Raw genomic sequence first — 57,205 nt, forward strand, 5'->3', positions numbered from 1 at the left:
GCCGGGCTATGGCATGGCGGTGGCCCAGGCCCAGCAATCGGTGTCGGAGCTCACCCGCCGCCTGCGCGCCAAGGGCAAAGTGGTGCGCTTTGCCATCCATCCGGTGGCCGGCCGCCTGCCGGGGCACATGAACGTGCTGCTGGCCGAGGCCAAGGTGCCGTACGACATCGTGCTGGAGATGGACGAGATCAACGAGGACTTCTCGGCGACCGACGTGGTGATCGTGATCGGCTCGAACGACATCGTCAACCCGGCCGCCCAGGAGGACCCGAACAGTCCGATCGCCGGGATGCCGGTGCTTGAGGTGTGGAAGGCCAAGCAGGTGTTCGTCTCGAAGCGCGGGCAGGGGACCGGCTATTCCGGCATTGAGAACCCGCTGTTCTACAAGGACAACACCCGCATGTTCTATGGCGATGCCAAAGCCAGCATCGGCCAGCTCGTGCAGGCTATCTGAATTAATTAATGATCCTTTAGTGACTGGAGCTTGAGAACTGGTGCTTAAGAGTTCAACCCCGCTCTCCGCCGGGCTCGGCCTGACTTTGCCGTTTGCGGAGCCCCCTGAGATCGGTCAGGTGCGGGAAGTCGCGCCGGGAATCCTTTGGACCCGAATTCCGCTCCCATTCCGCCTCGACCACGTCAACATCTATCTCATCGAAGACGGCGACGGATGGGCGGTACTCGATACCGGGATCGCAGATGATCCGACACGGTCAACTTGGCAGGCGCTCCTTGCTGGGCCACTTGCCGGACGGCGGCTGACGCGCCTGATTATCACCCACTTTCATCCCGATCATATCGGACTTGCAGGCTGGTTGTGCGAGCAGTTCGACCTGCCTTTGCTGACGAGCCTCAGCAGCTATCTCGGCTGCCTCAACATCTCGCTCAACCCGGAGGCGAAGGAAGCAAAGCCCTATCGCGATTTTTACCTGGGCCACGGCATGGCTCCTGAGACAGCTGATCTCGTTGCCACCCGGGGCCAGGCCTATCTCCGGATGGTGACGCCCCTTCCGCCGACCTTCACACGCGTTGTAGCAGAACAGGTTCTATTGATCGGCGGTCGCGAGTTCGAGGTGCTCTTTGGTGATGGCCATGCGCCCGACCAGCTCATGTTGTACTGTGCCAGTGACAACATTTTTCTTCCAGCAGACCAGGTCCTCGCCAAAATCACGCCCAACATCAGCGTTTGGGAAGTCGATCCTGACGGCGACCCACTCGGTCTTTACCTGCGCTCGCTGAACATGATCACGAAGCGGATTCCTGCCGACGCACTTGTTCTTCCTGGTCACCAGCTTCCGTTCCGTGGTCTGCATGTGCGCTGCCAGGAGCTAGTGGACCATCATGAGGAACGCTGCGCTCGGGTCGCGAAGGCCTGTCGCATCAAGCCTCACTCCGTTGCCGACTTGGTTCCCGTGCTCTTCACACGCCCGCTTGATCCTCATCAACTGAGCTTCGCCTTCAGCGAGACTCACGCTCACGTCAACGCTATGCTTCATCGCGGTGAACTGGTTTGGACGGAGGCGCGTGAAGGAATGACCCGAACCGTCATCGCAAGAGCATAATGCATTAGCCCAAAGCTAACGCACTTTTAAGTCCCATAAAAAATGTTCAACGAAATTGTAGTGCGATTATTCCCCGCCGTGGACTTTGCAGTACTCGGATCTGTGCCGCGCTTTCCACGTCTGCGCGTTGAGCTGGCAACCCCTGGTTAATGTGTTTCCGCAGGGCTTTCCGACACTGGTTTTCCCGCCGCACAGGGCCTTGCCGTAGCTCTCGGCCCACTCGTGATATTCCTCGCGGGTCAGCCCGAAGTGCTTCGCTGCGAACCCGTCGGGGTCGTGCACGTACTCCAAAGCCTGTTGCTCCGTGAGATGCACATCCTGACCGCCCCAGGCGGTTGTGAGATTGGCGATGTAGATATGATAGAGCCGACCAGAGTTAATCGTCGTTATTGTCATGATCTCTCCTCCTCACACGGTCGCAAATCCCGGTAGCCCCGCTGCCACTTGTCCCGCGCGACCGTCTCCAAGACGGGCGAGATGCATTAGTCTGTGCAGTTGATCCAGCAAGAGAAGGAGACTCTTGCAGGCGAGCGAGCATTCTTGCAAGCCAATGCTCTATCCGGATAATAAGAAGGCCGCCGTTGGGCGGCCTTCTGCAACATTTGAGCGGGGCGTACTGTCAGGCCGCCTCGGCGACCGGCGCGGGACCGGCTTCGTCCATGGCCCGCATGTAGACGTCGAGCAGGCTCTCGTGCTCGTCGCGCTCATCCTGACCCTGCCTGCGCAGCTTGATGATCTCCTTGAGGATCTTCACGTCGAATCCCTCACCCTTGGCTTCGGAGAAGACCTCCTTCTTGGCCTCGGTCAGCTCCTTGATCTCGTTCTCGATCTGCTCGATGCGCTCCACGAACGAGCGGATCCGGTTGCCCGGAATTCCAACGACGTCACTCATGGCTTCTCCTTTTGCCGTACGGTGACAGGCACTATCTGGCAGGCGAGTAAGCGACGCGTTAATCTGGAGCAGCAGCCGCGCAGGAAGCGATCAACAGGGAATACCAGACATTGGGATCGTTCAGAAATCTTGCTGTCATGAACCCTGCGGTGAAGCGCAAGTCCACAGAGGGGAGGGGAGGCTCAGTCGCAAATTCCGGCTGCGAACGCTCTCTGCCAGCTCATGCTCATGGCAGACACTTCTCTGATAGCTTGAACGCGTCGTCGATCTCGACTCCGAGCGCCGTAACGATGCGGTTCGTCTCGGACGCCATACCGACGATGGTTACCAATTCGGCGTATTCGGCCTCAGAGGCTGGTGAGCAATTTTATTGCTCGCTTCAAGTCCTTGATTCAGGATAGATTTCACTGGAATCGGTGAGGCGGATGCGGGCTGTTTGACGGTTGAGGAGCCCCGCCATGGATGTCTGTTCCTACGCCAGCGATCTCAATGATGCCGAATGGGCGCTGCTCGCGCCCCTTGTCCCCCGCAGCCATCCAGCCGGACGGCGACAGACCTATCCGTTACGGCGCATCGTCGATGCGATCTTCTATCTGCTGCGCACCGGAGCCCAGTGGCGGCTGCTGCCGCACGAGTATCCACCCCGGTGTGCCGTCTTCTACCACTATGCCCAGTGGCGCGAGGATGGCACCTGGGAGCACGTGACCCAGGTCCTGCGCGAGAGCTACCGCCGCACGATCGGCCGCAGTCCTCAGCCGACAGCGGCGATCATCGACAGCCAATCGGTCAAGACCTCTGAGATGGGCGGACCGCGCGGCTATGATGGTGGCAAAAAGATCAAGGGCCGCAAGCGCCATCTTCTCGTTGATACGCAAGGCAATCTCCTGAAGAACAGCGTGCATCCAGCCGACATCCATGACCGCGCCGGAGCCGAGATCTTGTTGGAGGGTCTGCAGCATCTCTTCCCGGCCATCGAGCTGATGTGGGCCGACACGGCTTATCGCGGATTGAAGGATTGGCTGTGCAAAGCGCTGGGCTGGAGGCTGTCGATCCCACAACACTGGTGGGCCGGTGGCGTCTGGACGCGGATTGGCGCAGAGCCGCCGACGCGGCCGAGTGGCTTTCAGGTGCTCGCGCGCAGATGGGTTGTTGAGCGGACAATCGCCTGGTTGACCACCAACCGGCGGCTGGCGAAGGACTACGAACGTCTGGTCGAGACCGGCGAGATGCTGCTCTATCTCGCGATGAGCCGCATCCTGCTGCGCCGCCTCACGCGAAAGGAAAGATAATTGCTCACCAGCCTCTCAGTCATCCCCTGTAAATCGGCTCAGAAACGTTGACCCCCTGTCAGAACAGGCGCAACCCACTGAACATTCGAAACAAACAGCAATAACAGAGGGGTCACAGTCGGCGCCGGTCGTGACCCTCTGACTCCGAGCAAAACCGCAAGCCACTCAGAGGTTTGCGCCGAGCAAGAGACGGGTCCGGGTTCGAAGCCGAATGACACTGTATTCGAGCGCTCTTTCTTGTTGGCCAGACGTCAAACCCCAGCTTCGAGTTGTCACGGCCCCGCATCCCCCTTTTAAGGCTTGTCCTCACAGCTCCACCGCGCCATAGTAGTTAATAATAACTGAAGGGGAGTGGCATGATGTCTGATCGTGATCTCGACCTGATGAAGGCAGCCTTGGCTGAGCTTAGCAGGCTCAAAGATGCCGCGGAGCATTCAAGACATATCCTCGGGCGCCTCTATAACACCGCCTTAGAGGAATGGGCAGGACGCCTCGGGCTGGACCCGATCCAGCTCAACCAGTTCGTCCCGACGCGCTGATCTCATCGTTCTCCTACATCGTCGAACACGATCGTCAACGCAATACGGTCGAGAAAGCCTAGGCTCGTCGCTCAAGTGGGGCGGAGATCGGCTGGCATATGGCTATGGCTGTTGACGGCCGACGACGCGCTGGTTCTCTGTTTCCATCAGAGGAGCCAACTTCGCCTCGCTCCTGTGCCAGGCTTTTGCACGCTCCTCCTCGATCAGGGCGTGACATGGCCTACAGAGGGTAACGAGAGGGGAGAGGTCCCCCGCAAGGAACCCGGGGCTGATACTTCCTGTGGTGAACTTCAATCGCTCTACTTCGGCAGCAAGCACATTTTATGGCCTGCTTTGCTGAGGACCCTGCCTCGAATATCCTTTCAATCGGGTGTTCTGCGATAAGCATGGGGTCAGAACAAGAGCTGTTCTTGTTGACACGATAAGATAGAACGGATTGGCAATCTTTCCGATAAGGCTGCGGACGGACCGCGCAACGTGAAGCAAGATAATGCTCACGTCGTTCAGATACCCGTCTGAAACTATTGCACTAACCCGCATTCTCGAAGTTACTTCGACAACGACCGTCCCTCACAGGTGACACTTTGGCGAGCAGTACACTTCTCCATCATTTGCTTAGGCATTGGATGACGGCTCAAACACCAAGTTCCAAGCTGGGTTCAGCCATCGCGGGGACTTCGGTCAATATGCCGAGCCACGTTCTTGCTACGTACTAGGTTAGCGTGTGTTTGGGAGCAAATCTTGTTCCAGCCCCAGAAGAAAGTGCACTCCTCTCAAGCGGCGCTTCACAGTCAAACGCGTTGGGGCAAAAGTCATGCTACACTGGCAGGAGTCTAGTGCTCAGGCACGCCCGTTTGTCATGGCGGTACATCCCGACACAGGAATACGGCATAGGCCACGGACTGGGATCTGCTTTCGACGTGAAACGATTACCATCTTCGTCCAGCAAGGAGATCTATACTCTGGTTGCACAAGAGCCAGCGCAATATAGCCAAGATTGAGCTGGCATCAACGCGAACCGCAGGAGGCTCGGCAGGTTGAGTATCATGCAGTTTCTGACCGGTGGCGGCACCATGGGGGCCCGCATCCAAGCGTATGACTGGTCCGCCTCACCGCTTGGTCCTGTCGAGACTTGGCCGCTCTTCCACCGCATCACGCTCAGCAATATGCTCCGCTCCAAGCTGCCCACCTACTTGCTGTGGGGGCCGGAGCTGATCGCCTTCTACAATGATGCCTGTCTGCCGCTGCGCGGCATCAGGCCAGAGGCGCTCGGGCGCCCCCTACCGCAGGTCTGGGTCGAAACCTGGGATGTGGTTTCGCCGCTCGTGGCGCAGGCCCGTCGCGGTGAAGCAACCTACGTCCAGGACCTGCCGGTCGACATCATTCAGCGCAAGGGCTACCCCGAGACGACGTGGTGGAACGGCTCGTTCAGTCCCGTCATGAACGAGAGCGATCAGGTCGGGGGCGTGCTCATCATCATCCACGAGACCACCGAGCGGGTGCTCGGTGAGCAGCGGCTCCGCTTCCTGATCGATCTGAGCACGCGCCTGCGCGGCATCACCGAGGCGCGCGACGTTATGCTCACAGCGGCCGAGATGCTCGGCCGCCACCTGCGCGTGAATAGTGCCGGGTATGCAGAGGTCAGTGCGAGCGGTGAGTCGTTTACGGTCGAGCATGATTGGAGCGACGGCACGACCCCGAGCTTTGCGGGCCAGTATCGTGTCAGTGACTTCGGTCTGCTGATTGAGCGCGAGCTGAAGGCGGGGCATGCGATCCACATCAACGATGCGTTGGCGGATCCACGCACCGCAGCGGAAAAGGTTGCTGCATCCTTCACCAGAGCCGGTTACCGTGCTGTCGTGATCGTGCCGCTGATCAAAAACGACCGGCAGGTCGCAACTCTCTTTGTCCACCAAGCCGAGCCCCGTCATTGGCATGACGATGAGGTGACGCTGGTGCAGGAGGTGGCCGAGCGCACCTGGACGGCGGTCCTGCGCGCCCGCGCCGAAACTGCCCTGCGGGAAAGCGAAGAGCGCTTCCGGCAGTTCGCCGAGCACTCCACCGACGTGCTCTGGATCCAGGATGCCGACACCATGCAGATGGAATACCTCAGCCCTGCCTACGAGCGGGTCTGGGGCCGGTCTCCAGATGCTTTCAAGGATCGTAGCCAATGGGCCGAAACCGTCCATCCAGAGGACCGGGAATGCGCACTCCAGGCTACCGAGCGTGTCCTGCAGGGCGAGACCGTCGCCCATGAGTACCGCGTCGTCCGCCCCGACGGGAGCATGCGCTACGTCCACATCATCGGGTTCCCGATTCTTGACGACCATCGCAGGGTTCGGCGGATCGCCGGCATTGCCCGCGACATCACGCAACATGACGGGTCCATGGTTTATGTGGTGGATAACGACGAAGCCTCGCGCCGGGATCTGTGCCTTCGGCTTCAGCAGGCCGGGTATGAGGTGAAGGCGTTTGCCTCGGCCCAAGCCTTCCTAGAGGTGGCGCCGGTGCTCGTGCCGGGTTGTGTGGTGCTCGACACCGGTGCTCCTGAAGCAGGCGGGCTAATGATCCCGAAGGAGTTGAAAGCGCGGCGTGCGGGCCTGCCGGTGATTGTGATTGGAGAGACTCGCGGTAACTCTACTGTCGGGGTCCAGGCGATGAAGGCGGGCGCGGTGGATTTCCTGGACGTCCCCTACCGGCCGGAACAGCTGCTGGATGCTCTTGCATCGGCTCAGGCCGGGATCCGCGAGACAGCCGAACGGAATGAGACCATGGAACTCGCCAGAGCCCGGATTGCGGCGTTGCCGGTCCGGGAGCGGGCGGTGCTGGATGGACTACTGGCCGGGGGCACCAACAAGACGATAGCGCGAGACCTGGGGCTCAGCCCACGCACGGTCGAAGCGCATCGGGCCCGTATCATGGAGCGGCTGGGGGCTCAAAGCCTGCCCGAGCTGGTGCAGATTGCAGTTGGGGCAGGTCTGCAGCCCAAACCGCCAGTGCGGTGAACCGGCGCTAAGCTGAGGGCAATGAACTGTGTGGTGACGATTGCGAGATGACCATCCCTCTTCACGGCGTTGGCTTCTCTCACGTGAGGGATGGGGGTGGCGGCTTGAAGGATCAGAAAACTGACGTTCAGCCGTGGCGTCTCGGAAGGCATGTGCTCCTGGCTCGTGGCCAGGAGCACATCACCATCACGGCTATAGGGGTCAGGCCACGCGGCTAAAGCGCTGAGCTGTTTGCTGGGCCTGCACCGTCGCGCTTCTGGTCGCCTCGTCGGTCACCTGGATCGTGAGTTCCGCAATCCGGCGGCTGTTGTCGAGGGTCTGTTCCAGGTTGTCGCGAAGGAGAGAACTCTGAGCCGCCACCAGATCAGCGACCGATCGGCAGCGGGCAAGCTGGTTGAGACCATCGAGGTTGCGTTGCAGGCGCTTCTGGCTCAGTTCGAACACCTCGCGGGAGACATCCTGTAAACCACGCGCCAGAGCGGTGCCGGATTGTGTCACGGCGCGGAGGTTCTCCGATGTCTGTCCGGTTAGATCCGCAGCATTCCCGGAGGGAAGACCAAAGAGCCGTACGGCGTGTTCGGTCGAGCGCCGGGCCATCTCCGAGACGGCGCCGAAGCTGTTCTCCATGGTCTCCTGCATGGTCCGCGCCATGGTTTGAGCGCCTTCCACTCCCGCCTTCATGCTGTCCGCGACGCCTTCCGTTACGCGCTGGACCGTTTCGCCCTGCTCGCGGGCGCGCTGCGCATCGGCTCGCTTGGTCTCGTCAATGGTTGCCATCTCATCCTCCACTTTCTCAATGACTGCGTTAACTTCCTCGTCGCTCAAGACCTTGAGCACAGCGGGAAGCAGCTCCTTCTTGTCGTCGCGGATGTGCTGCTGGAACGTTCGCCTCAGCTCGGTCACTTGGCCGATGAACTCAGCAGCATTCTTCGGCATGCGCTCCAGTTCCGTCAGGAGGGCACTCGTCTCCTCGTTGTCGCGGGTAGCGTCTTGCACAAGATCCTGCATCCCGTGCTGTGTCAGGATCGGAAAGAGATGCTGCTCCTGGAGACTGGCCAGGAGTTCCAGCTCCTCCTTCAGGTTGGCCAACAGCCGCTCGCGGGTTTTGACAGCATTGTCTGAGGTGGCGAGGAGCCTCTCGAAGAGCTCATTCGCCTTGTCGGGTGGCGTTTGGTTGAATCGTCCGTTGGTTGCCATTGTCTCTCGCAATTCATCAATACGGCGCCCCTACCTATGCAGGGCGTCGGTAACAATCGGACCTGAGAACTGGTGATGCCGAGGTGACCGATCCCAGTTGGATTAACCTGTGTTAACGGCTTGGATGTGACAAGGGCACCGGTTTTCTACGTAGGGATGTTCCGCCATGACACTCTGGCGGGGCAGTGCATGCTGGTCGACAGCGGCTTGCCAAGTTTATGGAACGCCAGCCGCGGGGGAAGCACCTTGCCAGTAATTCAGGAGCCGGGCGGCGCCAAGTGCGAGTGCATTTATCACCTCTTCCGCAATAAGCAGCGGCCTCAACTCATCTGTGCCGTGGCGGCAGATCGCCCTCTGCCCGGGTTTCTACTCCCTGAGCATTGGCTGCGTGAAGGCTCGCTTGGTCCTTCCGACTCCGCGCCGCCGGGTTTCCGTGAGCGGGCTGCTGTCACCGGGATACGATTGAACGGCTTTTACCTGTTCCACAGACTGCATACGGGGCGTGAGCTTGGCCAGGCCCTCAACACAACCAGGAACAGAGCTGCATGACAGAGGAGGAAGTGGACGTCGTCGCTGAGGAACTGGCGAAGATGGGCGGGACAGCCTGGTATCCGGGACGCCAACAGGGGTCTCTTCTGAGGGCTGGGGTCAGCGCAAAATCTGCTCCTGACTGAGCGCTAAGGCAGAACGGATCGGCAACCCTTTCGGCGAAGCGCGACATTCGACTCTGAGAACGGCGGTGCAAAATTTGACCACGGTAGCGGCGGGATAGACCCGCTGCGGGCGGCGTAAAAGTCGTCCACCTATTCCCTTTCTGCCGGTTGCAGGGAGGGCTGGGGGATTTTCACCGTGGAACTTTACCGGAAGGTTCGGCTGGCGTGCTCTGAAGGCATGAGCCAGCGCGAGGCGGCGAAGCATTTCAACATATCGCGCGACAGCGTTCGCAAGATGATGGCCTATGCGGAGCCGCCCGGCTATCGGCGTCATGCTCCTGTCCGGCGCCCGAAGCTGGAAACGTTCGTCCCGATCATCGATGCCTGGCTGGAGGGCGATCGGTCGGTTCACCGCAAGCAACGCCATACGGCGAAGCGGGTGTTTGACCGGCTCCGGGAGGAGCATGGGTTCACCGGCGGCTATACGACGATCAAAGACTACATCCGCGAGCGCGAGCGGCGATGCCAGGAGATGTTTGTGCCGCTGTCGCACCCACCCGGCCATGCGCAGGCCGACTTCGGGGAGGCGGTGGTCGTGATCGGCGGGGTGGAGCAGAAAGCGCATTTCTTCGTGCTTGATCTTCCGCACAGCGATGCGTGTTTCGTCCGGGCCTATCCCGCGGCTGTGTCTGAGGCCTGGGTGGACGGCCACATCCAGGCCTTTGCCTTCTTCGGTGCGGTGCCGCAGTCGGTGCTCTATGACAATGACCGCTGCCTGGTGGCAAAGATCCTGCCGGACGGGACGCGCAAGCGGGCGGCGTTGTTCAGTGGTTTCCTGTCGCACTACGTGATCCGGGATCGCTACGGTCGTCCGGGCAAGGGGAACGACAAAGGGAATGTGGAGGGCCTCGTCGGTTATTCCCGTCGCAACTTCATGGTGCCAATCCCGAACTTCCCGAGCTGGGAGACCTTCAACACCTGGCTGGAGGGGCAATGTCGCAAGCGGCAGGATGACAAGCTGCGGGGGCCGGCCGAGACGATCGGCCAGCGCCTGCAGCGGGATACCGCGGCCATGCGTCCCCTGCCGGCCTCGCCATTTGAGGCCTGCGATCAGGCCAGCGGGCGCGTCTCATCGCAGTCGCTCGTGCGCTACAAGACCAACGACTACTCGGTGCCCGTGGCCTGGGGCCATCAGGATGTCTGGATCCGGGGCTATGTCGACGAGGTGGTGATCGGCTGCCGCAGCGAGGTCATTGCGCGCCATCCCCGCAGCTACGAGCGGGAAGAGGTGATCTTTAATCCGCTACATTACCTCCCGTTGATCGAGAACAAGATCAACGCACTCGATCAGGCCGCTCCTTTGCAGGGATGGGACCTGCCCGAGGAGTTCGCGACCTTGCGCGGCTTGATGGAAGTCCGCATGAACAAGCAGGGCCGGCGCGAATATGTGCAGGTGCTGCGGCTGCTGGAACTCTTCAATCTCCCGGATCTCCATGCTGCGGTGAAGCAGGCCCTGCAGATGGGGGCGATCGGCTTCGATGCGGTCAAGCATCTGGTCCTGTGCCGGGTGGAGCGCAGACCGCCGCGGCTGGACCTCGATGTTTACCCCTATCTGCCGAAAGCCAGGGTCGAGAAGACATCGGCGGCGGCCTATATGTGCCTGATCTCGGAGGATGCCGCATGAGCGCTGAAGCTCCCGAGATTTTGCTCGCCCACCACCTCAAGGCGCTCAAACTGCCCACATTCCTGCGCGAGCACCAGAAGCTGGCCCGCCAATGCGCCACCGAGGGGCTTGACCATGTCCGCTTCTTGGCCCGGCTCGTGGAGATGGAGCTGATCGACCGCGAGCGGCGGATGGTCGAGCGGCGCATCAAGACCGCGAAGTTCCCGGCCGTCAAAAGCCTCGACAGCTTCGACTTCGCCGCCATCCCGAGACTGAACAAGATGCAGGTCCTAGAGCTGGCGCGTGGCGAGTGGATCGAGCGGCGCGAGAATGTCATTGCCCTCGGCCCCTCCGGCACCGGCAAGACCCATATCGCCCTGGGGCTCGGGCTGGCCGCCTGCCAAAGGGGACTGTCCGTCGGCTTCACCACAGCCTCTGCCCTGGTCAGCGAGATGATGGAGGCCCGTGACGAGCGCCGCCTGCTTCGTCTCCAGAGGCAGATGGCCGGATACAAGCTGCTGATCATCGACGAACTGGGCTTCGTGCCCCTCTCGAAGACCGGGGCGGAGCTGCTGTTCGAGCTGATCTCGCGACGCTACGAACGCGGCGCCACCCTCATAACCAGCAATCTGCCCTTTGACGAATGGACCGAGACCCTTGGCTCAGAACGCCTTACGGGCGCACTTCTCGACCGACTGACCCACCATGTCAGCATCCTCGAGATGAACGGCGAGAGCTACCGTCTTGCTCATAGCCGATCGCGCAAACGGCAAACATCGTCCTGAAATCAACCCGATGACAATTGGCCCAGGGGGCCAATGCGCCATGGCACGCGCCAGCTATGTGGTCAGCGCGCCCGCCACTGGCCCAGTTTTGCGCCGCCCCGTGGTCGACTTTTGAACCGCCGTTGACAATACAGAACGTTTGCTGAGACCATGCGGTCTGCTGACAGCTCAATCCAGCTTATCGGTTGGGGAGATCAGGAGCGCAACAGCGACAAGTGGTGGGCCGAGGATCTTCTGCGCGAATCTGGAGACCTTGTTGACTTGGTGGCGCTTCACATGATGCACCAGAAGCCAGACAATCCAAATACGGTTTTAAGAGGACGTGAGTATCGGAAAGATTATCATGCAAGCTGGGCTGAGCTTTGTACGATGTATGATAAGGTTGACCGTAAACTCACCGAAGCTCGGAGCGTGATCCAATCAATAGACGCTTCGAAACGAGTGGCAATCACGGAGGGGCACCTCTCCCTCCAGCCACATAATAAATGTGAAATCCTTCGCGAATGGATTTCAGCTCTCTACCACGCTAGAGTGCTGAACCTTTATGAACGCAACGCAGACTTCGTTGATATCGCGACGTTGGCTGATTTCGAGGGGGTATCCTGGTTGGTCAATGCGGTGATGCTTGGCTCCCCCCGAGAGACCCCGTATCTGCTTCCGGTCGGACACGTGATGCGGCTTTTCAGAAAGTACGGCGGCGACGCCGCAGTCAATGTCACAAGTGAGGGATCAACACTGGATGTAACAGCGAGCCGACGCGGTCAAACTCTTTATTTGCATGTCGTCAACACTGACCTGCAAAGTGCGACAAATGCCGAGCTTTCTGTGACCGGGATCACCCCTAGCTCTGCCTTGGCTCATCAAATTGCACCTAATGATCTGTCGACTGCAATCGATACCACTGCTCTGAATGTGTTTGACGTCGAGAATTGTTCGGTGCCTGTCGGGAATGGAACGATTGTTTGGTGTTTCCCAAAGGCATCGGTAACAGCGCTCGAAGTCCAGCTTTGAGTTGCATGGGAGTGGTGAATCCGGAAGAGATGGGAAGTCACTCACCCTATCCTATAAGGCATCGTCCAGTTGGCGGCTCAAGGAGCCGTCTCTCTCGGGCCAAGGAGAGCATGAGGTTTTGTTTTGGGGTGAACGGCCCCCTTACGGCATCGCTGTGCCAGAATGAGGTCGTGGGGGGCTCAAACACAGGAGACCGCCCGTGGACCAGATTATCCGCATCGGCATGGATACGTCAGTGCGCCGGGAGACCGGCAAGGAGTAGATGGAGAAAATCCATTACGATAAAGGGCCAGCAGCCCATATCGGCCCCAAGCCGTGCGCAGGCCTCCGCTAGGATGTCGGCGAAGCGTCGGTAGGGGAGCGTGCAGGCCAGCCATTGAGCCGCGAAAGTCCAAAGTCCCGGGTGCCGACGGCGTTGACGTTCCGGAAGGCAACACGGCTGAGCGCGTTACGTGAGCGCTCAGCCGACCCGGCGTGGTCTGAGGCCCTGGCATGCACGCAAGCTCCTTGTACGGGAACCGGGAGATTTCTGGATTGGCCACCCAACCCGCCCTCCGGGTGGATGGTCCGCAGTGGGAAGGCGAGGAGCCGTAGCCGCCGATGAACGATCCAGAGAAGTCTGACTTCGGCATAGTAGCTGTGAAGCCGACGACACAGCCGGGCGACCGGTGGCGGAGTTGGGGGAGCCAAGGCCGGGGACCAAGGGGAACGCGCAACAGCAACGCATGCACCGGACACAGGGCCGGGATCGCATGTCCCAGTCGCTGGATCACGTACGGAAAGCCGCAAGGCTGAGGAAGAAGGACAGGTTCACCGCGCTCTTCCACCATATCACTGTCGACGCACTCAGGACGGCGTTCTACGCGCTCAGGCGCAAGGCCGCTCCGGGGTGGATGGCATGACATGGCAGGACTACGAGGCAGAGCTTGAGCCTCGGCGAGGACTAGAGCATCGGCTGTTCAGACGAATCCATAACCTGCGGCAGTGAAGTAGTTGCGGCATTCCTCAGCTTCGACCCCATCACAGATGTCCCCGATGGCCCGCCAGAGCGCGTCAAAGGTGCGGGCTTCGGCTTTGCGCAGATGTGCTTTGATCTTGGCGAAGAGTTGCTCAATTGGGTTCAAATCGGGCGAATAAGCAGGCAGGAACAGGAACCAGGCGCCGCGTTGCTTCAGACACTGCGCCGCCGTCTCGCTCTTGTGCGCCGGCAGGTTGTCGAGGATCACCACGTCGCCCTTGGACAGCGTCGGAGCAAGCTGGGTCTCCACATAAGTCTCAAAGATCTGACGGGTCATCGGCCCATCGATCACCCAAGGCGCCGTCAGACCACAGTAGCGCAGCCCGGCGACAAAGGTCTGGGTCAGCCAGTGGCCGAATGGTGCCCTTGCATACAGACGCTGCCCTTTGAGGCAGCGGCCGCGCAGGCGCGTCATCTTGGTGGATGTGCCGGTCTCATCGAGAAACACGAGCCGGTGCGGCTCCTGGCGCATGCGCGGCTGGCGTTTTGTGTGCCAATGCTCGCGGGCCTGGCGCACGTCGGAGCGTTCTTGTTCGCTGGCCCGCAAAGTTTTTTTTGACGCTATAGCCGTGGCGGATGTACCAGCGCGCGATGGACGCCGGCGTGATCTTGGTGCCCAAGGCCAGCAGTTCGGCCGCGAGCTGGGGCATGGTGATGTCGTTCCTCTCGGCGACGCGACGGATCAGAAACTCGCGATGCGGGTCGAGCTTGGAGTAGCGCCAGCCGCCCTCTGGTTTGGGCGCCAGGCTGCCGGTGGCCCGATACGCCGCCATGAGCCGCACCACAAACGCGACCGACACCTCAAAATGGCGCGCGGCCTCATGGCAGGAATGCCCCGCCTCAACAAAGCGCACCACCCGTTGCCGCAGATCCAGCGAGTAGGACTTGGTCATCGCTCATCTCCTCTAAAGAGGGCCGAGATAAGGGAATCACAAAGCCGTCACGCCGCATAGCCTCCGATTCAATCAGAACAGCCGATGCTCTAGGTCCTGTGCAAGAAGACGTAAAGGCCACGGCAAGTGCCCTGATGATACCCGCCCCGACCAGTTTCGTAGGATCAGCGACAGCTCTGTCTGCAATGGCGCGCAGCCCACTAAATCGGCAGCCAGGGCGCGAGGGGCGTCTCAGACGGCCTCCGGCAGGCGGTCGATGAGCTTGTCGAGCGTGAGCGGATAGTCGCGGATGCGAACGCCGGTGGCATTGTAGACCGCGTTCGCGACCGCCGCTCCGACGCCGCAGATGCCGAGCTCGGCCACGCCCTTGGCCTTCATGGGCGAGGACATTGGGTCGACCTCGTCGAGAAAGACGACTTCCTGGTGCGGGATGTCAGCATGGACCGGCACCTCATAGCCCGCAAGGTCGTGGTTGACGAAGAAACCTCGCCGCTTGTCCACGGCCAGTTCCTCCATCAAAGCCGCCCCGACTCCCATCGTCATCGCACCGATCACCTGGCTCCTCGCGGATTTGGGATTGAGGATGCGCCCAGCCGCGCACACGGCGAGCATCCGCCGAACCCGAACCTCGCCGGTCGCTGCGTCAACCCCGACTTCGACGAAGTGGGCCGCGAAGGTCGATTGCTGGTGCGTTTTGGCGAGATCGCCGTACTCGATGAAGTCTTCCACGACAAGCTCACCCGCGCTCGCGGCCTCGGCAAGCGGTACGCTGCGGTTGCCCGATCGCACGTCGCCGTCCGAGAATACGGCGTCGGCGGCGTTGAAGCCGAGTTGCTGCGCGACGGCTTCGCGCAGTTTGACACAGGCAGCGTAGACCCCGGCGGTCGAGTTGTTCGCCCCCCACTGACCGCCGGAGCCGGCGGAGACCGGAAAGGCGGAGTCGCCAAGCCGCACGGCCACCTTGTCCAAGGCTACCCCCATCATCTCGGCCGCGGTCTGGGCGATGATGGTGTAGGAGCCCGTTCCGATATCGGTCATGTCGGTTTCAACCGTGACCACTCCTTGACGGTTAAGCCGGACCCGCGCCGCGGACTTTGTCAGGAGGTTGTTGCGGAAGCCCGCCGCCACGCCCGCTCCGACGAGCCAGCGTTCGTCCCGCACCTGGGCAGGCTGGGGATTGCGCTTGTCCCAACCGAAGCGCTCGGCACCGAGTCGAAGACAGCCGACGAGATCGCGATGGGAGAAGCGGCGGTCGGACTTCTCTGGATCGACCTGGGTGTCGTTCAGGATCCGAAAGTCGACCGGATCCAGGCCGAGCTTCTCCGCCATCTCGTCCATGGCGACCTCAAGCGCCATCATGCCGGGTGCCTCGCCCGGTGCGCGCATCGCGTTGCCTTCCGGAAGGTCGAGCGGAGCCAGCCGCATGGCCATCAGGCGGTTTGCGCCCGCGTAGAGGAGCCTCGTTTGGGACACCGCCGTCTCGGGCTTGCCCTCCGCCAGATTGCCGGAGGTGCTCTCGTGCGCGATGGCTGTGATCGTGCCGTCACGGTTCGCGCCAATGCGGATGCGCTGGATCGTGGCAGGCCGATGGGTGGTATTGTTGGCGACGAGCGGGCGACTCAGTGCCAACTTGACGGGTCTGCGCGCCGCCTTGGCAGCGAGCGCTGCCAGCACGGCATCGGCCCGGATGAACAGCTTTGCTCCGAAGCCACCGCCGATATAAGGCGAGTCGAGGCGAACGTTCTCTGCCGGAATACCGAGGATTTTGGCAATGCTGCCTTTGCCCCAAGCAATCATCTGGTTTGATGTCCAGAGCGTCAGCCGATCGCCATCCCATGCCGCGATCGTGGCGTGCGGCTCCATCATGGCGTGGCTCTCATCGGGCGTCGTGTAAGTCTCGTCGAGTTTCACCGGCGCGGCCGCGAACGCACCCTCGAAGTCGCCGACGCGGGCCTCTGGAGGTCCGCTGCTGCCTTCCCCGCTATCGTCGCCAATGAGCGGGGCGTTCGGCGCCTCGGCGGCGAGATCGAACTTCCCCGCCTCGGGCTGGTAGTCGACGCGGATCAGGTAGGCCGCGGCCCGGGCCTGCTCGAAGGTCTCCGCGACCACCACGGCGATCGCTTGGTGGTAATGCTGAATGACCGGTCCGCCGAACAGGTAAGCGGCATTCATCATGCCGCGCTCCAATCGGGGCATGTCGAGCGTCGTGACGATCGTCAGAACGCCTGGCGCCGTCTTGGCCTCCTCCAGGTGCATGGCAACGATGCGGCCTTTAGCGATCCCGGAGCCCAGCACGAAGCCATAAGCCTGGTCTGGCACAACGTCGTGCCGCTCGTAGGCGTAGGGCGCGGTGCCGGTTGTCTTGTAGCGTCCATCGATCCGGTCGGTGGGTCGGCCAACAACCTTGAGCTGGTCAATCGGATTGGTACTGGCGGGAGTGTCGAACCGCATGTCTCAGCTCCTCGCTTCGGAGATCACCGCGCCGAGCGTGCGCTCGACAAGCGCTACCTTGAACGCGTTGTCGTGGGTCGGCTTGGCACCGGCGAGCAGCTGTTCCGTGACCGCCCTGGGGCCGCGCGGCAGAGCGGCTTCCGCCGCTTCGACCCGCCACGGCTTGTGCGCCACGCCGCCCACAGCCACACGTCCTGAGCCGTCCCGCTGAATGACAGCCGCCACAGACACCAGAGCGAAGGCGTAAGACGCGCGGTCGCGCACCTTGCGATAGATCTGCCGGCCGCCGATGGGCGGGGGCAAGGTCGCGGCGGTGATGAGCTCACCGGGCTCCAGCGTCGTCTCCACGTGGGGCGTGTCGCCGGGCAGGCGGTGAAACTCAGCAATCGGGATCGTCCTGGTCGCGCCGTCGGCCCGCACGGTCTCGACCGTCGCGTCGAGCACGCGCATGGCGACCGCCATGTCGCTCGGGTTGGTGGCGATGCAGGCATCACTCACCCCGATGATGCCGAGCTGCCGGCTGAACCCGTCTAGGGCCGAGCAGCCGCTGCCGGGCCGCCGTTTGTTGCAAGGCTGAGCGGTGTCGTAGAAGTAGGGGCAGCGGGTGCGCTGGAGAAAGTTTCCCGCCGTCGTTGCCCGGTTGCGCAACTGGCCGGACGCCCCCGCGAGCAGCGCCCGTGACAGGACACCGTAGTCGCGCCGAACGCGCTCGTTGGCAGCGAGGTCGGTGTTACGGACAAGTGCGCCGATCCGAAGCCCACCTTCCGGGCTCGGCTCGATGGTGTCGAGCTTCAGCCCGTTCACGTCGACGAGGTGGGTGGGTGTCTCGATCTGCAACTTCATCAGGTCGAGCAGATTTGTGCCACCCGCGATGAACTTCGCGCCAGGCGTGCGGGCGACGGCGGCGGCTGCCTCAGCAGGCGTGTTTGCGCGTTCAAAGGTGAAAGCTCTCATCCCTGCCTCTCCGCGACCTCGGTCATGGCCTCGACGATGTTGGAGTAAGCGCCGCAGCGGCAGATGTTGCCACTCATCCGCTCGCGGATCTCGGCCTCGCTGAGCTGCGCTGGAGCTGTGAGGTCGGCCGTGACATGGCTCGGGATCCCGGCCTTGATCTCGTCCAACACCGCCACACCCGAGCAGATCTGTCCGGGCGTGCAGTAGCCGCACTGATAGCCGTCATGCTTGATGAACGCCGCCTGCATGGGATGCAGGTCGTCCGGCGTGCCGAGCCCCTCGATCGAGGTCACCGCGCCGCCCTGGTGCATCACGGCAAGAGTGAGGCAAGAATTGATCCGCCGCCCGTCGACCACAACCGTGCAAGCGCCACACTGGCCGTGATCGCAGCCCTTCTTGGTGCCGGTGAGATGCAAGTGCTCTCGCAGAGCGTCGAGGAGCGTTGTGCGGGTGTCGAGCTCGAGCGTGCGAACCTGCCCGTTCACGTTGAACGAAACCTGTGTCATCACAGGCGTCCCGACCGGGGCGGGTTGTGCTTTCACCGAAAGCGGCGCCGTCGCGAGCGCCGCACAGGCTCCAGCTCCGACCATCACCTCGCGCCGGTTCACATTCTGCTCGCCAAGATCCGACATATTGGCCTCCTCCCCCTGTTGACTGCGAGGGCTGGTTCCGCTCTGCCACAGCCCGACCTTGGCCTCGCTCGCCAGAGGCGCGGCCGGCATTGGTCTTCAGGCGACAACAGCCTCTCGCCTATAGTGGTTCCAACCTAGTTGAGGGATTAAGGGGCCTCCATGACATAGCCTTATACTCAACATTCATGAAGGCAACGTAGGGGCATCGCAAGATGTGTACCTGATTGTACGGCAAAACGTTCGTAGCAAGAACGTGTCCATCCAAGCTGATTGCTATCACTTCTCAAATCTTTTTTCGGCTTGGTGCAAGGGCGTTGCGAAGCGTACAGGGGTGGTGCGTAGTGATGAGAAAGACACCACCTCTGAATGTATCGTCAGGAAGACTTACCCTGCTAATCCAGGCGCATCGCATTAGCGCAGAAACAGCCATGTGTTAGCAGATGATCGTGAGCTTTCATCTGCCGGAACAGAAAGCATCGGATCTCTTTCGGCAAGAACGTTGCCAACCCGTTCTGCCTTAGCGTGTCAATGGGAACATGTGTAGACGCCCCTGGTAACGCAAGAAGAATCTTCGGGTTTGGTGCAGCGCGCGGGTCGGATGCGGACATGTGTGCGGCCTTTGATGCGGCTCACATGCCGCGGGCCCGAATGGGAGTACGCGGATCAGGCCCCAATCAGATCTACGCGCTCGAAGCGCTTGTGCCTAAGCTGGTTTGTCTGATCCCGTCTCGTTGACCGTTGCGCCATTCCTCTCCTTCGACCTTCCTACGCCCCAACAGCCTCACACCTGCGAATGCTCACGCACCCACAGCCGGAGCCCGATACACCTCACCTCTTGCCAGCAGAGCCCATACAATCCGGGCCATCTTGTTGGCGAGCGCCACACGCACCAGCATCGGTGGCTTGCGCGCCAGCATGCGCGAGAGCCACGACCCAGCGGGAACTCCGTTGCGGGCGGCTCCAAGCAAGACGCTGTTGGCCCCGATGATGAGCAGGCGGCGCAGCGTGCGTTCGCCCATCTTCGAGGTCGCCCCCAGCTTCTGCTTGCCACCAGTCGAATGCTGCAGCGGTGTGAGCCCGACCCAGGCGGCAAAGTCCCGGCCGCGTTTGAATGTCTCAGCCGGAGGGGCCAGCGCCGCCAGAGCCACGGCGGTGACCGGGCCGACACCCGGGATCGTCATCAGCCGCCGCGCCGTCTCATCCTCCTTGGCCCGCTGGGCGACCTCACGATCCAACCGGGCGATCTGCTCGTCCAGCCGATGGAGCGTCTCGATCAGCATCTGGAGGATCGGTCGGGCGAGCTCCGGGACCGGTTCGTCCGAGTTCTCGACAGCCTGCGCGAGTTTCGAAACGTGAGCTGGTCCTTTGGCGACCACGATCCCGAACTCGGCCAAGTGCCCCCGTAGGGCATTGATGATCTGGGTGCGCTGCTTGACCAAGAGATCGCGGGCGCGGAACACGAGGGCTGAGGCTTGAGCCCCGTCACTCTTGGGCGCCACGAAACGCATGGTCGGACGCTGGGCGGCCTCGCAGATCGCCTCGGCATCCGCCGCATCATTCTTCTGCCGCTTGACGAAAGGCTTCACGTAAGCGGGTGGGATCAGCCGGACGGCATGCCCGAGCCGGCTGATCTCGCGCGCCCAGTGGTGCGAGCTGGCGCAGGCCTCCATCGCCACCGTGCAGGGTGGCTGGGACGAGAAGAACGCGAGGACCTGGTGCCGCCGCAGCTTCTTGCGGAACAGAACCGCTCCCGATGCATCGGCTCCGTGAGCCTGGAACACGCTTTTCGCCAGATCCAGACCAATCGTGCTAACTTCTCCCATGGACGCCTCCCTTGAGTGGTGCAATCAACACCTCCACTCTGGCACATCAAGGCCGCTGGGGGGGCGTCTACCCCATCAGATCTTGCGCTGATCCCGTTTTTGGCCAGGATCCCCGGGACGTGAAGTTTGCACCCGGCACCATCACCGTCACCACGACTGTTCCGAAGCCTAACGACCCGCATTGCTGCCCGACCGGCATCAGGACCTATTCCATCGCTATCAAATAGGCGGCCTGTTCCATGGAGGAGATGACGCGGCTCCAGGAAGGGAAGCCGGTCTCGGCAATGCGCTAAGCTCCGTCCCATGAGCCCACCTTTCGGGACAGATTTCCTTTTGGGCTGGAGCCCCTCATATTCTGCGGTTGGAGGCCTACCCGATGATGCTCTTCGAACGGATAGTGCCGGCGCTCGATCAGGAACACATCTTGCGCTGCCCCCATGATGCTCGAAACCAGATGCGGATACGCCGAAATTTCGCTTCGCGTTTATCCGCCCATAGCACGCACCCACCCCCATCCACGTCTCGCCTCTAACCCTCCCTTTACCTGTCGCGCCTAAACCATTGGGGATCCTTAACCGCGTCTAACACGCGGCATCCAGGTGCCCAGAGACCATGCGACCGACCTCGAAACCTCCGTTTTGTCCGCCGCGCCGCCCTCTTGCGCCTGATCATCAGGATCATGGCGCCACCAATCTCTCCTGGACCACGCCCTGGGCGGCCGCCGGCCTGCCGGAACCGGGTTGGTGGAAGGCGTTCGTGGTCGACACGAACCTCGTTTTGACCCGCACGCCCAATCATCCGGGCCGAAAATCACAACAAAAACCAGAACCGAAAGAAACTCATTTGAACCGCACCAGATCGATTTCCGAGCGCCGCCCTTCCGTTTCCTCAAAACGTCCAGCATCACCCTCGGTTGAGCAGCTTCTGTCGACGCCGCAGCCCCAATCTGCTCCTGTTGTGCACAGCCAGCTTGCCCAGATCGAGGCGGAGTTCGGAGGTGAGCCAGAGGAAAGCACCGAGCCGAGCCTGGTTCCCGAAACAGGGACCACAACGGGTGCAGAGGCTGTCGAAACGGCGCCTCCACCAGAGGCTCTTCAACCGGTCGAGACAGACGTGACAGCATCCCCGCGCGAGGACGCCATGATCTCTGAAGGAGGGCCTCAGCTTTTTCAGAACGCCTCTTGGGTTGCGCCGGTAACTGCAACATTTGCGTGGCCGGCAAGTACTGTCTTCGTCCGGCCGTTCATGTTGGGCGACACCTTCGCGCCGATCATGCCGAATGCCATGGCCGACGATGATACCGGCTCGGGTCCTGCAGTGGAGGCGGCCGGTCGCACTGAAGACATTGAAGATGCGGAGTTCTTCGAGCCGAACGATCTCTCGACCGAGGCAGAGACTGCTCCAGCTCCAGGGGTCGACATCGAGGAGGCTGATCTCGACCTGGGATATCTGGCCCTCTATGCAGATGAGCCTCGCTTGGTCGCCAAGCCTGATTCCAAACCTACGTCCACTTTCGGTGAAGTCCTGAGCGCACCTGCGCCAGTCAATGCTGAAGAGGTTAGTCCGAGGGCCGTCATTGCGACTGAGGGCGCCCAAACTCCTGATCTGATCGTTAGTGTCCCGGCACCTGAGGATGACCAGAACGAGGACATGGGGCTGCCGTCTTGCATAGACAATTCAATTGAGGCCTCGTTTACGGACACGGAGGCCCTCTTAAACTCGAGTAACTTGGATCTGAGCCGCATCATCGAGACGGACACGACCGAAATAGACGATGAGGCCCATCCGGAGACACCGAATGAACTGGGTGTCGCACCTGATGCGGAATCCGAGGCTCGTCTTCCCTCGGCAGAAATCATTGTGCTTCCCAGGCCTGTGGCACATCGGGAGGTCATCCATGCTTATGAGTTCCCTCTTGTCGACTATCTGGCTGAGGCCCCCGAGCGGGAAGGTGAGATCCTGACCGAGGACATTCTCGAAGAGGCAGCAGGCCGGCTGGAGAAGGTCATCCGTGACTTCGGCGTCAGGGGCGAGATAATCCACGTCCATCCGGGTCCGGTGGTCACGCTTTACGAGTTCGAACCTGCTCCCGGCATCAAGTCCTCGCGGGTGATCGCACTGACCGAGGATATCGCCCGCTCCATGAGCGCGGTTTCCGCCCGTGTCGCGGTCATCCCGGGCCGCAATGCCATCGGCGTCGAGCTGCCGAACGAGACCCGCGAGACCGTTTACCTGCGCGAGATCCTGGAGTCAGAGGCATTCACAGGCTCGACACAAAAAATGCCCTTGTGCCTGGGCAAGACGATCGGCGGCGAGCCGGTGATCGGCGATCTCGCCCGCATGCCGCACCTCCTGGTCGCCGGCACCACCGGGTCGGGCAAGTCGGTGGCGATCAACACCATGATCCTGTCCTTGCTGTATCGCTTCACGCCTGAGCAGTGCCGGCTGATCATGGTCGATCCCAAGATGCTCGAGCTCTCCGTCTATGACGGCATCCCGCATCTGCTCACGCCCGTGGTCACCGACCCGAAGAAGGCGATCATTGCCTTGCGATGGGCGGTGCGCGAGATGGAAGATCGCTATAAGAAGATGGCGAAGCTTGGAGTCCGCAACATCGACGGGTTCAATGCCCGGGTCTCCGAGGCGCGCGAGAAGGGGGAAGTCATCACGCGAACGGTTCAGACGAGCTTCGATAAGGAGACCGGCGAGCTGACGTACACGGAAGAGGTCATGGACCTCACGTCGCTGCCGTACATCGTGGTGATCGTCGACGAGATGGCCGACCTGATGATGGTGGCCGGCAAGGAGATCGAGGGCGCGATCCAGCGCCTGGCCCAGATGGCCCGCGCCGCCGGCATCCATGTCATCCTGGCCACGCAGCGGCCTTCCGTGGACGTGATCACCGGCACGATCAAGGCGAACTTCCCGACAAGGATCTCGTTCCAGGTCACCTCGAAGATCGACAGCCGCACGATCCTGGGCGAGATGGGCGCCGAGCAGCTCTTGGGCCAGGGCGACATGCTCTACATGGCCGGCGGCGGGCGCATCGCTCGCGTGCATGGCCCCTTCGTTTCGGACACCGAAGTCGAACGAGTGGTGGCGCATCTGAAACGGCAAGCCAAGCCCGTTTATCTCGAGGCCGTTACGGCTGAGGACGAGGAAGAGCAGGAGCCGGAGGAGACGCCAATCTTCGACGAGAGCGAGATGGGGTTGGGATCGGGCGAGCTGTTCGATCAGGCGGTCTCCATCGTGCTGCGGCACAAGAAGGCGTCAACCTCTTACATCCAGCGGCGGCTGCAGATCGGGTACAACCGGGCCGCCTCGATCATGGAACGAATGGAAAAGGAGGGCATCGTCGGGCCGGCGAACCACGCCGGCAAGCGCGAGATCCTCATCGGAACGGGTGGAGTAGACGAGGACTGAGACTGGCAGCCGGCCGGACTGGCACACGCGAACGAGCATCGGCTCAGCCTCTAGCAGTCGGGGCAGCCTACCGGTCTCAGCTCACCTCCACACCGGGGCCCCTGGGAGCATCCGTTGCTTCCGGGGGCTTCTTCTCGGCATTACAGTCCCAGCTGACACCGCACCGGGTGCAGGTTGGGCGCAGACTGCTCGTCGGCTCAGTCCCGACCCACCTGCACGAGCATTTTGCCGAAGTTTCGCCCTTTTAGCATGCCAACGAATGCCTCAGGGGCGTTCTCCAGTCCCTCGACCACATCCTCGCGATACTTGATCTGTCCTGCCCGGAGCCAGGAGCCGACCTCGCGCCGGAACTCATCGGCCTGGGATGCGAAATCCCGCACGATGAATCCGCGTAATGTCAGGCGTTTGCTCAGGATCGTCCGCATCAGCAGCGGCGTCCGATCAGGACCAGGGGGAAGGGTGGTGTCGTTGTAGTGGGCAACAAGCCCACACACCGGAATGCGTGCAAAGTCGTTGAGCAGCGGGAACACGGCATTCCAGACCTCACCGCCCACGTTCTCGAAATAGACATCGATCCCCTTAGGGCAGGCGTCAGCAAGCCTCTCGGGCATATCGGGGGCCCGATGATCGATGGCGGCATCGAATGCGAGCTCGTTCAGGAGGTAGGCGCACTTCTCCGCACCTCCGGCAATGCCAACCACGTGGCAGCCCTTGATCTTGGCGATTTGGCCAACAGCCGAACCGACCGGGCCGGCGGCAGCCGCAACCACGACGGTTTCGCCCGGCTTGGGCTGCCCGATGTTCAGCAGCCCCGTGTAGGCTGTCATGCCCGGCATGCCGAGCACGCCAAGAGCCGTCGACAGAGGCGCCAGGTTAGGATCAAGTTTGCGAACGCTGTCGCCATCTGCGATGGCGTACTCCTGCCACCCCGAATGGCTCAGCACGAAGTCTCCAGGTGCATAGTCAGGATGGTTCGAGGCCACAACTTCCCCGACGGTGCCGCCCTCCATCACTTCGCCGATCTCGACCGGTTTGGCGTAAGACTTGGCGGCGCTCATCCGGCCACGCATGTAGGGGTCCAGCGAGAGCCAGAGGACCCGGATCAGGACCTGGCCGGGGCCGGGCTCCGGAACGGGTGCGGTTTCGAGACGGAAATGGTCCGGCGTCGGCTCGCCTTCCGGGCGAGCGGCGAGAACGATCCGACGATATGTGGGCTGTGCCATGGAAGCCTCCGAACAGCCAGCCCACGGACACTTTTGCCGTGCTAGGCTCAGGCGCTGAACTCAGCCTGGACGATACCATGGCAGCTCGGACCAATGAACCGCCGCCTCCCCTGGTCGCAATCGCCTGCCAAGGTGGAGGCAGTCATGCGGCGTTCGGAGCAGGGGTCATTCACCGCCTGCTGGAGGACTATGGCCAGCGGTTTCGTCTTCAGGCTCTCAGCGGCACCTCCGGCGGTGCCGTGAAGGCATCGTCAACTTAAGCGACTATCGGCTGTTTGAGTTCGAACCCTCAGCTCTAAGTCATTGAACATGCACGATCTGCACCAAGCCAAAAGCTCGTATAAGGCACACCGAACCCGTTAAATTGACGATGCCCGCTTTATTGCTTCGAGCCAAAGACCTATTCTGGTTACGATGCGTGAGCCCGTTCTCCGACTGACCTCGCTCGCCAAGGTGCTCCCCGGCGGGCGGCGGCTGTTCGGCGGACTCGCGCTGACGCTCGAAGCAGGCGAGCATGTTGCGATCCGGGGTGAATCGGGCGCGGGAAAGTCGACCTTGCTCAATATCATCGCGGGGCTCGACACCGCGGATTCGGGGGAGGTCATGGTGGCCGGAACCGATCTGGTGCGGCTGGACGAGGTTGGGCGGACCGCGCTTCGTCGCGATGCGATCGGCTTCGTGTTCCAAGCCTTCCACATCCTGCCGCACCTCGATCTCGTGCGGAACGTCGCCTTTCCACTCATCCTTCAGAAACAACCCCGCACCGTGGCGCTGGTGCGCGCCGGCGAGATGCTCGATGCCGTCGGGCTAGGCGACCGACTGTCCAGCTATCCCCGCGAGCTCTCAGGCGGCGAGCTGCAGCGTGTTGCGATCGCGAGAGCGCTGGTGCATGCACCCGGGCTGATCCTCGCCGACGAGCCGACAGGCAATCTCGACCCCGACACCGCGGCACACATCATCGCGCTGCTCGGCCGGACGGTGAGGGAGCGCGGCGCGGCGATGTTGCTCGTCACGCATTCGCCGCTGGCCGCGGCGACGGCCGACCGGCAGCTCATGCTCACGCCGCATGGCCTGGTGCCCGCCGATGGCTGAAACGCGCGCGATCGCCTGGCGCTGGCTGATGGTCGGTGAACTGCGCGCCTTTCCGATGCGCTTTGTGCTGGCCGGACTCGCCATCGCAATTGGCCTCGCGCTCGCCTTTGCGGTCCATGTCATCAATCGGTCGGCCGCCGAATCCTTCGGGCAGGCGGTGCGCAGCGCCGCCGGAGGTGCCGATCTGCAGGTACGCGGTGCGAGCGCGCTTGGCTTTGACGAGGGGCTCTATCCCACACTGATGGGGCTCGGCGTGATCGCGGACGCGAGCCCCGTCGTGCAGATGCGCGCGACGGTCGGGGAGCGGGCGCACCCGATCCCGCTTCTGGGGCTCGACATGTTTCGCACGCTGACGGTTTCGCCCAGCCTGGTCATCAGACCTCAGATCGCGCGCACGGGCGCCGGACCACGGTCGATAGACCTCGCCGCCGTGCTCGATCAGGACGCGCTCTACCTATCGCGCGATGCCATGACCCAGACGGGCTTCGGCTTCGGCGACCGGGTCGAAGTGCGTGCGAATGGCCGGACGCACGACTTCGTCGTTGCGGGGGACCTGCCGGGGGTGGCGCCAGGGCAGGGCATAGCGGTCATCGATATCGCGTCGGCGCAATGGCGCTTTGGACGGCTCGGCACGCTCGATCGGGTCGACCTGAAGCTCGAGCCCGGGACCGTCTTGGCCGACGCCAAGGCGCAGCTCGCGTCCGTCCTGCCCGCCAATACGCAGCTCAGCGATGGCGAGACCGAGAGCCGCCGCGGCGACGCGCTCTCGCGCGCCTATCGTGTCAACCTCGACATGCTCGCACTGGTCGCGCTGCTGACCGGCGGATTCCTCGTCTATTCTGCGCAATCACTCGCGGTGACGCGGCGGCTGCGCCAGTTCGCGCTGCTCCGCACGCTCGGCCTGCAGGAACGCGCGCTCACCGGCCAGCTCCTCGCCGAGGGCGCGGCACTGGGTGGTGTGGGCGCGCTGATTGGCCTGGCGGGAGGCTATGCGATCGCTGGGGTTGCTCTGCGCCTGCTCGGCGGCGATCTCGGCGCGGGCTATTTCGACGGCGCGACGACGACGCTCGCGTTCGCGCCCGAAGCGGCGGTGCTCTTCTTCGGCTTTGGCATCGCGACGGCACTGGCTGGAAGCTACGCGCCCGCCCGGCGCGCCGCACGGATCGCGCCCGCGCTGGCGCTCAAGGATGCGGGCGATCAGGTCGACCCACGCAAGCCACCCAGCATCGTCCCGGCCGTGACACTGATCGGGGCCGGGTTCGTGTGCGCCTTTCTCCCGGCGGTGAACCGGCTTCCGGTCTTCGGCTATCTTGCGGTCGGGCTTGTGCTTGCCGGCGGGGTTGCTGCAATGCCCTGGCTTGCGCGCCTGCTGCTGCGGCCGCTGGGACACGCGAAGCTGCGCGTCCCCGCCTTCGAGATGGCGCTTCACCGCCTCCTCGGCGCGCCCGGCCAGGCCTCGATCGCCCTCGGTGGTATCGTCGCAAGCACCGGGCTGATGATCGCGATGGCGGTGATGGTCACCAGCTTCCGGGGCTCAGTTGACGACTGGCTGGAGAGCTTCCTCAGCGCCGATCTCTATGTCGCCGCGGCGTCGAACGAGCCAATGTTCGACGCCGAAACGCAGCGCCGCCTCGCCGCAACGCCGGGGGTCGCGGGAATCGCCTTCAGCAAGGGCCTGGCCGTCACACTCGATCCGGAGCTTCCCCCCGCGCTGCTCATCGTTCGCCCAGTTGCGGGGCCTGGCTACGCGCTACCGTTGATCCAGCGGGCGCCACGGTCGGGGGACGGCGTCGCGCTCTGGCTGTCCGAGCCCGCGGCGCGACTTTACGGCGCGCAGCCTGGTGACGCTTTCGCACTGCCCATCGGCGCGGGCGGCGCCAAGGTGATGGGCCATGTGGCGGGGATCTGGCGTGACTATGCCCGGCAGCAGGGCGCCATCGTGATCGACACGCGCGATTACACGGCGATCACCGGCGATGCCGTCCGCAGCGAGGCCGCTGTCGAGCTCGTGCCGGGCGCCTCGGTTGCGGCAGCGCGCGCGGCGATCCTGGCGCGGCTGCCGCCCGATATGACCCGGCGCGTGGATTTCGCCGAACCCGCCGCCCTGCGCGGACGCGCGCTCCGGTTGTTCGACCGGAGCTTCGCGATCACCTATGCACTCGAGGCGATCGCGATCCTGATCGGCCTGGCCGGGGTCGCCGCCTCCTTCTCGGCGCAGACGGTCGCACGCATCAAGGAATTCGGGATGATGCGCCATGTCGGGATGGGCCGGGGCCAGATTGTCACGATGCTCGCCATTGAGGGCGCACTCCTCGGGGTGGTCGGCATGGCGGCGGGCAGCGCCGTCGGGATCGCGCTCAGCCAGATCCTGATCCATGTGATCAACCCGCAATCGTTCAACTGGACGATGACGACACGCATCCCCTGGGGACTGATCGTCGGCGTTGCGACCGCGCTGATTGGCACCGCGGCTGCCACCGCGATGATCGCCGGGCGCCAGGCGGCGTCGCGCGACGCAGTTCGTGCTGTAAGCGAGGACTGGTGATGAAGACGCGGCTCGCGCTCACGATGCTCCTGCTCGCCGCCGGCTGGGCCGTGCCTGTGGCGAGCCCGCAGCCCGCCTATCCCGTCGTTACGCCGGGCGCAGAATTCCGCTTCCCGCGCGATCATGGCGCACATCCGGACTATCGCACCGAATGGTGGTATTTCACCGGCTGGCTTGATGCCCCCGATGGCCGGCCGATCGGGTTCCAGATCACCTTCTTCCGCTCGCGCCCCGGGATCGATCCCGCCAACCCGAGCGCCTTCGCGCCGCGCCAGATCATCTTCGCGCACGCGGCGCTGTCCGACCCCGCCAGGGGCAGGCTGATCCATGATCAGCGCATTGCGCGGCAGGGCCTCGGGATCGCGGAGGCATACGAGGGCGATGCTCGGATCGCGTTGCTCGATTGGCGGTTCGACCGGCGCGCCGAGGGCGTCTTCCACGTCACGGCGCGCGCGCGGGATTTTGCGCTCGACCTCTCGTTTACCCCGACCCAGCCCGTGATGCTCAACGGCGACAGGGGCTATAGCCGCAAGGGCCCGCGCCCCGAGCAGGCGAGCTATTACTATTCGATGCCGCAGCTGGCGGTCGTCGGCAGCGTGGTCCGCGACGGGAAACGGGCGGCGATGACGGGCCGCGCCTGGCTCGACCGCGAGTGGTCGTCGAGTTATCTCCCGCCCGACGCCGTCGGCTGGGACTGGACCGGCATCAACTTCGACGACGGCGCTGCATTGATGGCCTTCCAGGTCCGGGGCCGCGACGGGCAGGCCGTTCATGCCGGCGGCACGCTCCGCCGAGCTGACGGAACGCAGCTGCTGCTCGCGCCTGAGGACGTGCGCTTCGTGCCCCGACGGCGCTGGCACTCGCCTCAAACCGGCGCGGCTTACCCTGTCGAGGCCGATTTCGAGATCCGCCTCCCCGAAGGCACGCGCCGCATCCGCCTCACGCCCCTTTTCGATGCGCAAGAACTGGACGGGCGCGCCACGGGAATGCCCAGCTATTGGGAGGGGCTGGTCTCGACACCCGGCGGACGGGGCTACCTGGAACTCACCGGATACGCTGGATCGCTTGGCCTTTGAGCTGCGCAGGAATCGGACGCCTCCCTTGCGTGCAATCAACACCTCCACTCTGGCACAGCGAGGTCGTTGGGGGCGTCTACCCTGTACCATCAGATCTTGTTCTGACCCCGTTTAGGCGCTTCGGTCTTTCAAACCTTTTGATCCCGGTCCTAGGAAGCTCTACTCATTGAGGAATGGGATTCATTTCCATCTCGTCGTTATTGTCCCATCGGGCCGTCCCAGTCTTTAGGTCGATTTCTATGGTGAAGCGACGGGGAGCGGTTTCCAGAGCACCACCGCACTTGCCGCCATGCTTCTCCCGAACAGTGACCGTTGCCATCGTCTTGGTAGCTTCCTCCAGGATCAGAGTTGAACAGGACAGTTCCGCCCGCGAAAGAAGGCGGCGCTGGGCAAGGATGCGGAAGGCCGTCTGTAGGATGGCGTTCTTCCTCGGCCGCGAAAACCACGAGGGGGACAAGGCAGGCGAGGAAAGAGATAAATGCTCTCATTGAAGCAATCCCGAGGGTGACAAGACGCAGAAGCCCCGCCCGGGGTAGAGCCGGGCGGGGCTTCCTGTTGCCTCAGCCTGATACGCTACACAGGCTGGGTTCTATGTAGCAGCAGGGAGTAAACGACTCGTTGCTCCTTAGGCATCGCCTCCATGCAGGTTCAACACGTCGAGGATAAGAAAAGGCCGATGATGCAACCCGTCTCTCTCGCCTCGAGAGCGAGTTCCAGGTCATGCCCACTCACCATTACCTTTTACTGGCTGGAGTCCTCTTCAGATGGAACGGGCGACAGGTTTTCTATCGAAACCCATCCGGTCCAAGTCCTTATACGAGGCACCAGGTAGGGCTTTGTTGCGCGGATCGGACTGTGCGCGCATTGAATGCACCCGTAGCCGAAATTCAGGCAATCCGGACGGTCTTCGGGCGCCCAAACGCGAGCATCTGGTTCAGGGCATGAACGGCGATGGCAATCTCCGTCGCACGACGCCGATCCGTCCGCGAGCGCAGCCCGTCGCCGATCACTCGTTTGAAGCGGCTGAAGGCGGCCTCCACCAAGGCTCGACGAGTGTACCGGGATCTCCTTTGCCAGCCCATGCGCCCATGCTCGGCCATGCTTTGGAGATGCCGATCGCGCTGAGTCGGAGCGCTCTCTGCCGTATCGCTCGGCACGGCAGTCGATCGTGGTGGAATGATCACTTCCGCATCAGGTTCGCGCTTGGCGATGGTGTCGTAGATGCAAGTCTGATCATAGGCTCCATCACCGATGAAGGAAGCGAGTGGGTCTGTGATCTGGTTGAGCAACGCGCCGACCTGCGAGCCATCATCGACATCGTTGGTCGTCAGCTCTGATGCGAGAATCTGTCCGGTCTCGGCATCGACGCCGATATGCAGCTTGTGCCAGGACCGGCGTCTTGTGGTGCCGTGCTTCTCGATCAGCCACTCGCCGGGTCCGCACAGACGCAGGCCTGTGCTGTCGACCAGCAGGTGAACAGGCCCTCCGGAGCTCGCATACGGCCTTGGCACCTCCAGGGTTTCGGCCCGCCGTCTCACGGTCGAGTGATCTGGCACAGCGAGATCAAGGCCTATAGGAGCCTCAGGATCGAGCCGATCAAGCCCTCGGTCTGCCGGAGCGCCAGCCGGAACACCGCCCGGAGTGTCAGGGCTGTCCTGATCGCCAGAGCCGAGTAGCGGCTGACCACCGCGTGTTGTGCGGGGCTCAGCGCGCCAAGCTGCAATGGCTTCCTCGGTGAACCAGACCGTGAGACTTCCCCTCCGGCGCAGGGCCGCGTCGTACTCGGCCCAGTTCGTCACCCGGTGCCGCTGCTTCGGAATGCGGTGACGGCGAGCGGCATTGGCTTTGAATGGCACGGTCGAGATCCTTGGTCAGAAGCCGAATAGGCCTCTACGCTACCCAGCCGCGGTTACCAACTCGCTCATCCATGCAACAAAGCGCCTCGCGCTGCTCGCGGGGCAGCCTTGCGAGGGCGGTGTGGAGATCCTGGACCGCCAGCCTGTCCTCCTGATCCGGGATCGTGATCATCCTTGCTGCGTGGGGTGCGTCCGCATCCTCGACCTCGCGTTGCGTCGTGCGGCGGGCGGAGAAGAACAGGTTGCGCAGGATGGTGAAGAGCCAGGCCTGGAGGTTCGTGCCCGCTTCGAACGTCTCCTGCCGGCTGATGGCCTTCAGCACTGTCTCCTGGACGAGATCCTGGCCTGGTGGATGTCCCGGGTAAGCGAGATCGCGTAGACCCGCAGCGACTTCAGCCCAGCCATGAGCTCGTCGACGAAGGCCTGGTCCACCGGCTCCGTCTGAGCCCGGATGACCTGGGCCACGCGAGTGAGAAGCTGGGCCAGGCTCCGGGGCATCTTCTCCGCGGCAGGATCGCCGTAGAGGGCGCGCAGTTCGCGCCCGAGGTGGATCTGGATCGCGTCGGAGAGGGACGGGTTGTCGGCGGGATGGGAACGTTCGATCGCGATGCACTGTGTCATCGCTCATCAGATGTAACAGGCCGGGCTGCTTTCAACCGCGCGGGCGGATCGGAAACCAGCATCCCCGTCCGGCGTTGTCCAACCGTAGCGGTTCGAGTGCGAGGTCGACTATGACGGCCACATCTCGCGGCGCGGCGACGCTCACCTGCGAGGCCTGCTCTATGAGGGCGCAACCGTGATCCTGACGCGCACTCAGAGGCTGGTGAGCAATTATCTTTCGTCTTTGCGCGTGAGGCGGCGCAGCAGGATGCGGCTCATCGCGAGGTAGAGCAGCATCTCGCCGGTTTCGCCCAGACGTTCGTAGTCCTTCGCCAGCCGCCGGTTGGTGGTCAACCAGGCGATTGTCCGCTCGATCACCCACCTTCGCGCGAGTACCTGGAAGCCACTCGGCCGCGTCGGCGGCTCGGCGCCAACCCGCATCCAGACGCCTCCGCTCCACCAGTGTTGCGGGATCGACAGCCTCCAGCCCAGCGCTCTGCGCAGCCAATCCTTCAATCCGCGATAAGCCGTGTCGGCCCACATCTGCTCGATGGCCGGGAAGAGATGCTGCAGACCCTCCAACAAGAGTTCGGCCCCTGCGCGATCATGGATGTCAGCCGGGTGCACCTTGTTCTTCAGCAGCGTGCCTTGCGTATCAACGAGCAGATGGCGCTTGCGGCCCTTGATCTTTTTGCCACCATCATAGCCGCGCGGTCCGCCCATCTCAGTGGTCTTGACCGATTGGCTGTCGATGATCGCCGCCGTGGGCTGCGGCGCCCGGCCGATCGTGCGGCGGTAGCTCTCGCGCAGGACCTGGGTCACGTGCTCCCAGGTGCCATCCTCGCGCCACTGGGCATAGTGGTAGAAGACGGCACCGCGCGGTGGATACTCGTGCGGCAGCAGCCGCCACTGGGCTCCGGTGCGCAGCAGATAGAAGATCGCATCGACGATGTGCCGTAACGGATAGGTCTGTCGCCGTCCGGCCGGATGGCTGCGCGGGACCAGAGGCGCGAGCAGCGCCCATTCGGCATCATTGAGGTCGCTGGCGTAGGAACAGACATCCATGGCGGGGTTCCTCCACCGTCAAACAACCCGCATCCACCTCACCGATCTTCAAGAAATCTATTCTGAATCAAGCATTTGAACCGAGCAATAAAATTGCTCACCAGCCTCTCAGGCCGGGAGCGACCTGCGCCGATGGGGGTTGCAGCTGCGCGAGCGGATCGGCTTCAAGCGGGCGGCGGTGCCGTAGCCCGCAAACAAGGCCTTCGTGGAACCGTTACACCGCCATTCCCTTTGACCGTCGGCGCTTCTATGATTTCTCAGTTCAGGGAACAGCCGCCACCGCCGACGAGGAGGACATGGCCAAGCTGGTAACAATCTTCACGGCAACTCATGCTAGGCGCTCTGCGTCCGCAGCACGCTCAGCCAAGCGTTAGCGCCAATGCAGGCGCGGTCGAGCAGGCTGGGGCGGCTCCGTGTGCAACTGCGGCGCCTGTTCTATGGCCACCGTCCGGTAGCAATTACCTTCCAAGCGGGTCTCCTTGCCATTGACCTGGCCGCGATCGCTTACTTTGTGGCCACCACCTTTGTCGCCGACGCGACGTGGCTGCGGGTGGTGGATCTGCTGCTCGGGGTCCTTCTCGCCCTCGAGTTTCTGGGCCGGATGCTCGCTCACCGCCACCCCATGGCCTACCTCGACAATGGCGCTGCGCTGGTCGATCTTGTGGTGATCGCCTCCCTGTTCGTCTCGGCGCTTGGGGTCAACCTCGGCTTTCTGCGGATTCTCCGGACGGTCCGGCTCCTGCGGTCCTACAACGTGCTCGGCCAGCTCAAGCGGCGCTTTGCAGCCGTGCGCCAAAACGAGGAGGTGATCCACGCTGCCCTGAACCTCGCTGTCTTCGTGTTCATGATCTCCGCGCTGGTCTACGTCAGCCAGCGTGAGATCAATCCGAAGATCGAAGACTATATTGATGCGCTCTACTTCACGATGGCGACGCTCTCCACCACGGGCTTTGGGGATGTCACGCTGATGGGCAGCACCAGCGGTGAGTTGCTCTCGATCCTCATGATGCTCGTCGGCATCACCCTGTTCCTCCGCCTGGCGCAGGCTGTGTTCCGCCCCGGCGGCAAGGTGCTCTTCCCGTGCCCGCAATGCGGGCTGCAACGCCACGAGCTTGACGCCGTCCACTGCAAGGCCTGCGGCCACGTGCTGAACATCCCCAACGAAAATGAGTGATGCGCCGCAGCGCGAGGGTCGCACCCAAGCAGGTGCGAAACGGATGGCCTCTGCACAAGGCTCGCGCCGCAGATGGACCGTCGGGACCGATCCGCCATATGGCCTCTTCCAATGCCGCGACCGGAAACTGGCAAGCCCGCCCCCAAGCCCGATCTGCTAGGTTGAAGACTCGCTTTGCTGCCACGGAGTTTCGCGTGACATTCAGCGCTCTCGATGATCGGCTCTGGTACCTTGCTGTTGCCTTTGGGGGGCTGTCGGTTGTTGCCACGGCAATCGCGTGGCACGCATGGAGGCAGTTCCAGGACGCGCTGAAGACCCCGCTGGCTCCCGACAACGGTGATGTGCCCTTCTTGAGGGAATGGGACTTCAGGTACTGGCTTAGGATTGGGTGGGTGACGGCCGGGCTCTCGATCCTCCTCTCTATCCTGTGGCTCATTCCTTAGGTGTCTCCGCCGGCGTTGAAATTGCTTTCGCGGGTTCGGGGCCCAATGGCCCCGTGCTCCCTATGCGGAAGATCGGGTAGTGGCACGCGCCAGTCGTATGTCTTAGGGCTGCTTGAGCCTCAGATCTGGGCCTCGCTCCGTCACAGTCAGGAGAGTCTGAGAGGCGGCTCATCGGCAAGCCGCCTCCGCACTCAGGTTTCGACTTGCTCCGCGATGACGAGTGCATCGTCGACGTCAATGCCGGGATATCGCACGGTGTTCTCGAACTTGGTGTGGCCGAGCAGGAGCTGAACGGCGCGGAGATTGCCGGTTCGGCAATCGATCATGGACGCCTTTGTCCGGCACTGGGAATGTGTGCCGTAGGCCAGTGAGTCCAGCCCAATTGATCGGATCCATGCTCCCAACAGGCGGGCATTCTGGCGGGTCGTCATGGGCTTGGACCGATCAACTCTGCTCGGGGAGAGCGGCTCGCCCTTATGGGGGCCTTCCTTTCGAGCCAGCGCCTCGGCCAGCCGCGAGAACGCCAAGGCCTTCCTAAAGGAAGACACCGGGATCGCGTCTGAGATCGAGGCAAGGATTCGTCAGAACGCTGGTCTGCTGATGGATGCGTTGCAGGCCAACGATACAGCCGATGCTCTGGCGGATGATGCAGCATAAGTCTGAACCAGGAGCGCCGGTCCTGATAGACCGGCGCTTTGCATTGCTGGCTCACATAGGCCATCGTGGTGAGATCGAGCTGGTCCACATGATGCGCTAGCAGCAGGCGAAATGTGCCCGTAATCCGCCGCTACCGCTGGCCGAGCGGGTTGACGTGCTTGCCGGGTGAGAACTCATCGACAGTTCGGTTCCCATTGCTCTCTAACGGGTGGAAGGTTTCCGCAAGGTTCATTCCCCGTGCTGGCGCACCGTGTTTTAGCCTTGATGACGCAGTTCTTGAACCCCGCCCCAACGTTGGCGTGCTAAATCGATGAAGTCGGACGACGGCTTCTGAACAGCGTAGCCCAGATGAAGAGCGCGAGCACTGCCCCGAACGTTGCGCTCACCAGCCCCGCTGCTCCATCGGCACTAAACCATCCTGCTTCTTGCACGAAGTATGAAGCGCCAAAGGCGCCCATAATTCCGAGAAGTGCGGTGAGGATGAACCCGAACGGCCCCTTTCTTCCTGGAACAACAAAGCGAGCGATCACGCCGGCAACCAGACCGATGACAGTCGTCCAAAATATACCCATGGAGGCACCTACGACACTTCTTCCTGAGGCAACACTTGCCTCCCGGCCTGAGTTCAGGTCCTCAGGCGCCGTAGACCTTGTATGGGCTCACTTGCGCATTCTCTGTCGCTTGGGATCGTGATTTGCCGGTCCCTGCCAAGCTGTCTGATTTGAAGAGCCAAAGCTACAGGAAGGTGATAGGTGCTGGGAGCGACCGTGTTGCATGGATCGGTTGGTGAACATACGAAGCCCACTCTGTGCGTTTGTTTAAGCGATGCGGACGGGCTTCGGGCGCCCAAGCTCAAGCATGCGGTTTAGGCCAGCAATGGCGACGGCGACCTCGGTTGCACGGCGCCGGTCAGTCCGCGAGCGCAGCGCGTCACCGATCACTCGTTTGAAGCCACTGATGGCGGCCTCCACCAGAGCCCGGCGAGTGTACCCGGACCACTTCTGCCAGTCCGCACGTCCATTCTCAGCAATGCTTTGGAGATGTCGATCACGCTGGCTCGGAGTGCTCTCTGCCATGTGGCTCAGTACCGCCGTTGAACGTGGCGGAACGATGACCTCAGCCTCAGGATGGCGCTTAGTGATGGTGCCGGAGATACCGGCTTGATCATAGGCGCCATCGCCGATGAACGAGGCGAGTGGACCTGGGAGCTGGTCGAGTAAAGGCTCAACCTGGGAGCCATCATCGATGTCGCTCATGGTCAGCTCTGAGGCGAGGATCTGCCCAGTGTGAGCATCGACCCCAATGTGTAGCTTGCGCCAGGATCGGCGTCTCCGGGTGCAGTGCTTCTCGATCAGCCACTCGCCGGGTCCGCACAGACGCAGGCCTGTACTGTCGACCAGCAGGTAGCAGGTCCGCGGCTCAGCCCGCCAGGCGGCAATGGCTTCCGGAGAAAACCAGACGGTCAGGCCTCCGCGCTGACGCAGGCTGGCGTCGTACTCGGCCCAGTTCGTCACCCGGTGCCGCTGCTTGGGGATGCGATGTCGGCGGGCGGCATTGGCCTTGAAGGGCATGGTGGAGATCTTTGCTCGGAAGCCAATCAGGCCGTTACGCGATCCAGCCGCGGTTACAAACTCGCTCATCCATGCAACAAGTTGCGTTCCGGTCACCTCTGGTCCACAACGCCATCGGCAGCAGCATGCTGGGGCGCATTGCCGTGGTCTATCTGGAATGGGCAGGTCCCACGATTCAGTACGTTACGGTCCCATGGACTCAGATCAGAGGCTCCGAGGGCGCTCTCAGCTTTGCTACCGGCTCGCGCAGGCTCCCATCAGACGCCGTCCCCCGTACCTCCATTTCATGGGCGATCGACGTCAGCATGAAGCTTCTTAGCGAGAGCAATGTTGAGGCGGTGCGGCGGGTGATCGACATCTCGGGTGATGGCGTCAACAATCTCGGCCGATCAATCACTCAGGCGCGAGAAGAAGCATTGGCTCAGGGCGTCGTCATAAACGGTCTTCCCCTTATCCTCAAACGACCGACAGACTCCTGGGATTCCGAGAACCTTGATGACTACTACCGTGACTGTGTCATCGGAGGCCTTGGCGCATTCATGCTCTCGGTGAGAGAGCGCCATCAGTTCGCCGAGGCGATCAAGACCAAGATCATTGGCGAGATTGCTGGCGCGGCTCCCGAGGCTCTGATTGTGACGACCCAGGCGCAGTCAGAGCGCAGGCGTAACTGCGAGATGGGAGCCAACTCCTGGGCGAACTGATGCTAATCCGGGGAGCATAAGAATTGATGGGGCAGTGGGTGACACTCTGGTTCAGATAGCTGCCCATTCCGCCTGATCGGGTGACACTTAAGAAAGGTGCGGCACCGTGGGCAACAGGGATGCCCCACAGATCCTTATGCTCCCGTGGATGTCGGCTCAATTTCGCGAGAAACTTTTACGGAACAGATGCAGCGCTGTAGGCGCTGATCCACGTGAGAGCGCGATAATCTGGCTGTCGAGATGCAGAGGAGGGATACATGCCTGACTTCAAGCAATTGGCTGAGGGCCAAAAACCCGCAGATGCGGAGAGATGTATTCTCATCGAGGTCATTCACGAACCAGCCATCGGAAAGCAATACACTGTGACTGGAAGAGGCATTGAGCCGAACGACCAGATGCAAAACAATCAAACATATGCCACGCTGGAGAAGGCGCGCGAACAGGCCCTGCACTGGGCTAACGCAGTAGACGTGCCAATCATCTATCTGAGCAGCGAAATTACATAGGCGAAGTCATAACTTCGCAGAAGCCATTTCTGAAACAGGAAGCAAGCCCCCCGGCGTTAAAGGCCATTGTCCTCAAACGCCGCTGCGGCCGTGCCTCGCTTTTTCTTCGACCTTCATGATGGTGAGGACTTCCCGCCGGACCTTCAAGTGTGAAACGAGAGGGCTTTGAGGCGGCCAAGGAAGAGGCCAAAAAAGCCCTCTGCGACATCATATGGGATGAAATGCCGGTGGGGAACGGCGCGACTTTACCGCCGATGTCGAGAGCATGGCCGGCGAGATAGTCTGGCGGGTCACGCTTTCTCTGGTCGTGGAAAGCCCATCAAGGGGCCAGCGAGCGATAAGAGCTTCGCTATGAGAGCCACGGGCCTGCAAATCAGACTGGCGCACTTAAGCGCCTGGAGAGACGTGCTGCTCCCAATAGTTGAGGTTGAGGAGGCGTACTACTACGCGGTGGAGGAGCGCCGCAATGCGGCGGTTAGGCTAGCCGAGTTGTATCAGTATGCTCTCACGGTCTGTGGGCTGGACCCATGGGGGTCCAGGAACTGCTGCGCTGGCAATTAGCCGACCCACGCGGTGGTCCGATTGAGTGGTTCCAGATCAAGCTGCGACCGAGGGCTCGGCGGATGTCGTGTCGCCAATTCTGCGAGCACTTTCGCGCTGTTGTTGGGCCATCGGCTCGTGGTACGCGTGTGGCGGAACGACCGGTACGCGGAGGCAGATGCTCTGCGCCGGCAGGATTTCACACCAATCCTTGATCATCTGCTTGTAGGCCCGCCCCACCGCTCTGATGTTGCGGTCGAGATCGTAGAGGCCGAGCGGATTGACGGTACCCTGCTCCTCGCGAAGACCGACATCCCAATCAACTTGATCGGTCAGGGAGTACCAGGTGAAGCCGACGATCGGGACGCCAAGGTTTCGGACCCGCAGGACGTTGGCCCATTCCTTCCAGAGCCACTTGACGGCCTCATTCCCGAGTGGGCCTTCGATCAAATTGGTCTCGGTGTGCATGACCGGAAGCCGATAGCGGTCGTAATACTGCTGCGTGATCTCGTCATAACCGAACACCTCGCCGGAGGCCGAGGTGCCTCCATCGGCAGCCACGAGGTGCTCATTCGTCACATAATAGTCGTTGCCCATGATGCAGTGCCGCTTCAGGTTTCTGTCCATGAAGAAGTAATACTCGTCACGAGACATGCCATTATCGAGAAGGTAGAAGAGCATGTCCGAATCAACGCGGCGACCGTAGTTGAGGTCGAGCGATAGAAAGCGCCGTGCGTTGAGGAACTCGGCAACCCTGATCGCCGCTGGGCATTCGGGATGAAAGTGCTCGGAAGACTCGCTCTGAATGAAGATCGCGTCGGGGCGAACCACAAGGATCTCAGCCATCGCGAGAACATTTGCCTTAACGATGTGCTTCAGCGCCGTGACGAACGCCTGATCGCTCGAGAGCTGTTCGTTCCACCAGCCGTAGGCGGCCGAGAAGGTCGCGCAGATGAACATCTCGTTGACCGGCGTGTAGAGCTGCACCCACGGGAACCGCTCTGCGAAGGCCCGCGCGTATCCTGCGAACAGCTCGGGGAAATCAGGGTTCTGGAAGTTGCCGACCCAGTCCGGTACGCCGAAATGGCAGAGATCGACGATGGGTATGATGTTTCGCGTGCGAATTTCCCCGAACGTTTCATCGGCGAAACTCCAGTCATATCGGCCCTCGCCGAGCCAGGTTCGGTGGATCGGGGGACCGTAGCGCAGGCAGCGGATGTTGAGATCGTCCAGCAGATCGAAGTCGGTGCGCCAGTGTTTGTAATGGCAGCACTTCTCCATTTCGTCGACACGTGTGCGGCCGTTATTGATGGTGGGATAGCTGTTCTCGATCCCGGTCGCGAACATGAAAAGCGGAGCCGTCATCGCAAGTCCCTCAGCAGGAGCAGCGACCCTTGCCAGAACGGTCGCGACAAGCTTGACGATTTCGCGATCGTTGAGCCCGCGCCGATCCCTCAAGATGCCGGCGATCTGCTCCGTGTTTCGAACGCCCCCACCGCGTCGCGCAAGTGCCTGCCTCGACAACGCTACCGTGGCACATAGGTTCGCAGCAAAGCGCTGCCGACATGAGGAGTGGCAAGTCCGTCGTCGTCTCATGTCCAAGCTGATTGGCTTCGTGCTGATTTCCTGCACGCCCACAAGCAAGGTAAGCTCGGCTTAGTTTGCCGTATGCCGCACCGCCAAGGAGAACCTGTCCACAAGGGTTAGTCCTTCTGCGGGTCTACCTGACCGTGGGCCAGAAGAGCAGGATCGCCGCCCGGTCAGCATCGGGCCGTGAGGATACCAGCGGGAGGGCCTCCGATGGCACGTTCCCAACCCAAACAGATCCTGCTCTCTGCCGGCTATGCCGTTGTGACGGCCGTCGGCCTTAGCATCGTCTCGATCACCGGCGCTGTTGGGTCTCCCGAAGACGAGATCGCCCGGCTCAACCGCGTGCGCGGCAACCTGTTCGAGGAACTCGTGAGGACGCGTGCGGAGGCGGCTACGGCCCGTTCCGAGCTGGACGCCGCCCGCAAGGCGCGCGATGCGGCCGAGGCCGAAGTCATGCGCCTGAAGCAGGAGGCAGCCAGCGCCAACCCCGCGAACCCTGTGCCAAGCGCCGCGACGAAAGCCCCGCCGCAGCAACACCCCGCGACCACAGCATCACCCGCGGCTCGTCGCGAGAGCGTGCGCCCTGCGCCACCAGCGGCGACCGGCTCAGTGCGGAGAACAGCGACAGCGGCTGCGCAGCAACGTGTTGTGCGGACCAACCAGGCTTCGCGCCAGTCAGCGGCACCGGTCGCACGTGTGCAAGAGCTGCCTAGCGTGCTGCGGCTGCAAGATCCGCGATAGTCGCCTGCCCGCGCCGGTCAACCCGGCATTCGATGACGCCCTGGCGGGCTTCGCGCCCGCCCGGGCGGGAGTAGACAATCCCAACCTCCACCGGTGCCCGCAGACCGCTTCGGGTGCGGCGTATTTCGCCGGCGCTGGTCGCATCCACGCGCGTCACCTGCGCGCTCATCTCGCTTGCGTGGGTGCTGGCTGCCGCAATGGCGGCCTGCCGACAGGTTTCGACGACCTCATTGGGTGTCCCGGGACGATACTGGAGTTTCGGGATGATGGCCCGTTCGGCCGCGTAGCCTCCGGCCATCCCAGCGGCGCCAAGGAGAAGAATAACCCACAGCATATCTGTCCACCAAGACGACCCGATCAGCAGAAAGATCAGGCGTTCATAACGACTGTATTCACAAGGCCTGATCTTGGCTGCTGGTTCCGTCATCCTTGAGGATCAGAGCGACGCCATCGCTGCACGGACGGGGTGCCTCTCACGGGCGATTGCCGAGCCGCCGCATCGAACGGCTCCGTTGCAGTAACATAGAGAGGGCATGACGAACCAGCCCGCACGCATTCTTCAAGCAGTAAGACCGAAGATCTGGTTGATGAGACGGACTTCGCCTGCCACTCCTGGTTGTTGCAGAATGCAATGCCCACGGCGGATCATTCGCATCACCTCAAAGCCTTTGATGGTGGCATAGCCTGTTTTCATGCTCTGGAAGCCGCGGGTCGGCCGGATCACACGCTTGAGCGCTCCATGATCCGCCTCGATGATGTTGTTCAAGTATTTCGATGTCCGATGCACGACCTCTTTGGGCAGCAGTCCTTCGGTCTGCAGGCGCCGGAAGGCTTTGGGATAGGACGCCAGCTTGTCAGTCGTGATCGACTCAGGAGGATAGTCGCTCATCGTCTTTAGAGCTTTGCGCAGGAAGCGGTAAGCCGCTCGGGTGTTGCGGCGATCCGACAGCATGAAGTCGATCAGCTGTCCGTGCTTGTCGACAGCCCTGAACAGGTACTTCCATCTTCCGCCGACCCGCACGTAGTTCTCATCCATCCGCCAGGATCCCGACCGGGAGCCCTGATATCGGCGCACCCGCTTCTCGATCTCCGGGGCATAGCGTTGCACCCAGCGAAAAATCGTGGATGGGTCAACGTTGACACCGCGCTCCTGCATCATTTCGGCCAGATCGCGATAGCTGATCGCGTACTTGCAGTACCAGCGCACGCACAGCAGGATGATCTCGACCGGAAAACGACGGCGCTTGAACAGAGACAACAGGACGGCTCCTCATATAGCCGCCCACCGTTACACTGCCAAGGTTAATGCAATGGAGCCATCCGTAGATCTGTTCCATGGCAATGTGTCGATCGGCAGCGAGTGTTCCTCATATGGACAGGACGACTGTTGGCTCGGCTTGATCGCTCTAGCTGTCAGAGACGGACACAACCCCAGACAAGCACACGTTTGTGATGCGCCAGGGCCCGTCAAGCCGGAACAGAGTCGTTCGCATCTGCTTTTCGAAAGCGGACCTGCCCGGGAGATTTCGCATGCGCAGCACTCCGCTTTCTGCCGTCTTGCTCCTGATTGTGTCGGCCTCAGCCCTTGCTCAGGTCCAGACCATGAGTCCCGGCTCCGATCAAGCCATCGGCCAACGCTTCGAGATCAAGGCGGATCAGCTCCCGAAGCCCTTTGAGGGCCCAATTGTCCGCAATTCTCCTCTGATCCTGGACCGGGAGAATAAAACACCTGTTGTACCAGACGCCTTCGAGGTGTCGCTCTTTGCTGACAAGCTCGACAACCCGCGTCAGGCCCTCGTGCTCCCCAACGGCGATCTTGCCGTTGTGAGCCAGGGGTCCGGCACCATTTTCATTCTGCGCGATGCCGACCAGAATGGACGCGCCGAATGGATCGAGCGCTTTGCGGCCGGGTTCAACAAGCCCAACGGTATAGCTCATCGAAGGGGTGAGTTGCTGGTTGCCGACCAAGAGGGCATCTGGAGCTTGACTTACCAGGATGGGGCCATTCGCAGCCAAGGATCGCAACCACGCCGTGCGGCTGATGTGCCACCGGAACAGCGCAAGCCCAATCCGGTCATGGATGGCCAGAAACTCATCACCGCCCGTGGCGTGTTCGGGGTTGTTCAGGGGCACGCCAACCGGGATCTCGAGATCGGCCCGAACGGCCAGCTTTATGCCGGCGTCGGCTCAGCCGGCAATCTGGGTGTCGAGCCTGAGCCCAAGGCGACGATCCAGAGGTTCTCGGCGGACGGCAAGGAGCAGACGACGATCGCATCGGGTGTGCGCAATCCGGTGGGCTTGGCCTTCCATCCCGAGACCGGAGAGCTCTGGGCCACAGTGCAGGAGCGCGACGGCTTCGGCGATGAGCTGGTGCCGGATTACCTGATCCGGGTCCAGGAGGGGGGCTTCTACGGTTGGCCCTACGCTTACACGGGCAATCATCCTCAGCCCGGCTTTGCCGCCATGGCGCCCGACAAGGTCTCAGCCTCGATCGCTCCTGATCTGCTGTTCGAGGGGCATTCTGCGGCCATGGACTTCGTGTTCCTGACCGGCGAGCGGGTGCCGCCAGACTACCGGGGCGATGCCATCATTGCGCTCAAGGGATCGTGGAACCGCTCCAAGCCCACGGGCTACAAGGTGGTGCGGGTGAAGTTTGAGCAGGGCCGCCCGGTCGGCTGGTACGACAACTTCATGACCGGCTTCTGGACAGAAGGAGACGATCGCGCCCTGGTGTGGGGCCGCCCGGCCGATGTGGCCCTTGCACCCGACGGCACCCTGTTTGTGGTGGATGACACGGGCGGATCAATCTGGCGCGTGATCCCCAAGGCGGATCAAGCGGCCACTGGATCGATCAAGCCAGAACGCCCCTGACGAGCAATCCAGCAGGACGAACAATCTAACCTTGGGGGCGGGAAGCCGTAACCTACGGTGCAGACGGTTCGTGATCTCAGCCAGATGCGGTATTCTCATGAGCCGTCGTTGGGAGCATTGGCTGGTTCAGGAGCTGTGCAATGAGCAGCGTCCTGATCGCCAGGGCAGAGTAATGCGGCTGACCACCGGGCGTTTGGCGGGGTTCGGCGCGCCGGACGGCAATCGCCTCCTCTGAGGACCAGACCGTGAGGATTCCGCGCTGGCGCAGGGCCGCGTCATACCCCGCCCAATTCGTGATCCAGTGCCGCTGCTCCAGAATGCGGTGACGGCGAGGAGCATTGGCTTTGAACGGCACGGCGGATCTTGGCTCAGACGGCGAACAGGCCTCTGCGCTAACCAGCTCCGGTTACCAACTTGCTCATCCGTGCAACAGGAGGCCATCTCCGCCAGGTCGCGATAGCTGATGCCGTACTTGCAGTACCAGCGGAGGCACAGCAGGATGATCTCGACCGGAACGCGGCAGCGCTTGAGAAGCGACATAGAAGCGGCTCCTTGACAATCCGCCCCGCATTATACGGCCGGGTTTAATGCAACGGTGCCTTTCTGAGAGCGTTGTAAATGGTTTTGCCACACGAAGACAGATGCTTCCGGCAGCCCATAATCACAATGAGGAAACGATAGGAATTCCCATGAACCAACCGCAGCGCCGCAATCGCCCTCACGGGCTAGCCACTCGTGCAATCCATCTGGGTTACGATCCCCAGACCGAGCAGGGTGCTCTCACGCCGCCCATCTATATGACCTCGACCTACGCATTTGAATCCGCTGAAGCTGGGGCTGAAATGTTCAAGGGTGAGCGACCTGGCTATATTTACGGCCGCACGCGCAATCCAACCCAAACCATCCTTGAGGAGCGAATGGCCAGTCTCGAAGGCGCCGAGGCAGGCATGACCACAGGCTCAGGTATGGCCGCCATATCAAGCGTCATGTTGACCCTATTGGACAATGGCGACGAGGTCGTTGTTGATCACACGCTTTATGGAAACACCTTCGCTTACTTTACCCAAGCCCTGCCACGCTTCGGGATCAAGGTGTGTGTTGCGGATTTCACAACGCCCGAAGCATTGCAGGCTGCACTAACAGGCAGAACAAAGGCGATATTCTTCGAGACACCCGCTAACCCGAACCTTCGTGTCATAGACATTGCTGAGATTGCCAAGATTGGCCACAGCGTTGACGCTACAGTGGTCGTTGACAATACCTTCGCGACCCCTGTTTTGCAGCGGCCTATCGAGCTCGGTGCAGATACTGTTATCCATTCCGCGACCAAGTATCTCGGAGGTCATGGAGACCTGATCGGCGGTGTAGTCGTTAGTACGAAGGAAATGATCGCGCGCGTACGTTCAACGGGTCTGCGTTGGATTACCGGCGCTACGCTGTCACCGTTTAACTGCTTTCTTTCTGCGCATGGAGCGCCACTCGGATTCGGCTCTCCAAATTGCCAAGCGGCTCGAAGGTCATGGCAAGGTAGCGACCGTCTCCTACCCTGGTCTTGAATCGTTTCCGCAATATGATCTCGCGCGACAGCAAATGTCTAAGTCTGGCGGACTAATCGCATTCGAACTCGACGGCGGGATGGAACTAGGTTTAGCGTTCATGAACAAGTTGCGGCTGGTCATCCGAGCCGTCAGTCTCGGTGATTGCGAGACCTTGGTTCAGCACCCCGCGAGCATGACCCATGCCATCTATAGCCCCGAGGACCGCGCTAAACACGGGATCAGCGATGGGCTACTGCGGCTGTCGGTTGGTCTGGAGACTGTCGAGGATCTTCTCGATGATGTCGAGCAGGCGCTCGACTCCCTCTGATGTTTTAAGGGTTCTTCTCTATTCGGCGGTTTGAGGTCAAGCGCTTTCAGGCCTTCGACATTCCCGATGTTTGACGTCACTCGCGGGTCCTTGCTTCACTTCGGGATCAGCTCTCGGGCTCTCCCAGTATGGGATCAGAAGAATGAGGCAGCCCAATCTGTCGCGCGTTCTGATCGCGCCAGGCGCGACCGACACAAGAACCCTAGCGAACTCACCTCATCCATCGTCCCGCAAGGGACATCTCTCCACCGGCTGGCGGACCTCGGTTATCCTTCTGTTCTTGTGACAGGCTGTTCTGGTGAGTGATCAGGCGGTCGCCGTGGCACTCTCCCTGGTCCAGCGGAACTCGGTGCCGTCGCTCCAGAGGCGGTGCATGATCACAGCCAAGCGACGCGCCAGAGCCACGATGGCCTTTTGCAGGCCGCGCCGTCGGGCCACATTCACGGCCCAGGCCTTCAGCCAGGACCATTTCTGCACCCGGGTCAGCAGCACCTGAGCTGCCTCATAGAGTAGCGCTCGCATCATGGCGTCGCCGCACAGAGAGACGCGTCCGATCCGATTGCTCTCGCCGGACTGGTTGAGAACCGGCGTGAGCCCCAGAGCGGGGCCGACTGCCTTGGAAGTCTTGAACCGCGCCGGAATGTCGATCGTGGCGCTGAAGGCCAGCGATACCACAGGACCGACACCGGGGATGGTCATCAGGCGCCGGCAGACGTCATCGTCCCGGACGGTCACCAACACTTTGCGATGCAGGATGGCGAAGCGCTCCCGCAGGCTCTGACGGGCTTCGAGGAGGCAAGCCATGATCTCGGCCAGCTCCGGTAGTCCCGCCACGAGCTCCCGGATCCGGTCCTCGAACCTGACCTTGCCAATGATCCCGACCTTGAGCCCAAAGTTGCGCAGCAGACCGCGGATGTCGTTCTCGATGGCAATGGCTTTTTCCTGCAATAACTTGCGAGCTGTCAGCAGGGCGCGTCTGTTCTGGCTGGTGAGCGTCGTCACATGAACGGGCCGGAACAGGTTGACACGCATCATCTGAGCGATGCCGCGCGCACCGTTGCGGTCGGTCTTGTTCACCTGCGCCTTCAGGAACGCCTTGGTGTGACGCGTCTCAATGCAAATGACCGGCAGCCCGGCCATGGCCAGCCCGCTGTAGAGCCATTGGGACAGCGGACCGGCTTCGAGCCCGACCCGCTCGAGCCGCCAGGCTGGATCCCGGAGCAGCTGCGCCAGGTCGTCTGGATGGCTGGTCACCTTCAGTTCGCGACAGACCTTGCCCGTCTCGTCCAGAATGCACAAAGAAGTCTCTTTGACCGAGACGTCGAGGCCGGCATAATGCTTCATGCTGCGCTTCTCCCACCGATGCTTGTGGCTGGTCCTACCCAGACCACGTTGTACCATCAGCCTGAAGCGCAGCACCTCCCGACAGTCCGGCGGGGTGTGGCGCGAAGCCGATTACCCCATCTGTCGCAACCTCGAAGTATAGGCATTTTTCGGCGTCATTTTGCGTGATAACAGCGACGCTAAGCCATTGCTTCTACAGCATCCGGCCAGCGTGGACCGGCTAGTATTGACAAGTAAAATGCGAATTTGCGACCTGTGTGGACGCCCGGTAAAACGCAAGACGAATCTTCAGGTTTGATGCAGCGCGTGGTCAGGGCTGACGTGTGCGGCCTCTACTTCGGCCGTTCATACGCCGCGGGCCCGGATGGGAGTTCGCGGATCAGGTCCAATTCGGAGCCATGCGAAGGCGCTCGTCACAAAGCTGGTTTTTCTGATCCCGTCTCGGTGACCGTTGCGCCATCTCTCTCCTGTGATCTTCTCACGCCTCAACAGCCCCATAGCCGCGAGGGCTTACCCCGCCGCGGCCGGAGCCTAACAGATTCCACCTCTTGCCGTCGGACCCAGACGAACCAGGCTATCTTGTTGGCCAGCGCTACCCGCACCGGCATCGGCGGTTTATGCGCGACTATGCGGGTGTCACTGAGCATTTTGGCCTGAGACAGCAGATTCAATGATTTAAGTGGCTTAATTGTTGGGCCGAGATAAAGGCTCAAGCATTTAATGTGAGATTTTCGTTGGCGTTGAGCATTTAACGTAAGATCGCAGCGCGAACGTTGCTTGCATTTGGAGTGGGCATGAGCGCCGTCCGCAAACGTGCTTCGGTAGTCGCAAGTGTTTCTCTAACGAACGGGGCAGGGGAGGGGTGTTCCTGAACGTATCTCACATTAACAGTTAACCTGAGCCTCCGAGATCACGGAGTTTCACGCCAAGATGTCTGCTCCTGCTCCAAAAGCTGGACTCTCACTTCAGGATGTTCAGCGACACCCGGGTTGATGAGAGCGTCTGTCCCGGATGCAGATGCTGCAATGGCCGACAACGCGGTTCACAGCACTCTGGAGGTAGGCGAGGACAGTTCACACATGTGCGATGGCAGGCTTTTCGACGATGTAGAAAAATCGCGATAGCCGGCTGCTGGATGCCAGCTCAGCCGTCACCGCGAGGAAGTTCTGGCGTTGCGAAAACCATTCTAAGCCCTCTGTCTTTGCTAACTCGGAGGAGCGCCTTTCCCGCGCCACATGCAACCGGGTTGCAAGATCCGCGGTGGCTCGAGTCCGATCGTCACAGCGTTGCAGGACGAGACCGGCCGCCGCCACTGCGGTTTCATTTAATCCCGGTGGCACAAGCAGAAAGCCCCCTTGTGATGCTCGAATCTCAAATTCGTCCTTTGAGATAGCTCCGGTCAGAACGGCGGCATCGGTGAAGAGCAATAGGCCTCCAGGCCGCAGCAATCGCGACCAATCGGCTAGGATTGCGAACCGATCCCCAAGATGAAGCACTGCATCAATGCAGACTACGACATCAAACGCGTCATTCTCGAAGGGCAGCGCGTTCCGACAGTCGAGCGTGAGAAAGCGGGCTTTTTCAGAGAAGCCGCGCTCTGATGCGAGACGCTGGGCTTGTGCAATGGCGGAGGCTTCGATGTCAATGCCGGTCAGTGTGCAGCCGGTCGAGGCGACAAGCGCGAGCGAGGGCCCGCCGGATCCGCAGGCGACATCGAGGACGTGGCAGGGGCTGGAACGACTGCACAGCTCAGCGATTTGGGCCTGTTCGTCAAGGGTCCGCCACCCCAGTTGACCTAGGTCCTCTCCATAGACCTCGCGCCGGATCTCGGCCGAGATATCGCTTCCAAAGCGTGTGTACTGCTGGGGGTAAAACTCATATTGCCGATCGGCCCGATCCTCGGTCATGGTGATCGTCCCTCGCAGGAACCTGGATCAAGCAGACACGATACGCCGAGCTTCATGATCGCACTACGGAAGAGTTCGACTGGTGTTTGATCTTTAGTCAGGCAGCTCCTTATCACTGATACGATGCGGGCGTGGCGATATTGGTCGACGCAAGGGATTGCACGGAGCCAGATCTCACCGCTGTCGGCATCGTCGAGGCCGGCAACCAGATGCAAGAGGGTGCTGTTTCCGCTCCCGGATTGGCCCATCAGGGCCACGCTGGACCCGGGTTCAAGCGTCAGGTTGACTCCCTTGAGCACCGTCAGCAGCCCCTGAGGTGTGCGAGAGCTCTTCCTGAGATCGAAGATCTTAAGCAAGGGCATGGCAGGTTCTGTCGCATCTAACAGATCTAAGCCGACGACCGAAAACGGACAGGGATTTACCCTAAGCGGACTGATCGAGATTATCCTCCTGCGCGAAATCCGTGGCTGAGGTGCGGAGCGGTCGGAACCCGTCCTGCATAAGTGAGGGACTTGCCTGTCGTCCTGCTGTAGGTTGTGTTGCCCCTACGTGGCTCCTGGGGCATCAGAGCCTGACAAAGTCTCTTTGAGAGTTCGAGGTGTTTCGGTCATGAGCGTCAGTGCCGCAACAGCATAGAGCGCGAGGGCCAAACAGACGACGAGAGTTAGACCGATATGCATCGCAAGGATACTCGCAAGGACAGCCCCGACCACTGAGGCACAGCCATTGATGCCCCAAGCCCATGGCACCAGGTCAGGGGCCTCTGCGGATATCCGCTCCAAGCCAAGTGGGAACGGGAGACCCATCGCGAAGCCCAGTGGTGCGATCAAGACAAGGGCTATTGCTGTTTTGAGTGGAGCGGGCAAGCTGACAAGGCTCGGCAGCAGAACAGGCAATCCAATCAGATAGATCCCGGCGAACGCGATGATGCCTACCACAGCAATCACAATGACCGCCTGTCTTCGCGAAGCGAGGGGTGCCGCGATGCCACTCCCAAGACCAGCGAAGACCAGGAAGGCCGCCAACACCACTGCTATCGCCGCTAGGGGATGACCAAGGAACAATGTAAAGCGCTGGATGAAGCTGATTTCGATAAACATGAACCCAAAGCCAAGAGCCGAAAAGTAAAGCACGACCTGCCACCGTGCCACGGCTCCAGGCTTGCGATTCGAGTGTTTGGCGCGCAACACCGCCAGCGGCAACAGGATGAGGACCAAGCTCGCGATCGCTGATTGCAGGAGTGTGGCGAGCAAGACCAAATACCCCGCATCCACTTGGGTCAGCCCACCTTGCGCGCGTTGGGCCAAAAGCTCGGGCAGCAATGCCCATTTGAACGAGCGGAAAAAGTAGGGCCGGTCATCGGTTGCCGGCACGATGTAGAACCTGTAGTCGTTCAGAAAACGCTCCCGTGCCGGGCCAAGCACCGCCACGGCGGCGCGGTACAGGTAGGGTTCGGCCACTTGGTTGAAGCGGTTCGCCTCTGCCTCGGCCATACCCGGATACCAAGCCACGTCGAAGGAACGGGCTACGGCGAAAGCTCGGATCGCGGCAATATCGGCGGCATTGAAGGGCCCATTCTTCATCAAGAGTGTTGCCGTGTTCCAGCTATGGATCATCGCCAGCTGAGCGCCGGGGGATGAGACACCCCTTTGCTCGAGAGCCACAGCGGCGGTGGCGAACAGTTTTATGGCATCGCGGGGCGGCGCGAGCAGCCAGCGCGTGATGGCCAGCAGCCCGCCAGGGGCGAGATGCCCGTAATAAGCCTGAAGCGCCTCCACCGTGTAGAGTGGACTTTCCCCAAGAGCCTGAACACCTGCCGCCGCCGCCGTGAAGGAATCGAGAAGTGCCAGCTGGATCAAATCCCAACGCTGCCTGCTCGCCTCCACGAAGCTGCGTGCCTCGGCGATGTGCACCGTGACACCCTCGCGCTGATAGATCCCTCCGGCGAAAGCCGAGAATGGCCCACGCACCAGGTCGACCAGATCTGGGTTGAGCTCAAGCGCGTCGATGCGTGCTGCGTCATGGTACAGAGCATTCAGCACGTCGGCGCCCCCTCCCGCTCCCAGGATGAGCGTGCGTGGCGCCTTGAGGAGGTGGTACGGGAGCGCTGTGGTCTGCTGATCGAGAAATTCGAGCGCACTCTTGTCCCCCGTAGAGCGGGTGATGAACGTCGGCGCTTCGGCATCCGTGAAGACACCCAACTGCATGGGCGGCTCCGACATGGCGCTGAGGCTGAGCCCGGGAGCATAGCGAAATGGAACAACCGGGCTCTCGACCACTGTCAGCAGCCCCAGTGGATTAGACCGCTGTGCCAGGACACGGGCATCCGGTGCTGTCAAGGCTACGCTCAAGCCCTTGTACGGTGATGGCTGTAGCTGCAGCCACGAAGACGGCCAAGCGACCGTTGAGATCACCGCAAGAGCAGCCAACGCGGCAGCCGAACGGCGAGCGCCACTGTCCAAAGCGGCAAGTGTCGCCGCAACGAAGCCCAGGCCGCCAATGATCCGCAGGCATTCCTGCGGCGGGAGCACGTACAGCAGGGCGACAGTCAGCAGCGCACCGGCACCGGCGCCGAGCAGGTCCGCGCGGTAGATCGTGGCAATCCGATCGCTGTAGTGAATGAAAGCCAGCCCAATCGCGGCACCGGAGGCAAAAAAGGGCAGAGCCAGCAACAGGTAAATCCGCGCCAGATGAAGCTGCTGGTGGACATCCCAGATCACCTCGAGCGGATTGAACGGCACCCGCTGTGCGAGTGCAAAGCCTCCGACAGTGGAGATCGCGAACAGCACGGCGCAGCCGGTGAAGCCGAAGCCAAAGGATGATGAGGTGCGCGCTCCTCGCGCGAAGGCCAGGGCCGTGCCGCTGGCGCCAATCCCGAGCAGCGCCACGCTGATCATCATGTAGGCGAAATGGTGCCAGAGCAGGATTGAGAACAGGCGCGCCAGCAGGATCTCGTATGCGAGGGCAGCGCCTGCGAGAATGCCGATGGCAATCAAGAGTGCCATGGCCCTAGCGATTACCGCCAGTCAGCGGGACGAACTGGACGGGCACGAGTGTGCGAGTATGCACTTGCTCCCGGGTGTCTTTCTCAACCAGCATCAGGTTCTGAGCCATGAAGGGTGGCCCGACCGGAATGACCATGCGGCCCCCCGGCTTGAGTTGCCTGACGAGCGGCGGTGGAATATGGCTTGCGGCTGCGGTCACAATGATTGCATCGAAGGGGCTGTGTTCGGGCCAGCCATGATAGCCGTCGCCGTGCCGCACCGTCACATTGCCGTAGCCCAGCGTAGCCAATCGTTCCGTTGCCCGCTTGGCCAGCGCCTCCACGATCTCGATCGAGTAGACGCGGCTGACCAGCGGCGACAGCACTGCAGCCTGATAGCCGGAGCCGGTCCCGACCTCGAGAACAACATCGTCCTTGTCCGACCTCACAAGGCCGGTCATGAGGGCAACGATGTAAGGCTGTGAGATTGTCTGGCCATAGCCGATCGGCAGGGGCCGGTTGTCATAGGCGGCAGCTCGGACCTCTGCGGGCACGAACTCGTGCCGTGGCACCTGCCGCATGATAGCCAGGACGGATGGAGTGAGGCCGCCGGTACCCAGGGCAGCGGCGAGACGGGTGGCGAACCCCTCGATTGTATCGACCATTTTTTGCCGCGCTATCCTATAATCCGGCTCCGCGGCTGCGGCGGTCAACAGCGGCAGAGCTGTGGCGAGCAGGACCAGCGTGCGAGCCATGATCTGGGCCTTGACGGGTATCCTAAAACCAACCCTTCGCTCTCTCCGATGTTCCGGAACCGCTTGCTGCTTACCAGCTCTACTTGGGCTTGCTACTGGCCGATTTCCGGTCGGGATAGGCCATAGAGATCCAGGACGCTTTGTTGCATGAATAGGCGATTTGGCGGCCAAGGCTGGATAGCATAGGAGGAACATGCCCTCCTGATCTCGGACATTTGCTGTGCCGTTCTAGATCGACAGCACGGGGCAGGCAGGCCTATAATGAAATGGGGCTAAGATGGAGGCATGCCATGAGGCTGTCTCTTGCTATTGCACTCTTCCTCGCTGCCCCTCTTGGCGCGGATGTTGTTCCACAAGCAACGTCGGATGAGAACGACGAACCCAATAAGATCGTCCAGATGGTCACTGTCTCCGGTGAATGCTCCAGGCTGGTTCATGCCGGGCTTGCGATGGATGGCTGCAAGCCCATCCTGGTGAACATGAACTACAGCACTGGGGTGAGCACGTATTGGTTTATGACCGAGAGTACAATACTTTCGTTCTCCGGCAATGGCTCCCGCCGGGTTGAACAAGGTTCGGACATTGTTGTCCAGGCCATCGAGACGGTCATCCTGGCTGCGACGACTGGCGCCCCCGAAGAACAGGGCCAGGAGGATGCCGCAGTGGGTTTCTGCCGCTTCGGCGACCCAACCATCAAGGGCTCGACAATCGAGTGTGTGGCCCACACCCAGGCAGGCCCCTACGAGGGGGCGTTCACTACTGATGGAAATCCGCCAAAACTCGAAGCCTTTCAAATCAATCCGTAATCGTTGTCCGTTCCAGTGCCCACTCTACCTGGACGGTGCTTCAGTCCCACCGCGCCGTGTTAATTACCGGCTCTGTTCTCTTATTCCGGAGATTCAGGTCGAGAAGGCCGGCCCGAACTTCTCGACCACCCTGATCGAGTTCACTTATTCGATCACCGAGCAGAAGGGTAACGTCTTCGCCGGAACATCCGGGGCGGGCACGTTCTCGGAGACGCTGATCGGCGCGATCAGCCCCGACAACCGCTCCGGCGTCATGTCGGACGATGACGGCCAGTACACATTCACGATCCGCGACAGCAACACCCTTGATATCTGCTACCAGCACAGCTTCCCGACAAGCCGCGTCGCCGCGTGCTGGACGATTAAGCGCAGCGTAGGCTAGCGGCGGAGCGGCTCGGGGCCAAGCTGTTGAAGGTGAGGCCAAGACTGTGAATCTGGTGCTCGCCCAACTTGGCGGCGCCTGGGCATCGTGTGAGAGGAGAGATTGCAGTGATCACGACCTCGGCGAACCCGAAATGGTTGGGGTGCGCCGAGCGCCTGATCTTGCGGCAGGATCAGGACCATTGTTATGGCCGTCGACAGTTCCCGAAAGGAGTGAGACCGTGGCGGAGACGGGAGGTTATCACGTTGTCCTCGGGGCCACCGGCGGCGCCGGTTGTGCCCTCGTGGCCGAGCTGGCACGCCAGGGCCGCCGCGTGCGGGCGGTCGGCCGCAGAGCCACCGACCCATGGCCCAAGGGAGTCGAGGCGGTCACGGCCGACATCCTGCGAGCCGACGAGGTTCGGAAGACCTGCCGGGATGCAGCCGTCGTCTATCACGCAGCGAACGTGCCGTACGCGCAGTGGCCGCAGGTCCTGCCGGCGATGACCGAGAGCGTGATTGCGGCAGCCTCAGCCGCCGATGCCGTTCTCGTGGTGGTCGACAACCTCTACATGTACGGCCCCTCAAGTGGTCCGATGACCGAGGACAGCCCACGCCGGGCGAGCGGCCCCAAGGGGCAGCTGCGGGCCCGCCTGGAAGAGACGCTTCTGGCCGCTCACACGCGTGGCCGGGTCGGCGTCGCGATCGGCCGCGGCTCGGACTTCTATGGCCTCCATGCCAACTCAGCCGCCACTATGCTGGTGATCGAGCCAGCCCTGCGGGGAAAGACCGCCTCCTGGCTCGGCTCATTGGATGCGCCCCATACACTCACCTACCTGCCGGACTTTGCCCGGGGCCTGGTTACCCTCGGGACGAATGCCCGCGCCTGGGGCGAGGTCTGGCACATTCCGAGCGGCCCGCCTGTGACAGGCAGGACCTTCATCGCTGAGGTGTTCGGGGCCCTGGGCCAGCCGCCCCGGATGCGGCGGCTCGGGCGGGGCATGATGACACTGGCCGGCCTGTTCAATCGCCAGATCCGCGAGGCCCGTGAGGTGCTCTATCAGTTCGAGCGGCCGTTCGTGATGGACACGTCCAAGTTCGAGCGCACGTTCGGGGGCGCCGTCACGCCGCTGCGGGAAGGCGTTCGACAGACCATTGCCGCCCTGCAATCCACCCAGTGAGCGCATGCCGCCCGCGGCCCCATCATCAGCCTGCTCTAGCGAGGATTGGGAAGGACGAACCTACGCTCAGTCTTCACACCACCGGAAGCTGGCTTTGTGTAGACCAGCTGCCTTTGCCAAGGGCACCAGCTGGATCCGTCATCAGTTGGGGCACCGCAGAAGATCGCCTCGGTTTCGTCCGAGACAACATAGCGGCATTGCTGCGAACGCAGACGGAAGAGCGTGGTTCGGTCGCGAGAAGATCGCTCCGGGATCTCAAGCTCAGGCATGGAATCCTCAGTGGCAGTGACCTGACTCCTAAAGGCCTCGATCTCCAGGAGCTCCATGCCGGTGTGCCTTTCCTGACATAGCCAGCCATCCGTGAATGCGGCACATTTCGAGAGGCGTGGGCCTGTAGCTCAGTGGTCAGAGCCGGCCGCTCAACGGTCTGGTTCCCGGTTCGAGCCCGGGCGGGCCCACCACGTGCGGGCGTGGCGGAATTGGGAGACGCACTGGATTTAGGTTCCAGCGGCGCCAGCTGTGGGGGATCGAGCCCCTCCGCCCGCACCAGTCTACGATTGCCGCGGCTTATGGGCCCGTCCAGTTCTCGATGGCTTCCTTCAGGCCTGCAGGCAGGTCGCTCGGAGCCTCGTCCTCGAAGGCAGTTCGTTGCTGCAGGAGGGGAGGGCAGGTCACGGGCGACGAGCGGACCTTCACACGACCAAGCTGAAGGGCCGTCCGTAACCCAGAGCTGACTCTAGCCCGTCGGACACTCAGTCCGGGGCGGCCGTTTCGCGTCCGATGGCACGGCATCAGTGAGGATGGTGCCGGCGGAACGCACGACGGCGAAGGCCAGTGCGTGTATGTCGATGCTGTCAGCGAGGACCGTCGGCAGGCACATCCAAGACACCACGTCGGGATCGACGTCGAGCAGGCAGCCGAGATCGCGGGCGGCCTGGGTCCGGAACAGGGGCACGCCCCGGCAGCGGACGGTGCCGCGCGGATGGAACGAGAGAGCAGATGCGCTTTCGCGGATGTGGGTCAGCAGGTCGGACGCATCGTCGGCGACGATGTCGGAAGACGAAATGATGGGCATGGGGTACGCTCGTCCCAATGCGGACGGCATGAAGCCGTCACGTGAACCGATCAGGGGCGGGTTCGGGAGATCATCGTATCGAGGTCGGGTCCGGCGCACGTCGACGATGCGCGGAAGGCGCGATCCGATGCAAGCGACGTGTGCGGGAGCCCGGGTCGCGTCCGGAACAAATAGGCAACACAGCCAAGCTTGTAAACCACGTATTCGAAGAAATCCGGCGCGACGCGCAAGACGTCGGCGCAAGCATCGGCCGGGCGGGATCCCGATGCGTCCTTGGTGGGTGCGAGAGCCCTTCCGCCGGGAGGCGGGCTACTCCTGCCACGGCTCTACAAGCCGGGTGTCGTTCGGACACACCTCCAGGCGGTACGCAACCTCCTCCCCGGTGACGGCGGTCGCGGCAGGACCGCAGATGACCTTGAACGCCGTGTCTCGGTCACCGGAACCGACCTCCGTGACCCTCGTGGCCATGGGACAGGCGAACCCGCCGTCCCTGACCCAGAGGCGTATCGCTCCAGGAGTTCGAGGGTCCAAACATCACCCTGGGCAGCGGAGATCCCGGGAAACAGGGCTGCCATGACGGCGATGCGCATCGGGATCATCTCGCCGATCGTTCCTGGTTCGGATGATGCGCCGGGGACGGAGCCTGTTCAGCCGTTCGCTTGCGAGGACGCGGATGCCGGCACGATGTCGGCTTCACGTACAACGCGCTGGACCGGCCCTGCCGCTGCCTTGATCCGGTAGAGGGGCTCGTCGTCCGATCCGGAGGGCAGAAGACCCAGGATCTCGTAGATCCCGGTATTCTCGAGAAGGCGTTCCCGTGGCCGCACGAGCTGGCCGATCCCAAATCTGTGCGTCATGGCGTCTGTTCCTCATCCGTGAGCGCGGCTCTT

Annotated in this window: 46 protein-coding genes, 1 tRNA gene and 6 pseudogenes (1 of these 53 only partly in view); 24 read left to right on the forward strand and 29 right to left on the reverse strand. The window is 61.9% G+C overall.

Annotation, left to right across the window (positions count from 1 at the left end; all coding sequences use genetic code 11):
• Together BB934_RS37515 and BB934_RS37520 are read left to right on the forward strand one after the other, a co-directional pair.
• A protein-coding gene (locus BB934_RS37515; protein ID WP_099514797.1) for an NAD(P)(+) transhydrogenase (Re/Si-specific) subunit beta crosses the window boundary here: on the forward strand, positions 1–454 show its 3' end. It extends 977 nt beyond the left edge of the window; the window shows 454 of its 1,431 coding nt (coding positions 978–1,431); its start codon lies beyond the left edge, outside the window; the stop codon is at positions 452–454.
• A 40-nt stretch (positions 455–494) separates the two neighbouring features.
• Positions 495–1,559, forward strand: coding sequence for an MBL fold metallo-hydrolase (locus tag BB934_RS37520; protein ID WP_237050569.1), 1,065 nt, complete (start codon positions 495–497; stop codon positions 1,557–1,559).
• Between the two features lie 66 nt (positions 1,560–1,625).
• Here the strand turns inward: BB934_RS37520 and BB934_RS37525 are convergent, their stop codons facing one another.
• Together BB934_RS37525 and BB934_RS37530 are read right to left on the reverse strand one after the other, a co-directional pair.
• Positions 1,626–1,955 (reverse strand): hypothetical protein, encoded by a 330-nt coding sequence (locus BB934_RS37525; protein WP_099514798.1) that lies wholly within the window; start codon positions 1,953–1,955, stop codon positions 1,626–1,628.
• 223 nt (positions 1,956–2,178) lie between these two features.
• Positions 2,179–2,451: a DUF2312 domain-containing protein gene (locus tag BB934_RS37530; protein ID WP_099514799.1), complete on the reverse strand. Its 273-nt coding sequence runs from the start codon at positions 2,449–2,451 to the stop codon at positions 2,179–2,181.
• Between the two features lie 458 nt (positions 2,452–2,909).
• On the opposite strand from BB934_RS37530, the gene BB934_RS37535 reads away from it, so the two are divergent.
• The 3 genes from BB934_RS37535 to BB934_RS49715 all read left to right on the forward strand — a co-directional run bounded on the left by BB934_RS37535 (position 2,910) and on the right by BB934_RS49715 (position 7,284).
• Positions 2,910–3,740, forward strand: coding sequence for an IS5 family transposase (locus BB934_RS37535; RefSeq protein ID WP_099513509.1), 831 nt, complete (start codon positions 2,910–2,912; stop codon positions 3,738–3,740).
• Between the two features lie 356 nt (positions 3,741–4,096).
• Positions 4,097–4,279, forward strand: a complete 183-nt coding sequence (locus BB934_RS37540) for a hypothetical protein (RefSeq protein WP_099514800.1) — start codon at positions 4,097–4,099, stop codon at positions 4,277–4,279.
• A gap of 1,046 nt (positions 4,280–5,325) precedes the next feature.
• Positions 5,326–7,284 (forward strand): PAS domain S-box protein, encoded by a 1,959-nt coding sequence (locus tag BB934_RS49715; RefSeq protein ID WP_099514801.1) that lies wholly within the window; start codon positions 5,326–5,328, stop codon positions 7,282–7,284.
• Between the two features lie 201 nt (positions 7,285–7,485).
• Here the strand turns inward: BB934_RS49715 and BB934_RS37550 are convergent, their stop codons facing one another.
• The gene (locus tag BB934_RS37550; protein WP_099514802.1) at positions 7,486–8,481 is read right to left on the reverse strand and encodes a phasin family protein; all 996 of its coding nucleotides are present in this window, start codon (positions 8,479–8,481) and stop codon (positions 7,486–7,488) included.
• 849 nt (positions 8,482–9,330) lie between these two features.
• Here BB934_RS37550 and istA point away from each other — a divergent pair.
• The 3 genes from istA to BB934_RS37570 all read left to right on the forward strand — a co-directional run bounded on the left by istA (position 9,331) and on the right by BB934_RS37570 (position 12,593).
• Positions 9,331–10,818, forward strand: a complete 1,488-nt coding sequence (istA, locus tag BB934_RS37560; protein WP_157933989.1) for an IS21 family transposase — start codon at positions 9,331–9,333, stop codon at positions 10,816–10,818.
• Complete coding sequence (gene istB / locus BB934_RS37565) at positions 10,815–11,582, forward strand: IS21-like element helper ATPase IstB (protein WP_099508287.1); 768 nt, start codon at positions 10,815–10,817, stop codon at positions 11,580–11,582. Before istA ends, istB begins: the two co-directional genes overlap by 4 nt.
• Before the next feature lie 150 nt (positions 11,583–11,732).
• Positions 11,733–12,593, forward strand: a complete 861-nt coding sequence (locus BB934_RS37570; RefSeq protein ID WP_099514804.1) for an alpha-L-arabinofuranosidase C-terminal domain-containing protein — start codon at positions 11,733–11,735, stop codon at positions 12,591–12,593.
• Between the two features lie 959 nt (positions 12,594–13,552).
• Here BB934_RS37570 and BB934_RS37580 read toward each other — a convergent pair.
• The 5 genes and pseudogenes from BB934_RS37580 to BB934_RS37600 form a co-directional block, all read right to left on the reverse strand.
• A pseudogene (locus BB934_RS37580) lies at positions 13,553–14,504 on the reverse strand (IS630 family transposase).
• A gap of 231 nt (positions 14,505–14,735) precedes the next feature.
• Complete coding sequence (paoC, locus tag BB934_RS37585; protein ID WP_099514443.1) at positions 14,736–16,955, reverse strand: aldehyde oxidoreductase molybdenum-binding subunit PaoC; 2,220 nt, start codon at positions 16,953–16,955, stop codon at positions 14,736–14,738.
• A 3-nt stretch (positions 16,956–16,958) separates the two neighbouring features.
• Positions 16,959–17,909, reverse strand: coding sequence for an FAD binding domain-containing protein (locus BB934_RS37590; RefSeq protein ID WP_099514444.1), 951 nt, complete (start codon positions 17,907–17,909; stop codon positions 16,959–16,961).
• Positions 17,906–18,499: an aldehyde dehydrogenase iron-sulfur subunit PaoA gene (gene paoA, locus BB934_RS37595; RefSeq protein WP_237050631.1), complete on the reverse strand. Its 594-nt coding sequence runs from the start codon at positions 18,497–18,499 to the stop codon at positions 17,906–17,908. Before paoA ends, BB934_RS37590 begins: the two co-directional genes overlap by 4 nt.
• 839 nt (positions 18,500–19,338) lie before the next feature.
• Positions 19,339–20,364 carry an IS110 family RNA-guided transposase gene (locus BB934_RS37600; RefSeq protein WP_099514522.1) on the reverse strand — a complete coding sequence of 342 codons (1,026 nt, stop codon included), beginning with the start codon at positions 20,362–20,364 and terminating at the stop codon, positions 19,339–19,341.
• 1,245 nt (positions 20,365–21,609) lie between these two features.
• On the opposite strand from BB934_RS37600, the gene BB934_RS37605 reads away from it, so the two are divergent.
• A complete protein-coding gene (locus BB934_RS37605; RefSeq protein ID WP_237050570.1) occupies positions 21,610–23,787 on the forward strand; it encodes a DNA translocase FtsK in 2,178 nt (725 codons plus the stop codon).
• 197 nt (positions 23,788–23,984) lie between these two features.
• On the opposite strand, the gene BB934_RS37610 is transcribed toward BB934_RS37605, so the two are convergent.
• A complete protein-coding gene (locus BB934_RS37610; RefSeq protein WP_099514806.1) occupies positions 23,985–25,010 on the reverse strand; it encodes an NADP-dependent oxidoreductase in 1,026 nt (341 codons plus the stop codon).
• Between the two features lie 414 nt (positions 25,011–25,424).
• Between BB934_RS37610 and BB934_RS37620 the strand changes: the two genes are divergently transcribed.
• From BB934_RS37620 to BB934_RS37630, 3 genes are read left to right on the forward strand one after another with little or no spacing between them, the layout of a single operon-like run.
• A complete protein-coding gene (locus tag BB934_RS37620) occupies positions 25,425–26,102 on the forward strand; it encodes an ABC transporter ATP-binding protein (protein WP_099514807.1) in 678 nt (225 codons plus the stop codon).
• Complete coding sequence (locus tag BB934_RS37625) at positions 26,095–28,647, forward strand: FtsX-like permease family protein (RefSeq protein ID WP_099514883.1); 2,553 nt, start codon at positions 26,095–26,097, stop codon at positions 28,645–28,647. Before BB934_RS37620 ends, BB934_RS37625 begins: the two co-directional genes overlap by 8 nt.
• Complete coding sequence (locus BB934_RS37630; protein WP_099514808.1) at positions 28,647–29,723, forward strand: lipocalin-like domain-containing protein; 1,077 nt, start codon at positions 28,647–28,649, stop codon at positions 29,721–29,723. The genes BB934_RS37625 and BB934_RS37630 overlap by 1 nt, the downstream gene beginning before the upstream one ends.
• A 163-nt stretch (positions 29,724–29,886) precedes the next feature.
• On the opposite strand, the gene BB934_RS47900 is transcribed toward BB934_RS37630, so the two are convergent.
• From BB934_RS47900 to BB934_RS47910, 4 genes and pseudogenes are all read right to left on the reverse strand, one after another.
• Complete coding sequence (locus tag BB934_RS47900; RefSeq protein ID WP_157934563.1) at positions 29,887–30,042, reverse strand: hypothetical protein; 156 nt, start codon at positions 30,040–30,042, stop codon at positions 29,887–29,889.
• 568 nt (positions 30,043–30,610) lie between these two features.
• Positions 30,611–31,579, reverse strand: a pseudogene (locus tag BB934_RS37640) (IS5 family transposase).
• A gap of 34 nt (positions 31,580–31,613) precedes the next feature.
• Positions 31,614–31,901, reverse strand: coding sequence for a hypothetical protein (locus tag BB934_RS47905; RefSeq protein WP_157934564.1), 288 nt, complete (start codon positions 31,899–31,901; stop codon positions 31,614–31,616).
• Complete coding sequence (locus tag BB934_RS47910) at positions 31,895–32,200, reverse strand: hypothetical protein (RefSeq protein ID WP_157934565.1); 306 nt, start codon at positions 32,198–32,200, stop codon at positions 31,895–31,897. Before BB934_RS47910 ends, BB934_RS47905 begins: the two co-directional genes overlap by 7 nt.
• 100 nt (positions 32,201–32,300) lie before the next feature.
• Between BB934_RS47910 and BB934_RS51265 the strand changes: the two are divergent.
• Positions 32,301–32,396: pseudogene (locus BB934_RS51265) on the forward strand (transposase); the annotation flags it as partial.
• A 14-nt stretch (positions 32,397–32,410) separates the two neighbouring features.
• Here BB934_RS51265 and BB934_RS37650 read toward each other — a convergent pair.
• Positions 32,411–33,244 (reverse strand): IS5 family transposase, encoded by an 834-nt coding sequence (locus BB934_RS37650; protein WP_099514811.1) that lies wholly within the window; start codon positions 33,242–33,244, stop codon positions 32,411–32,413.
• A gap of 415 nt (positions 33,245–33,659) precedes the next feature.
• Between BB934_RS37650 and BB934_RS37655 the strand changes: the two genes are divergently transcribed.
• Both BB934_RS37655 and BB934_RS47920 read left to right on the forward strand, forming a co-directional pair.
• Positions 33,660–34,418 (forward strand): potassium channel family protein, encoded by a 759-nt coding sequence (locus BB934_RS37655; protein WP_237050571.1) that lies wholly within the window; start codon positions 33,660–33,662, stop codon positions 34,416–34,418.
• 194 nt (positions 34,419–34,612) lie between these two features.
• Complete coding sequence (locus tag BB934_RS47920; protein ID WP_157934566.1) at positions 34,613–34,861, forward strand: hypothetical protein; 249 nt, start codon at positions 34,613–34,615, stop codon at positions 34,859–34,861.
• Between the two features lie 191 nt (positions 34,862–35,052).
• On the opposite strand, the gene BB934_RS50725 is transcribed toward BB934_RS47920, so the two are convergent.
• From BB934_RS50725 to BB934_RS37680, 3 genes are all read right to left on the reverse strand, one after another.
• The gene (locus BB934_RS50725) at positions 35,053–35,187 is read right to left on the reverse strand and encodes a site-specific integrase (protein WP_335645657.1); all 135 of its coding nucleotides are present in this window, start codon (positions 35,185–35,187) and stop codon (positions 35,053–35,055) included.
• A gap of 633 nt (positions 35,188–35,820) precedes the next feature.
• A complete protein-coding gene (locus BB934_RS37675; RefSeq protein ID WP_099514814.1) occupies positions 35,821–36,090 on the reverse strand; it encodes a GlsB/YeaQ/YmgE family stress response membrane protein in 270 nt (89 codons plus the stop codon).
• A 246-nt stretch (positions 36,091–36,336) separates the two neighbouring features.
• Positions 36,337–37,089 carry an IS5 family transposase gene (locus BB934_RS37680; protein WP_099514884.1) on the reverse strand — a complete coding sequence of 251 codons (753 nt, stop codon included), beginning with the start codon at positions 37,087–37,089 and terminating at the stop codon, positions 36,337–36,339.
• Positions 37,090–37,160: 71 nt separating this feature from the next.
• Here BB934_RS37680 and BB934_RS37685 point away from each other — a divergent pair, with 71 nt between their 5' ends.
• Entirely contained in the window at positions 37,161–37,790 is a 630-nt protein-coding gene (locus BB934_RS37685; protein WP_099514815.1) for a DUF1194 domain-containing protein, read from the forward strand.
• A 257-nt stretch (positions 37,791–38,047) separates the two neighbouring features.
• Positions 38,048–38,296, forward strand: a complete 249-nt coding sequence (locus BB934_RS37690; protein WP_099514816.1) for a hypothetical protein — start codon at positions 38,048–38,050, stop codon at positions 38,294–38,296.
• Between the two features lie 597 nt (positions 38,297–38,893).
• On the opposite strand, the gene BB934_RS37700 is transcribed toward BB934_RS37690, so the two are convergent.
• On the reverse strand, positions 38,894–40,201 hold the full coding sequence (locus tag BB934_RS37700) for a family 1 glycosylhydrolase (RefSeq protein WP_099514885.1): 1,308 nt from the start codon (positions 40,199–40,201) through the stop codon (positions 38,894–38,896).
• A 435-nt stretch (positions 40,202–40,636) separates the two neighbouring features.
• On the opposite strand from BB934_RS37700, the gene BB934_RS37705 reads away from it, so the two are divergent.
• Positions 40,637–41,167: a hypothetical protein gene (locus BB934_RS37705; RefSeq protein WP_099514818.1), complete on the forward strand. Its 531-nt coding sequence runs from the start codon at positions 40,637–40,639 to the stop codon at positions 41,165–41,167.
• On the opposite strand, the gene BB934_RS37710 is transcribed toward BB934_RS37705, so the two are convergent.
• The gene (locus tag BB934_RS37710; protein WP_157934568.1) at positions 41,136–41,501 is read right to left on the reverse strand and encodes a hypothetical protein; all 366 of its coding nucleotides are present in this window, start codon (positions 41,499–41,501) and stop codon (positions 41,136–41,138) included. The two genes, BB934_RS37705 and BB934_RS37710, sit on opposite strands and share 32 nt — an antisense overlap.
• 225 nt (positions 41,502–41,726) lie before the next feature.
• Positions 41,727–42,425, reverse strand: a complete 699-nt coding sequence (locus BB934_RS37715; protein WP_099514820.1) for an IS6 family transposase — start codon at positions 42,423–42,425, stop codon at positions 41,727–41,729.
• Positions 42,426–42,697: 272 nt separating this feature from the next.
• Between BB934_RS37715 and BB934_RS37720 the strand changes: the two genes are divergently transcribed.
• A complete protein-coding gene (locus BB934_RS37720; RefSeq protein WP_157934569.1) occupies positions 42,698–44,038 on the forward strand; it encodes a PQQ-dependent sugar dehydrogenase in 1,341 nt (446 codons plus the stop codon).
• 76 nt (positions 44,039–44,114) lie between these two features.
• Here the strand turns inward: BB934_RS37720 and BB934_RS37725 are convergent, their stop codons facing one another.
• The gene (locus tag BB934_RS37725; RefSeq protein ID WP_237050637.1) at positions 44,115–44,393 is read right to left on the reverse strand and encodes a hypothetical protein; all 279 of its coding nucleotides are present in this window, start codon (positions 44,391–44,393) and stop codon (positions 44,115–44,117) included.
• A 77-nt stretch (positions 44,394–44,470) separates the two neighbouring features.
• A pseudogene (locus tag BB934_RS49745) lies at positions 44,471–44,578 on the reverse strand (IS6 family transposase); the annotation flags it as partial.
• Between the two features lie 149 nt (positions 44,579–44,727).
• On the opposite strand from BB934_RS49745, the pseudogene BB934_RS37735 reads away from it, so the two are divergent.
• Positions 44,728–45,904 (forward strand): annotated as a pseudogene (locus tag BB934_RS37735) (trans-sulfuration enzyme family protein).
• Positions 45,905–46,210: 306 nt separating this feature from the next.
• On the opposite strand, the gene BB934_RS37740 reads toward BB934_RS37735, so the two are convergent.
• From BB934_RS37740 to BB934_RS37760, 5 genes and pseudogenes are all read right to left on the reverse strand, one after another.
• On the reverse strand, positions 46,211–47,248 hold the full coding sequence (locus tag BB934_RS37740) for an IS110 family RNA-guided transposase (protein WP_099514822.1): 1,038 nt from the start codon (positions 47,246–47,248) through the stop codon (positions 46,211–46,213).
• A 1,073-nt stretch (positions 47,249–48,321) separates the two neighbouring features.
• Positions 48,322–49,155, reverse strand: a complete 834-nt coding sequence (locus tag BB934_RS37745; RefSeq protein ID WP_099514823.1) for an SAM-dependent methyltransferase — start codon at positions 49,153–49,155, stop codon at positions 48,322–48,324.
• A 152-nt stretch (positions 49,156–49,307) separates the two neighbouring features.
• Positions 49,308–49,517 (reverse strand): annotated as a pseudogene (locus BB934_RS50475) (ATP-binding cassette domain-containing protein); the annotation flags it as partial.
• Positions 49,518–49,700: 183 nt separating this feature from the next.
• Positions 49,701–52,052, reverse strand: a complete 2,352-nt coding sequence (locus BB934_RS37755; RefSeq protein ID WP_335645658.1) for a spermidine synthase — start codon at positions 52,050–52,052, stop codon at positions 49,701–49,703.
• 112 nt (positions 52,053–52,164) lie between these two features.
• The gene (locus BB934_RS37760) at positions 52,165–52,893 is read right to left on the reverse strand and encodes a protein-L-isoaspartate(D-aspartate) O-methyltransferase (protein ID WP_099514824.1); all 729 of its coding nucleotides are present in this window, start codon (positions 52,891–52,893) and stop codon (positions 52,165–52,167) included.
• A 290-nt stretch (positions 52,894–53,183) separates the two neighbouring features.
• Here BB934_RS37760 and BB934_RS37765 point away from each other — a divergent pair, with 290 nt between their 5' ends.
• The 4 genes from BB934_RS37765 (at position 53,184) to BB934_RS37790 (ending at position 55,789) form a co-directional block, all read left to right on the forward strand.
• Entirely contained in the window at positions 53,184–53,699 is a 516-nt protein-coding gene (locus tag BB934_RS37765; protein ID WP_099514825.1) for a hypothetical protein, read from the forward strand.
• The gene (locus BB934_RS37770) at positions 53,656–54,081 is read left to right on the forward strand and encodes a hypothetical protein (protein ID WP_099514826.1); all 426 of its coding nucleotides are present in this window, start codon (positions 53,656–53,658) and stop codon (positions 54,079–54,081) included. Before BB934_RS37765 ends, BB934_RS37770 begins: the two co-directional genes overlap by 44 nt.
• 220 nt (positions 54,082–54,301) lie before the next feature.
• Complete coding sequence (locus BB934_RS37775) at positions 54,302–55,240, forward strand: NAD-dependent epimerase/dehydratase family protein (protein ID WP_237050574.1); 939 nt, start codon at positions 54,302–54,304, stop codon at positions 55,238–55,240.
• A 464-nt stretch (positions 55,241–55,704) separates the two neighbouring features.
• Positions 55,705–55,789: transfer RNA gene (locus BB934_RS37790), tRNA-Leu, on the forward strand.
• 187 nt (positions 55,790–55,976) lie between these two features.
• On the opposite strand, the gene BB934_RS37795 is transcribed toward BB934_RS37790, so the two are convergent.
• On the reverse strand, positions 55,977–56,315 hold the full coding sequence (locus BB934_RS37795; RefSeq protein WP_099514829.1) for a hypothetical protein: 339 nt from the start codon (positions 56,313–56,315) through the stop codon (positions 55,977–55,979).
• A 647-nt stretch (positions 56,316–56,962) separates the two neighbouring features.
• Positions 56,963–57,172 (reverse strand): hypothetical protein, encoded by a 210-nt coding sequence (locus BB934_RS37800; protein WP_099514830.1) that lies wholly within the window; start codon positions 57,170–57,172, stop codon positions 56,963–56,965.
• Positions 57,173–57,205: the final 33 nt, after the last annotated feature.

Source organism: Microvirga ossetica, from assembly GCF_002741015.1.
GTDB classification, from domain to species: Bacteria; Pseudomonadota; Alphaproteobacteria; order Rhizobiales; family Beijerinckiaceae; genus Microvirga; species Microvirga ossetica.

What these genes read in the sequence shown, in the direction of transcription:
- BB934_RS37610 (WP_099514806.1), bottom strand. Translation starts at nt 25,010, where the DNA reads ATGGCACAGCCCACATATCGTCGGATCGTTCTCGCCGCTCGCCCGGAA.
- BB934_RS37630 (WP_099514808.1), top strand. Translation starts at nt 28,647, where the DNA reads ATGAAGACGCGGCTCGCGCTCACGATGCTCCTGCTCGCCGCCGGCTGG.
- BB934_RS37685 (WP_099514815.1), top strand. Translation starts at nt 37,161, where the DNA reads ATGCAACAAGTTGCGTTCCGGTCACCTCTGGTCCACAACGCCATCGGC.
- BB934_RS37620 (WP_099514807.1), top strand. Translation starts at nt 25,425, where the DNA reads ATGCGTGAGCCCGTTCTCCGACTGACCTCGCTCGCCAAGGTGCTCCCC.
- BB934_RS47900 (WP_157934563.1), bottom strand. Translation starts at nt 30,042, where the DNA reads ATGGCAACGGTCACTGTTCGGGAGAAGCATGGCGGCAAGTGCGGTGGT.
- BB934_RS37800 (WP_099514830.1), bottom strand. Translation starts at nt 57,172, where the DNA reads ATGACGCACAGATTTGGGATCGGCCAGCTCGTGCGGCCACGGGAACGC.
- BB934_RS37550 (WP_099514802.1), bottom strand. Translation starts at nt 8,481, where the DNA reads ATGGCAACCAACGGACGATTCAACCAAACGCCACCCGACAAGGCGAAT.
- BB934_RS37760 (WP_099514824.1), bottom strand. Translation starts at nt 52,893, where the DNA reads ATGGCTCGCACGCTGGTCCTGCTCGCCACAGCTCTGCCGCTGTTGACC.
- paoC (WP_099514443.1), bottom strand. Translation starts at nt 16,955, where the DNA reads ATGCGGTTCGACACTCCCGCCAGTACCAATCCGATTGACCAGCTCAAG.
- BB934_RS37600 (WP_099514522.1), bottom strand. Translation starts at nt 20,364, where the DNA reads ATGGGAGAAGTTAGCACGATTGGTCTGGATCTGGCGAAAAGCGTGTTC.
- BB934_RS37765 (WP_099514825.1), top strand. Translation starts at nt 53,184, where the DNA reads ATGAGGCTGTCTCTTGCTATTGCACTCTTCCTCGCTGCCCCTCTTGGC.
- BB934_RS37720 (WP_157934569.1), top strand. Translation starts at nt 42,698, where the DNA reads ATGCGCAGCACTCCGCTTTCTGCCGTCTTGCTCCTGATTGTGTCGGCC.
- BB934_RS37540 (WP_099514800.1), top strand. Translation starts at nt 4,097, where the DNA reads ATGATGTCTGATCGTGATCTCGACCTGATGAAGGCAGCCTTGGCTGAG.
- BB934_RS37700 (WP_099514885.1), bottom strand. Translation starts at nt 40,201, where the DNA reads ATGACGGCTCCGCTTTTCATGTTCGCGACCGGGATCGAGAACAGCTAT.
- BB934_RS37795 (WP_099514829.1), bottom strand. Translation starts at nt 56,315, where the DNA reads ATGCCCATCATTTCGTCTTCCGACATCGTCGCCGACGATGCGTCCGAC.
- BB934_RS37590 (WP_099514444.1), bottom strand. Translation starts at nt 17,909, where the DNA reads ATGAGAGCTTTCACCTTTGAACGCGCAAACACGCCTGCTGAGGCAGCC.
- BB934_RS37530 (WP_099514799.1), bottom strand. Translation starts at nt 2,451, where the DNA reads ATGAGTGACGTCGTTGGAATTCCGGGCAACCGGATCCGCTCGTTCGTG.
- BB934_RS37535 (WP_099513509.1), top strand. Translation starts at nt 2,910, where the DNA reads ATGGATGTCTGTTCCTACGCCAGCGATCTCAATGATGCCGAATGGGCG.
- BB934_RS37650 (WP_099514811.1), bottom strand. Translation starts at nt 33,244, where the DNA reads ATGGATGTCTGTTCCTACGCCAGCGACCTCAATGATGCCGAATGGGCG.
- BB934_RS37690 (WP_099514816.1), top strand. Translation starts at nt 38,048, where the DNA reads ATGCCTGACTTCAAGCAATTGGCTGAGGGCCAAAAACCCGCAGATGCG.
- BB934_RS37770 (WP_099514826.1), top strand. Translation starts at nt 53,656, where the DNA reads ATGGAAATCCGCCAAAACTCGAAGCCTTTCAAATCAATCCGTAATCGT.
- BB934_RS37680 (WP_099514884.1), bottom strand. Translation starts at nt 37,089, where the DNA reads ATGCCCTTCAAGGCCAATGCCGCCCGCCGACATCGCATCCCCAAGCAG.
- BB934_RS37625 (WP_099514883.1), top strand. Translation starts at nt 26,095, where the DNA reads ATGGCTGAAACGCGCGCGATCGCCTGGCGCTGGCTGATGGTCGGTGAA.
- BB934_RS37710 (WP_157934568.1), bottom strand. Translation starts at nt 41,501, where the DNA reads ATGCTGTGGGTTATTCTTCTCCTTGGCGCCGCTGGGATGGCCGGAGGC.
- istB (WP_099508287.1), top strand. Translation starts at nt 10,815, where the DNA reads ATGAGCGCTGAAGCTCCCGAGATTTTGCTCGCCCACCACCTCAAGGCG.
- paoA (WP_237050631.1), bottom strand. Translation starts at nt 18,499, where the DNA reads ATGGTCGGAGCTGGAGCCTGTGCGGCGCTCGCGACGGCGCCGCTTTCG.
- BB934_RS37675 (WP_099514814.1), bottom strand. Translation starts at nt 36,090, where the DNA reads ATGGGTATATTTTGGACGACTGTCATCGGTCTGGTTGCCGGCGTGATC.
- BB934_RS37525 (WP_099514798.1), bottom strand. Translation starts at nt 1,955, where the DNA reads ATGACAATAACGACGATTAACTCTGGTCGGCTCTATCATATCTACATC.
- BB934_RS37745 (WP_099514823.1), bottom strand. Translation starts at nt 49,155, where the DNA reads ATGACCGAGGATCGGGCCGATCGGCAATATGAGTTTTACCCCCAGCAG.
- BB934_RS50725 (WP_335645657.1), bottom strand. Translation starts at nt 35,187, where the DNA reads ATGATCGATTGCCGAACCGGCAATCTCCGCGCCGTTCAGCTCCTGCTC.
- BB934_RS37570 (WP_099514804.1), top strand. Translation starts at nt 11,733, where the DNA reads ATGCGGTCTGCTGACAGCTCAATCCAGCTTATCGGTTGGGGAGATCAG.
- BB934_RS37740 (WP_099514822.1), bottom strand. Translation starts at nt 47,248, where the DNA reads ATGAAGCATTATGCCGGCCTCGACGTCTCGGTCAAAGAGACTTCTTTG.
- BB934_RS37705 (WP_099514818.1), top strand. Translation starts at nt 40,637, where the DNA reads ATGGCACGTTCCCAACCCAAACAGATCCTGCTCTCTGCCGGCTATGCC.
- BB934_RS49715 (WP_099514801.1), top strand. Translation starts at nt 5,326, where the DNA reads ATGCAGTTTCTGACCGGTGGCGGCACCATGGGGGCCCGCATCCAAGCG.
- BB934_RS37755 (WP_335645658.1), bottom strand. Translation starts at nt 52,052, where the DNA reads ATGATCAGCGTGGCGCTGCTCGGGATTGGCGCCAGCGGCACGGCCCTG.
- BB934_RS47910 (WP_157934565.1), bottom strand. Translation starts at nt 32,200, where the DNA reads ATGACACAGTGCATCGCGATCGAACGTTCCCATCCCGCCGACAACCCG.
- BB934_RS37605 (WP_237050570.1), top strand. Translation starts at nt 21,610, where the DNA reads ATGTTGGGCGACACCTTCGCGCCGATCATGCCGAATGCCATGGCCGAC.